The organism is Sphingomonas rosea (assembly GCF_039538065.1).
GTDB classification, from domain to species: domain Bacteria; phylum Pseudomonadota; class Alphaproteobacteria; order Sphingomonadales; family Sphingomonadaceae; genus Sphingomicrobium; species Sphingomicrobium rosea.
Genome location: NZ_BAABBR010000001.1, coordinates 1,951,322 through 2,008,992, shown reverse-complemented (window position 1 = coordinate 2,008,992; position 57,671 = coordinate 1,951,322). Strand labels below are relative to the sequence as shown.

At 68.6% G+C, this 57,671-nt stretch carries 45 protein-coding genes and 1 tRNA gene (1 of these 46 cut by a window edge); 18 read left to right on the top strand and 28 right to left on the bottom strand.

The window, feature by feature from the left end; all coding sequences use genetic code 11:
* Positions 1–668, top strand: the 3' portion of a protein-coding gene (locus tag ABD693_RS09890) for a vWA domain-containing protein (RefSeq protein ID WP_344696896.1). It extends 508 nt beyond the left edge of the window; only the last 668 of its 1,176 coding nucleotides appear in the window; its start codon lies beyond the left edge, outside the window; its stop codon occupies positions 666–668.
* 246 nt (positions 669–914) lie between these two features.
* On the opposite strand, the gene ABD693_RS09885 is transcribed toward ABD693_RS09890, so the two are convergent.
* Complete coding sequence (locus ABD693_RS09885; RefSeq protein WP_344696895.1) at positions 915–2,117, bottom strand: exo-beta-N-acetylmuramidase NamZ family protein; 1,203 nt, start codon at positions 2,115–2,117, stop codon at positions 915–917.
* 10 nt (positions 2,118–2,127) lie between these two features.
* A complete protein-coding gene (locus tag ABD693_RS09880) occupies positions 2,128–2,664 on the bottom strand; it encodes a DOMON-like domain-containing protein (protein WP_344696894.1) in 537 nt (178 codons plus the stop codon).
* Positions 2,665–2,712: 48 nt separating this feature from the next.
* Between ABD693_RS09880 and tyrS the strand changes: the two genes are divergently transcribed.
* Complete coding sequence (gene tyrS / locus ABD693_RS09875; RefSeq protein WP_344696893.1) at positions 2,713–3,948, top strand: tyrosine--tRNA ligase; 1,236 nt, start codon at positions 2,713–2,715, stop codon at positions 3,946–3,948.
* A 95-nt stretch (positions 3,949–4,043) separates the two neighbouring features.
* Here tyrS and recG read toward each other — a convergent pair whose 3' ends face one another.
* Entirely contained in the window at positions 4,044–6,095 is a 2,052-nt protein-coding gene (recG, locus tag ABD693_RS09870) for an ATP-dependent DNA helicase RecG (RefSeq protein ID WP_344696892.1), read from the bottom strand.
* 103 nt (positions 6,096–6,198) lie between these two features.
* Between recG and ABD693_RS09865 the strand changes: the two genes are divergently transcribed.
* Genes ABD693_RS09865 through mfd form a run of 3 tightly spaced genes read left to right on the top strand, consistent with a single transcriptional unit; the run spans position 6,199 to position 11,246 of the window.
* Positions 6,199–7,437 carry a hypothetical protein gene (locus tag ABD693_RS09865; RefSeq protein WP_344696891.1) on the top strand — a complete coding sequence of 413 codons (1,239 nt, stop codon included), beginning with the start codon at positions 6,199–6,201 and terminating at the stop codon, positions 7,435–7,437.
* Between the two features lie 54 nt (positions 7,438–7,491).
* A complete protein-coding gene (locus tag ABD693_RS09860; RefSeq protein ID WP_344696890.1) occupies positions 7,492–7,758 on the top strand; it encodes an FAD assembly factor SdhE in 267 nt (88 codons plus the stop codon).
* Positions 7,755–11,246, top strand: a complete 3,492-nt coding sequence (gene mfd / locus ABD693_RS09855) for a transcription-repair coupling factor (RefSeq protein ID WP_344696889.1) — start codon at positions 7,755–7,757, stop codon at positions 11,244–11,246. The genes ABD693_RS09860 and mfd overlap by 4 nt, the downstream gene beginning before the upstream one ends.
* Here the strand turns inward: mfd and ABD693_RS09850 are convergent.
* Positions 11,243–11,974: a class I SAM-dependent methyltransferase gene (locus tag ABD693_RS09850; RefSeq protein ID WP_344696888.1), complete on the bottom strand. Its 732-nt coding sequence runs from the start codon at positions 11,972–11,974 to the stop codon at positions 11,243–11,245. The two genes, mfd and ABD693_RS09850, sit on opposite strands and share 4 nt — an antisense overlap.
* Positions 11,975–11,985: 11 nt before the next feature.
* The gene (locus ABD693_RS09845; protein WP_344696887.1) at positions 11,986–12,795 is read right to left on the bottom strand and encodes an EAL domain-containing protein; all 810 of its coding nucleotides are present in this window, start codon (positions 12,793–12,795) and stop codon (positions 11,986–11,988) included.
* Positions 12,796–12,926: 131 nt separating this feature from the next.
* Here ABD693_RS09845 and ABD693_RS09840 point away from each other — a divergent pair, with 131 nt between their 5' ends.
* Together ABD693_RS09840 and ABD693_RS09835 are read left to right on the top strand one after the other, a co-directional pair.
* On the top strand, positions 12,927–13,742 hold the full coding sequence (locus ABD693_RS09840; protein WP_344696886.1) for an NAD kinase: 816 nt from the start codon (positions 12,927–12,929) through the stop codon (positions 13,740–13,742).
* A gap of 103 nt (positions 13,743–13,845) precedes the next feature.
* A tRNA-Asn gene (locus tag ABD693_RS09835) sits at positions 13,846–13,920 on the top strand.
* A gap of 59 nt (positions 13,921–13,979) precedes the next feature.
* On the opposite strand, the gene ABD693_RS09830 is transcribed toward ABD693_RS09835, so the two are convergent.
* The 5 genes from ABD693_RS09830 to addA form a co-directional block, all read right to left on the bottom strand.
* Positions 13,980–14,510, bottom strand: coding sequence for a hemerythrin domain-containing protein (locus ABD693_RS09830; RefSeq protein ID WP_344696885.1), 531 nt, complete (start codon positions 14,508–14,510; stop codon positions 13,980–13,982).
* Positions 14,511–14,579: 69 nt separating this feature from the next.
* Positions 14,580–17,708, bottom strand: coding sequence for a bifunctional proline dehydrogenase/L-glutamate gamma-semialdehyde dehydrogenase PutA (putA, locus tag ABD693_RS09825; protein ID WP_344696884.1), 3,129 nt, complete (start codon positions 17,706–17,708; stop codon positions 14,580–14,582).
* 9 nt (positions 17,709–17,717) lie between these two features.
* The gene (gene secA / locus ABD693_RS09820; protein ID WP_344696883.1) at positions 17,718–20,438 is read right to left on the bottom strand and encodes a preprotein translocase subunit SecA; all 2,721 of its coding nucleotides are present in this window, start codon (positions 20,436–20,438) and stop codon (positions 17,718–17,720) included.
* 135 nt (positions 20,439–20,573) lie between these two features.
* The gene (gene trxA / locus ABD693_RS09815; RefSeq protein ID WP_344696882.1) at positions 20,574–20,891 is read right to left on the bottom strand and encodes a thioredoxin TrxA; all 318 of its coding nucleotides are present in this window, start codon (positions 20,889–20,891) and stop codon (positions 20,574–20,576) included.
* Positions 20,888–24,316: a double-strand break repair helicase AddA gene (addA, locus tag ABD693_RS09810; RefSeq protein ID WP_344696881.1), complete on the bottom strand. Its 3,429-nt coding sequence runs from the start codon at positions 24,314–24,316 to the stop codon at positions 20,888–20,890. The genes trxA and addA overlap by 4 nt, the downstream gene beginning before the upstream one ends.
* Before the next feature lie 87 nt (positions 24,317–24,403).
* On the opposite strand from addA, the gene ABD693_RS09805 reads away from it, so the two are divergent.
* Complete coding sequence (locus ABD693_RS09805; protein WP_344696880.1) at positions 24,404–24,550, top strand: hypothetical protein; 147 nt, start codon at positions 24,404–24,406, stop codon at positions 24,548–24,550.
* Between the two features lie 3 nt (positions 24,551–24,553).
* On the opposite strand, the gene addB is transcribed toward ABD693_RS09805, so the two are convergent.
* The 7 genes from addB to ABD693_RS09770 form a co-directional block, all read right to left on the bottom strand.
* Complete coding sequence (gene addB, locus ABD693_RS09800; RefSeq protein ID WP_344696879.1) at positions 24,554–27,463, bottom strand: double-strand break repair protein AddB; 2,910 nt, start codon at positions 27,461–27,463, stop codon at positions 24,554–24,556.
* The gene (locus ABD693_RS09795; protein WP_344697613.1) at positions 27,450–28,145 is read right to left on the bottom strand and encodes a nucleotidyltransferase family protein; all 696 of its coding nucleotides are present in this window, start codon (positions 28,143–28,145) and stop codon (positions 27,450–27,452) included. Before ABD693_RS09795 ends, addB begins: the two co-directional genes overlap by 14 nt.
* A gap of 65 nt (positions 28,146–28,210) precedes the next feature.
* On the bottom strand, positions 28,211–29,209 hold the full coding sequence (locus ABD693_RS09790) for an aminoglycoside phosphotransferase family protein (protein WP_344696878.1): 999 nt from the start codon (positions 29,207–29,209) through the stop codon (positions 28,211–28,213).
* Positions 29,206–29,655 carry a tRNA (adenosine(37)-N6)-threonylcarbamoyltransferase complex ATPase subunit type 1 TsaE gene (gene tsaE, locus ABD693_RS09785; protein ID WP_344696877.1) on the bottom strand — a complete coding sequence of 150 codons (450 nt, stop codon included), beginning with the start codon at positions 29,653–29,655 and terminating at the stop codon, positions 29,206–29,208. Before tsaE ends, ABD693_RS09790 begins: the two co-directional genes overlap by 4 nt.
* Complete coding sequence (locus tag ABD693_RS09780) at positions 29,656–31,986, bottom strand: sensor histidine kinase (RefSeq protein WP_344696876.1); 2,331 nt, start codon at positions 31,984–31,986, stop codon at positions 29,656–29,658. It abuts the gene before it with no gap.
* 139 nt (positions 31,987–32,125) lie between these two features.
* Complete coding sequence (locus tag ABD693_RS09775) at positions 32,126–32,863, bottom strand: outer membrane protein (protein WP_344696875.1); 738 nt, start codon at positions 32,861–32,863, stop codon at positions 32,126–32,128.
* A 66-nt stretch (positions 32,864–32,929) separates the two neighbouring features.
* Complete coding sequence (locus ABD693_RS09770; RefSeq protein ID WP_344696874.1) at positions 32,930–36,319, bottom strand: TonB-dependent receptor domain-containing protein; 3,390 nt, start codon at positions 36,317–36,319, stop codon at positions 32,930–32,932.
* A gap of 310 nt (positions 36,320–36,629) precedes the next feature.
* Between ABD693_RS09770 and ahcY the strand changes: the two genes are divergently transcribed.
* On the top strand, positions 36,630–38,045 hold the full coding sequence (ahcY, locus tag ABD693_RS09765) for an adenosylhomocysteinase (RefSeq protein WP_344696873.1): 1,416 nt from the start codon (positions 36,630–36,632) through the stop codon (positions 38,043–38,045).
* A 196-nt stretch (positions 38,046–38,241) separates the two neighbouring features.
* A complete protein-coding gene (locus ABD693_RS09760; protein WP_344696872.1) occupies positions 38,242–41,520 on the top strand; it encodes a TonB-dependent receptor domain-containing protein in 3,279 nt (1,092 codons plus the stop codon).
* Between the two features lie 62 nt (positions 41,521–41,582).
* On the opposite strand, the gene ABD693_RS09755 is transcribed toward ABD693_RS09760, so the two are convergent.
* Positions 41,583–42,155: a YqgE/AlgH family protein gene (locus ABD693_RS09755; RefSeq protein WP_344697612.1), complete on the bottom strand. Its 573-nt coding sequence runs from the start codon at positions 42,153–42,155 to the stop codon at positions 41,583–41,585.
* 106 nt (positions 42,156–42,261) lie between these two features.
* Here ABD693_RS09755 and ABD693_RS09750 point away from each other — a divergent pair, with 106 nt between their 5' ends.
* The 3 genes from ABD693_RS09750 to ABD693_RS09740 all read left to right on the top strand — a co-directional run bounded on the left by ABD693_RS09750 (position 42,262) and on the right by ABD693_RS09740 (position 44,437).
* Positions 42,262–42,741 carry a peroxiredoxin gene (locus ABD693_RS09750; RefSeq protein WP_344696871.1) on the top strand — a complete coding sequence of 160 codons (480 nt, stop codon included), beginning with the start codon at positions 42,262–42,264 and terminating at the stop codon, positions 42,739–42,741.
* Between the two features lie 120 nt (positions 42,742–42,861).
* A complete protein-coding gene (locus ABD693_RS09745) occupies positions 42,862–43,293 on the top strand; it encodes a hypothetical protein (RefSeq protein ID WP_344696870.1) in 432 nt (143 codons plus the stop codon).
* Between the two features lie 82 nt (positions 43,294–43,375).
* Entirely contained in the window at positions 43,376–44,437 is a 1,062-nt protein-coding gene (locus ABD693_RS09740; protein WP_344696869.1) for an SDR family oxidoreductase, read from the top strand.
* A gap of 41 nt (positions 44,438–44,478) precedes the next feature.
* Here the strand turns inward: ABD693_RS09740 and ABD693_RS09735 are convergent, their stop codons facing one another.
* The 6 genes from ABD693_RS09735 to ABD693_RS09710 form a co-directional block, all read right to left on the bottom strand.
* A complete protein-coding gene (locus ABD693_RS09735) occupies positions 44,479–46,338 on the bottom strand; it encodes a M2 family metallopeptidase (RefSeq protein ID WP_344696868.1) in 1,860 nt (619 codons plus the stop codon).
* A 50-nt stretch (positions 46,339–46,388) separates the two neighbouring features.
* Positions 46,389–47,144, bottom strand: a complete 756-nt coding sequence (locus ABD693_RS09730) for an alpha/beta fold hydrolase (protein WP_344696867.1) — start codon at positions 47,142–47,144, stop codon at positions 46,389–46,391.
* A 39-nt stretch (positions 47,145–47,183) separates the two neighbouring features.
* Positions 47,184–48,170 (bottom strand): aldo/keto reductase, encoded by a 987-nt coding sequence (locus ABD693_RS09725; RefSeq protein WP_344696866.1) that lies wholly within the window; start codon positions 48,168–48,170, stop codon positions 47,184–47,186.
* Positions 48,171–48,187: 17 nt separating this feature from the next.
* Positions 48,188–49,732, bottom strand: coding sequence for a DHA2 family efflux MFS transporter permease subunit (locus tag ABD693_RS09720; RefSeq protein WP_344696865.1), 1,545 nt, complete (start codon positions 49,730–49,732; stop codon positions 48,188–48,190).
* 97 nt (positions 49,733–49,829) lie between these two features.
* On the bottom strand, positions 49,830–50,903 hold the full coding sequence (locus ABD693_RS09715; RefSeq protein ID WP_344696864.1) for an HlyD family secretion protein: 1,074 nt from the start codon (positions 50,901–50,903) through the stop codon (positions 49,830–49,832).
* Positions 50,900–51,343, bottom strand: coding sequence for a MarR family winged helix-turn-helix transcriptional regulator (locus tag ABD693_RS09710; RefSeq protein WP_344696863.1), 444 nt, complete (start codon positions 51,341–51,343; stop codon positions 50,900–50,902). The genes ABD693_RS09715 and ABD693_RS09710 overlap by 4 nt, the downstream gene beginning before the upstream one ends.
* 108 nt (positions 51,344–51,451) lie before the next feature.
* Here ABD693_RS09710 and ABD693_RS09705 point away from each other — a divergent pair, with 108 nt between their 5' ends.
* Positions 51,452–51,820 (top strand): DUF4440 domain-containing protein, encoded by a 369-nt coding sequence (locus ABD693_RS09705; RefSeq protein WP_344696862.1) that lies wholly within the window; start codon positions 51,452–51,454, stop codon positions 51,818–51,820.
* A gap of 265 nt (positions 51,821–52,085) precedes the next feature.
* On the opposite strand, the gene ABD693_RS09700 is transcribed toward ABD693_RS09705, so the two are convergent.
* Together ABD693_RS09700 and ABD693_RS09695 are read right to left on the bottom strand one after the other, a co-directional pair.
* Entirely contained in the window at positions 52,086–52,844 is a 759-nt protein-coding gene (locus ABD693_RS09700; RefSeq protein WP_344696861.1) for a competence/damage-inducible protein A, read from the bottom strand.
* Positions 52,845–52,882: 38 nt separating this feature from the next.
* A complete protein-coding gene (locus ABD693_RS09695; RefSeq protein WP_344696860.1) occupies positions 52,883–54,334 on the bottom strand; it encodes a S41 family peptidase in 1,452 nt (483 codons plus the stop codon).
* Positions 54,335–54,379: 45 nt separating this feature from the next.
* Here ABD693_RS09695 and map point away from each other — a divergent pair, with 45 nt between their 5' ends.
* Positions 54,380–55,207, top strand: coding sequence for a type I methionyl aminopeptidase (gene map, locus ABD693_RS09690; RefSeq protein WP_344696859.1), 828 nt, complete (start codon positions 54,380–54,382; stop codon positions 55,205–55,207).
* Positions 55,208–55,213: 6 nt separating this feature from the next.
* On the opposite strand, the gene ABD693_RS09685 is transcribed toward map, so the two are convergent.
* Positions 55,214–55,954: a phosphocholine cytidylyltransferase family protein gene (locus ABD693_RS09685; protein ID WP_344696858.1), complete on the bottom strand. Its 741-nt coding sequence runs from the start codon at positions 55,952–55,954 to the stop codon at positions 55,214–55,216.
* Positions 55,955–56,037: 83 nt separating this feature from the next.
* Between ABD693_RS09685 and ABD693_RS09680 the strand changes: the two genes are divergently transcribed.
* The gene (locus ABD693_RS09680; RefSeq protein WP_344696857.1) at positions 56,038–56,376 is read left to right on the top strand and encodes a P-II family nitrogen regulator; all 339 of its coding nucleotides are present in this window, start codon (positions 56,038–56,040) and stop codon (positions 56,374–56,376) included.
* A 3-nt stretch (positions 56,377–56,379) separates the two neighbouring features.
* A complete protein-coding gene (locus tag ABD693_RS09675) occupies positions 56,380–56,595 on the top strand; it encodes a helix-turn-helix domain-containing protein (protein ID WP_344696856.1) in 216 nt (71 codons plus the stop codon).
* 4 nt (positions 56,596–56,599) lie between these two features.
* Here the strand turns inward: ABD693_RS09675 and ABD693_RS09670 are convergent, their stop codons facing one another.
* Positions 56,600–57,034 (bottom strand): nuclear transport factor 2 family protein, encoded by a 435-nt coding sequence (locus ABD693_RS09670; protein WP_344696855.1) that lies wholly within the window; start codon positions 57,032–57,034, stop codon positions 56,600–56,602.
* A gap of 105 nt (positions 57,035–57,139) precedes the next feature.
* On the opposite strand from ABD693_RS09670, the gene ABD693_RS09665 reads away from it, so the two are divergent.
* Positions 57,140–57,622, top strand: a complete 483-nt coding sequence (locus ABD693_RS09665; RefSeq protein ID WP_344696854.1) for a VTT domain-containing protein — start codon at positions 57,140–57,142, stop codon at positions 57,620–57,622.
* Positions 57,623–57,671 lie beyond the last annotated feature (49 nt).

Below are 57,671 nucleotides of genomic sequence, written 5' to 3'. Positions count from 1 at the left end.
AAGACCTCGACGACCGCCGCGAGATCGGGACGCGGGCGATCAAGGTCGCGCTGCGCCGGCTCCGCCGCTTCGCCCGCGAGGGCGCGGCTGACGAGCTCGACATCGAGGGGACGATCGACGGCACCGCGCGGCGCGGCTGGCTCGACGTCCGGATGCGGCCCGAGCGGCACAATGCGGTGAAGCTGCTCCTCTTCCTCGACATCGGCGGGTCGATGGACGGGCACGTCAAGCTGGTCGAGGAGCTGTTCAGCGCCTGCCGGACCGAGTTCAAACACCTCGAGCATTATTACTTCCACAACTGCATCTACGAGGGCGTGTGGAAGGAGAACCGCCGGCGCTGGACCGAGCGGACGAACACCTGGGACATCCTCCACAAATATGGCGCCGACCATAAGCTCGTGATCGTCGGCGATGCCTCGATGAGCCCCTATGAGGTGACCCAGCCGGGCGGGTCGATCGAGCATATGAACGAGGAGAGCGGCGCGACCTGGCTCAGGCGGCTGACCGGCACCTATGCCAGCGCGGCGTGGATCAACCCGACGCCCGAGGCCTATTGGGGCCACTCGGCCTCGACCGCGCTGATCCGGCAGCTGATGGACGAGCGGATGTACGGGCTGACGCTCGAAGGGCTCGAGCAGGCGACGCGGGCGCTCAGCCGGAAGAAGTGAGCGCCGGCCAGGGTCACGAAGGTCCCGGGGTCCGCGAGTCGCTTTTCGCGCGCATCAGCGCTTCGAATGTCAGAAAATAGCCAAATATGGAAAAATGCGAAGGTCCCATACTGTGACCTCGTGCCGCCGTTGCCAGAACTGAGAAAGAGCCGATAAGGTTAGTTAATCAGGCGAAATCCTACTTGGCAAGGAAGGAGCGGGAGCCCGGATCAGGTCCGGGGTGACGCCTGCGCAGAGGCCTGTGCTTCAGTAGAGGCGGCAATCGGCGGTGTCGGCTTCCCACGCCTGTTCGTCGGGGCGGGTGCGGACGTCGAGGTCGTCGGCTTGCGCGGCCCGGTCATCGACCCAGGCGCGCAGCGCGGGCCCGCCGTTGATGACGTCGATCGCGAGCTTGTCGAACTCATATTCGTAAGGAAAATCGCGCCACAGCTCGTAGTCGGGCAGGAGGTTGCGGATCGCCTTGAAGCCGAGCGCCTGGACCCGCCACGGACGGAAGGCGTGGTGATCGTAGGCCGGCCCTTCCGCATGGATGAAGAGGCCCGAGCAGAGCGTGTGCGCATGCTTGTGGAAGGTCGGCTCGATGAAGATCTCGCGCAAGCCGCAGCCATGAAGCCAGTGCGGGGCGACGCGCTCCATCTCGGCGTGGATCGCACGGGCGTCGAGGCCGGGGGCGGCGAACAGCTCCAATGCCCGCGTCGTCCCCCTGCCCTCGCTCAGCGTCGTGCCCTCGAGCATCACGGTGCCGGCATAAGCGCGGGCCATGTTGAGGGTCGCGGCATTGGGCGACGGGTTGATCCAGATGCGGTCCGCGGGCCAGCCGAAGCCGGGTGCGGCGTCGGGCTGCCAGCCCTCCATCGCGATGACGTGGTAAGCGACGTCGAGCTTGAAGTGGCGGACGAACCAGTGGCCCATCTCGCCCATGGTCAGGCCGTGGCGCATCGGCATGGGGCCCGCGCCCACAAAGCTCTCCCAGCCGGGCTCGAGGAGCGTCCCCTCGACCGGTCGGCCGGCGGGATTGGGGCGATCGAGCACCCACACTTCCTTGCCCGCGGCGGCGGCGGCCTCGAGCAGGTAGAGGAGGGTCGTGACGAAGGTGTAGATGCGGCAGCCGAGGTCCTGGAGGTCGAACAGGAAGACGTCGGCGCTGCTCATCATCTGGCCCGTCGGGCGGCGGACCTCGCCGTAGAGGCTGAAGACGGGAATTCCGAGGCGGGGGTCGAGCTCGTCGGCGGTCTCGACCATATTGTCCTGCTTGTCGCCCTTGAGCCCGTGCTGCGGGCCCATGGCGGCGGTGACGTTGAGGCCGGCGGCGACGAGCGCGTCGATGCTGTGGGTGAGGTCCTGCGTCACCGAGGCCGGGTGCGCGACGAGGCAGATGCGCTTGCCCTCGAGCGGTTTGCGAAGCGCGGGGTCGGCGAGCAGGCGGTCGATGCCGAAAAGGGTCGTCATGGCCGCTGCCTTACGCCAGCTTGGCGACGAAGCAATCCGGGTGGTGGAAGTCGGGCTCCGGGCCGGGGTGGTGGAGCGCCCAGTAGCTGCGGCGGCCATCGGCTTCCTCGATCACGGCGGAGAGGCCGAGGTTGAAGCGCCTGTCGGCGGGGATGGAAAGGGTCGCGCCGAGGCCCCACCAGGTCATGTTGTCCTCGGTCCGGACATAGGGCGGGCTGGCGACCTCGGAGGGCGCCATGCCTTCGCGTTCGGCGGCGAACCGATAGGCCTGCCAGTCGCCCGACGGCGCGAAATTCCATTCCTGGTAAGCGACTTGACCGGCTTCCTTGAGGAAGCATTCGAAGCACGTCCGCTGCCACAGTTCGTTCCGCCTGGCGGGCGCCTCGGCGGGCGGATCGACGAGGAAGCGGCCGATCGGCGCGCTGACCCCGAACCACAGGTTGAGTGTCGCGGTCTCGCCGAAGGCGGCGGAGCGCTCGGCCGAGGCCCAGAGGGTGAAGGGCGGGTTCGGAACCGTGCTCGGGTGCGGAATCAATTCGAAGCGCATGCGCGCATCTTACGATATCGCACGCGGTAAGCTAAGCGCCTGCGCATCATGACGACCTACAGCTCTTCGCTTCTCCAGCTCCTCTCGGAGCGCGGCTACATCCACCAGGCGACCGATGCGGCGGCGCTCGACGCGCTGGCGGGGCGCGAGATCGTCACGGGCTATATCGGTTTCGACGCGACCGCGCCCTCGCTCCATGTCGGGAGCCTGGTGCAGATCATGATGCTGCGGCGGATGCAGCAGGCGGGGCACAAGCCGATCGTGCTGATGGGCGGTGGCACGAGCAAGATCGGCGATCCCTCGTTCAAGGACGAGGCGCGCAAGCTGCTGGGCGACGAGTCCATCAAGGCGAATATCGACGGCATCGCCAGGGTGTTCGGGCGCTTCCTCACCTTCGGCGACGGGCCGAGCGACGCGGTGCTGGTCGACAATGCCGAGTGGCTCGACCGCCTCGAATACATCCCCTTCCTGCGCGAGATCGGACAGCATTTCTCGGTCAACCGGATGCTGAGCTTCGACAGCGTCAAGCTCCGGCTCGACCGCGAGCAGTCGCTGTCCTTCCTCGAATTCAATTACATGATTTTGCAGGGCTATGATTTCCTCGAGCTCAACCGCCGGGTCGGTTGCCGCCTGCAGATGGGCGGGTCGGACCAGTGGGGGAATATCGTCAACGGAATCGAGCTCACGCGCCGGGTCGCGGGCGCCGAGGTCTATGGCGTGACCACCCCGCTCATCACCACCGCCGACGGCGGCAAGATGGGCAAGACCGCGAACGGGGCGGTGTGGCTCAATGCCGAGGGGCCTGAAGGCTTTACGCTAAGCGCCTACGATTACTGGCAGTTCTGGCGCAATGCGGCGGATGCGGACGTGGGCCGCTTCCTGCGGCTGTTCACCGATTTGCCGCTGGGCGAAATCGCCCGGCTCGAGGCGCTGGAGGGGGCCGAGATCAACGGCGCCAAGGTGGTGCTGGCGACCGAGGCGACCGCACTGCTTCATGGCCGAGAGGCGGCCGAGGCGGCGGCGGCGACCGCCGCGGCGACCTTTACCGGCGGCGGCTCGGGCGAGGCGCTGCCGAGCGTCGAGACCGGCGGCGAGATCGGGGTGCTGGCGGCGCTGGTGGGCTTGGGCTTCTGTGCGTCGAATGGGGAAGCGAAGCGCAAGGTCGCCGAGGGCGCGGTGAAGCTCGACGGCGAGGCCGTGAGCGACATTGCAGCCGTGATTTCCGTCACTTGCGAGCGCAAGCTCAGCCTCGGCAAGAAGAAGCACGGGCTGTTGCTGCCCTGATCGTCATGCCGGGCTCGACCCGGCATCCATCTGCCTCGGCCAGAATTTTGAAGAAGGTGGACCCCGGATCAAGTCCGGGGTGACGGGTGGTGCCCCTATCCGCTCCGCAGCAGGTCCACCGCCTGGTCGCGCTCGAACAGGTAGAGGCAAAGCCGGGCGGCCTGACCGCGCTCGCCCGAGAGGCCGCCGTCGCGGTCGAGGAGCAGGCGGGCGTCCTGCGTCGCCATGGGGACGAGTTCCTGCACCTGCTCGGGGTTGGCGAGACGGAATTGCGCTTCGCCGCTTTGGCGGACCCCGAGGATCTCGCCGGGCCCGCGCAGGCGGAGGTCTTCCTCGGCGATGCGGAAGCCGTCGTTGGTCTCGCGCATGAGGGCGAGGCGCGCCCTGCCCGTCTCGCTCAAGCTGCCGCCGCGCAGGAGGAGACAGGTCGATTTGGCCGCGCCGCGCCCGACCCGGCCGCGCAGCTGGTGCAGCTGGGCAAGGCCGAAGCGCTCGGCCCCCTCGATGATCATCAAGGCGGCATTGGGGACGTCGACCCCGACCTCGATGACGGTGGTAGCGACGAGGATCTTCAAGCGATTCGCGGCGAACTCGGCCATGACCGCATCCTTTTCCGCGCCCTTCATCCGGCCGTGGACGAGCCCGACCTGGCCGGGGAAACGCAGCGCCAGTGCGGCGGCGCGGTCCTCGGCGGCGGCGGCATCGCTGGTCTCGCTTTCGGCGACGAGCGGGCAGACCCAATAAGCCTGTCCGCCCGCGGCGACGTGGCGGCCGAGGCCCTCGACCACCTCGGCAAGCTTTTCCTCGGAGATGACGCGGGTCTCGACCGGGGTCCGGCCGGGGGGCATCTCGTCGATCTTGGAGACGTCCATCTCGCCATATTGGGTGAGGGTGAGCGTCCGCGGAATCGGGGTCGCGGTCATCGCGAGGAGGTGCGGCGGGCGCTCGGCCTTGGAGGTCAGGAGCAGGCGCTCGGAGACGCCGAAGCGGTGCTGCTCGTCGATCACGACGAGTCCGAGGCGCCTGTAGGCGACCTTCTCCTGGAAGATGGCGTGGGTCCCGACGAGGATGTCGATCGACCCGTCGGCAAGCCCCATCAGCGTCGAATCGCGCACTCGGCCCTTGTCCCGCCCCGTGAGGATGGCGACCCGGATCCCGAGCGAATCCAGCTGCTTGAGCAGGGTCGCATGATGTTGCCTCGCAAGGATCTCGGTCGGCGCGAGCATCGCCGCCTGCGCGCCCGCCTCGACCGCCTCGAGCATGGCGAGCAGCGCGACCAGCGTCTTGCCCGAACCGACGTCGCCCTGGAGCAGGCGAAGCATCGGCACGTCCTGGCCCATGTCGCCGCGGATCTCGTCCACCACGCGGCGCTGGGCGCCGGTCAGCGAATAGGGCAGCTTGAGCGCCTGCGTCAGCCGCCCGTCACCGCGCAACGGAACGCCCTTCTTGCGGCGGCTGACCTGGCGGAGGAGCTGGAGCGCGAGCTGGTTGGCGAAGATCTCGTCATAGGCGAGACGGGTTCGGGCGCTCGCCTCATCGGGCTCGGCATGGACCGTGGCGAGCGCCGTGCGCCAGTCCTTCCAGCCATGGCGGGCAAGGACCGAGGGCTCGATCCATTCGGGCAGCACCGGCGCGAGGGTGAGGCTGGCGGCGACGAGATCGCGCAACCGGCGGCTGGTGAGGCCCTCGGTCAGCGGATAGACGGTTTCCTTGAGTGCGGGCTCGGCCTTGCCGGGCTCGGTCACCTCGGGATGGATGATCTGCCATTCGTCGCCATAGGCTTCGAGCTTGCCGGTGACGGTGCGCTTTTCGCCGAGCGGCAGCTGCTTGGCCGCCCAGCCGCCGTTGTTGAAGAAGGCGAGGGTCAGCATGTTCCCCTCCCCGTCCACCGCATGGACCCGCGTCGGCCCGCGCCCGCGGCTCTGGCGGACCTCGGTCGGGGTGACGTCGAGGATCACCTGCCGCCCGAGCAGCACCGGCGAGGCGCCCGGCGCCCGGATCCGCTCGATCGCCCCGGTGGGGAGGTGGAAGAGCAGGTCGACCGCGCGCGAGATCCCGAGCTTCGCCAGCTGCTTCGCGACCTGCGGGCCGACGCCCTTCAGCGTCTCGGCTTCGGCGAACAGGGGATTGAGGAGCTCGGGGCGCATCGTACCGACAGCGTTAGCAGCCCGCGAGAAGGCAGCAATCCCGACTTTGCGCAGCGTGCCTCCTCTCCTATCGACGGCCCCCGAGTTGCGTTGGAGATTTGCATTGATCAATCGAATCTGGGCCGCGGCGGCCATGCTTGGCGTGGCGAGCGCGGCGATGGCGCAATCGCCGCCCAAGGTGCCGGCGCCGACGTTCGAGGCGAAGCTTCTCGCCTCGCGCGCACCGCTGCGGCTCGAACGCGGCACGCTGACCGGTGCCGGCGCCGACCTCCTTCGCCGCGAGATCGCGCAAAGCCGTTTCGTGATGATCGGCGAGGACCATGGAACCCGCGAGATCCCGGCCTTCGTGTCCGCGATCTGCGGGATGGTCGGGCGGGGTCGCCTGTCGGGTTACGCGGTCGAGGCCGGCCCGATCGCCGCGGCCAAGATCGGGCCCATGCTCAACGCTCCCGACCGGGCCGGGAAGGTCGCGCAATTCGCCCGCACCTATCCCAATGCCGTCGCCTTCCTCGATATTGCGGAGGACAATGAAACGGCAGCGGCCTGTGCCGCCGCCAGCGGTCGCCGCGACTTCCGGCTGATCGGCACCGATCAGGAATTCATCGGGTCGGGACTATTTCTCCTCGACCAGATCCTCGCGACCCGGCTTTCGCTCCAAGCGCGCCGTGCGGTCGTTGCCCTGCGCGCCCGCGAAGCCGCCGCGGCGTCGGCGGCCCGCCAGTCCGGTGATCCGTCCAAGCTGCTGATGCTGTCCGCGCCCCTCGCCGAGCTGGAAGCGGTCGACGCACTGCTTGGGCGCGGCAGCAATCCGGAGGCCCGAAAACTGTTCACGGGCTTGCTGAAGAGCCGCGCTATCTATGCGATGGAGGGCAATCGCTCGAACACGCTGCGGGCGAGCCTCCTCAAGCAGAATTTTGGTGCAGGACTGCCGGCGACGGGGACGGTCGTTGCCAAGTTCGGCGCGCTCCACGCCTACAAGGGCTTCAACCCGCTCAACAACCTCGACCTCGGGAATTTCGTCGCCGAGCAGGCGGAGCACGAGGATGCCCGGTCGCTCCATGTCGTGATCCTCGGCGCGCGCGGTCAGCATGCGAACTTTGCCGGCTTCGCCAAGCCATTTGCGGCGAGCGACTATGTCATGGCCGACGAAGGCCTCCTCAAATGGTTCGCTGCGGCTGCCAGCCGCCAACTGCCGGGGAGTTGGACCCTGTTCGATCTGCGCACCCTGCGCCATGCCCGGGTCACCGGAATCGAGCCCGAATGGCAGCGGGCCATCAACGGCATCGACATCCTCATCGTCATCCCCGAGACGACCGCCGCGCATTCGGCCTCGGACCGCTGAGAACCGCCTTCGGTCCGCCTTCCGTTTGGAGGGCGCAGCGCCTACATGGCCCCCATGCTCGACGACGTGACGACCAAGCGCCTGCGGTGGCGGGCCCATCATCGTGGGACCAAGGAGGCCGACCGGATGATCGGCGGCTTCTTCGATCGCTATTGCGGCGGCTGGACGCCCGAGGAGCAGGCCTTGTTCGAGGCGCTGCTCGAGGAGCAGGACGTCGACATCATGGCGTGGGCGATCGGGACCCAGCCGGTGCCTGAGCGGTTTCAGGGTCCGATGATGACCCTGATGCAACGCCTCGACTACCTCCCGATCGACCGGTGAGCGATCTCCAGCGTATCCTGAAGGCGGGCGAACCGCTGACGCTGGCGAGCGTGCCGGCGGGCTTCCTGCCGTGGCTCGCGGCCAATCTCGCGCGCGCCGCGCATGGGCGCGCAGGGAGCGGGCGGCTGGTGGTGATCGCGTCCGACGAGGCGGCGATGCGCGCGCTCGCCGAGACCGCGCCGGCCTTCGCGCCCGAGCTCGAGGTCGTCACCTTTCCGGCGTGGGACTGCCTGCCCTACGACCGCGCCTCCCCTGCCCTCCGGGTCATGGCCGAGCGCCTGTCCGCGCTGCACCGGCTGCAGGGCAGGATCGAGCGGCCGCAGCTGTTCGTCACCACCGCCAATGCCGCGACCCAGCGGACCCTGACCCCGTTCCGGATCCGCCAGCTGACGCGGCGCCTCGCGCCCGGCGAGCGGATGGAGCGCGAGGCGCTGATCACGCTGCTGACCGCCAACGGCTATCACCGGACCGACAACGTGTCCGAGGCGGGCGAGTTCGCGGTGCGCGGTGGGCTCCTCGACCTCTATCCCTCGGGACTGCCGCACGCGATCCGGCTCGATTTCTTCGGCGACGAGATCGAGACGATGCGCGCCTTCGATCCCGCCGACCAGCGCACCATCGGCGCGGCGGAGGCCTTCACGCTGATGCCCGCGTCCGAGGCCCTCCTCGACGAGGACAGCGTCAAGCGCTTCCGGGCACGCTACCGCGAGCATTTCGGCGCCACCGCGACCGGCGATCCGCTCTACCAGGCGGTAAGCGAAGGCCGGCGGCTGGCGGGGATGGAGCATTGGCTGCCCTTGTTCGAGGAGCGGCTCGACACCCTCTTCGCGCATCTTGGCGATGGCGACCTGATCATCCGCGACGGCGGGGTCGACGGGTCGATCGTAAGCCGGCGCGAGGCGATCCAGGACTATTTTTCGAACCGCGAACGGGCGATGGTCGCCGAGCCCGGCAGCTACCGGCCGCTCGCCCCGTCCGAACTCTATCTCTCGACCAAGGAATGGGACGGGCTGGTCGCCGACCGGCCGATCCACCTCGCCTCGGCCTTCCCCGAGCCCGCGTCAAACAAGGTGATCGACTTCGGCGTGACGCTGGCGCGCGATTTCGCGCCCGAGCGGACGGCGCAGGAGAATGTCTACGAAGCCGTGGTCAAGCACGTCGGCAAGCTCAAGAAAGACCACAAGATCATCCTGGCGAGCTACACCGTCGGCGCGCGCGAGCGGCTGGCGGGGTTGCTCAAGGATCACGGGCTCGTCAGCCAGAAGCTGGCGGACAGCTGGCAGGACGCGCTGGGCGCGCCGCAGGACGCGGCGCTGCTGGTGCTGCCGCTCGACCATGGCTTCACCACGCCCGATATCGCGGTGCTCACCGAGCAGGACATGCTCGGCGACCGGCTGGTGCGGCGGCGCAAGCGCCGCAAGAGCGCCGACGCCTTCCTCAGCGAACTGGCGACGCTGACGCCGGGCGACCTCGTCGTCCATGCCGAGCACGGCATCGGCCGCTACGAGGGGCTGACGCAGGTCCAGGTCGGCAAGAGCCCGCACGACTGCGTCGCGCTCGAATATGCCGGCGGCAACAAGCTCTACGTGCCGGTCGAGAATATCGACGTCCTGTCGCGCTATGGCAGCGGCGAGGAAGGCGTGGCGCTCGACCGGCTCGGCGGCGAGGCGTGGCAGCGGCGCAAGGCGCGGATGAAGGAGCGGATCCGCGAGATCGCGGGCGAGCTCATCAAGACCGCGGCGCTGCGCGCGACCCGGCAGGGCGTCGTGGCCGAGCCCGACAGCGCCTATCCCGCGATGGTCGACCGCTTTCCCTACGAAGAGACCGATGACCAGAACCGCGCGATCGGCGACGTCCTCGAGGACCTCGCCGCCGGGCGGCCGATGGACCGGCTGGTGTGCGGCGACGTCGGCTTCGGCAAGACCGAGGTCGCGCTGCGCGCCGCGTTCGTGGCGGCGATGGCGGGCTATCAGGTGGCGGTGGTCTGTCCGACCACCCTGCTCGCCCGGCAGCATTATTCGAATTTCGTCGAGCGGATGAAGGGTTTCCCGATCGAGGTCGGGCGCCTGTCGCGGCTCGTTTCCTCGACCGAGGCCAAGCGGACCAAGGAGCTGCTCGAGGAAGGGCAGATCGACATCGTGGTCGGCACGCACGCGATCCTCGCCAAGGGCATCAAGTTCAAGAAGCTGGGGCTCGTCATCGTCGACGAGGAGCAGCGCTTCGGGGTGACGCACAAGGAGCGGCTCAAGGCCTTGAAGGCCGACGTCCACGTGCTGACGCTGACCGCGACGCCAATTCCCAGGACGCTGCAGATGGCGATGAGCGGGCTTCGCGAACTCAGCGTCATCCAGACCCCGCCGGTCGATCGCCTGGCGGTGCGGACCTACGTCACGCCGTGGGATCCGGTGGTGATCCGCGAGGCGCTGCTGCGCGAACATTATCGCGGCGGGCAGAGCTATTTCGTGGTCCCGCGAATCTCCGACCTTCCCGACATCGAGGAATGGCTGCGCGAGGAAGTGCCCGAGGTGAAGCCGATCGTCGCCCACGGCCAGCTCGCGCCGACCGAGGTCGAGGAGCGGATGAGCGCCTTCTACGACCGCAAATATGACGTGCTGCTGTCGACCACGATCGTCGAGAGCGGGCTCGACATTCCGAGCGCGAACACGCTGATCGTCCACCGCGCCGAGCGGTTCGGCCTCGCGCAATTGTACCAGCTGCGCGGGCGCGTCGGTCGGTCGAAGACCCGCGCCTACGCCTATATGACGACCCCGCCCGACCGGCAGGTGACCGAGACGGCGGAGAAGCGGCTGACGGTGCTGTCGAACCTCGACACGCTGGGCGCGGGCTTCCAGCTTGCGAGCCACGACCTCGACATTCGCGGCGCGGGCAATTTGCTCGGCGACGAGCAGTCGGGGCACATCAAGGAAGTCGGGTTCGAGCTCTATCAGTCGATGCTCGAGGATGCGATCCTCGACATGAAGGCTGGCGGCAACCGCGAGGACAAGCCCGACGAATTCTCGCCCCAGATCAATGTCGAGGCGCCGATCATGATCCCCGAGGATTACGTCCCCGACCTCGACCTGCGCATGGGCCTCTATCGCCGGCTGGGCGAGCTCGAGGCGCCGCAGGAAGTGGAGGAGTTCGCCGCCGAGCTCATCGACCGGTTCGGGAAATTGCCCGAGGAGACGAGCAACCTCCTGCAGGTGGTCGAGACCAAGATCCACTGCCGCGCGGCGTGCATCGCCAAACTGGATGCCGGACAGCGCGGCGCGGTCGTGACCTTCGCGCCGTCGGGCTTCCCCGAGGTCAAGGGATTGTTCGACTATATCGCGCGGCTGAAGGGGAGCGCGAAGCTTCGCCCCGACCAGAAGCTCGTCGTCAGCCGCGACTGGGCGACCCCGGCGCAGCGGCTGAACGGCGTGCTGCAGCTGAGCCGCGGGCTGGCGCGGGTCGCGGCGGCGGGGAAACGCGAGAAGGTCGCCGCCTAAAGGCGGTGGACCCGGCTGACGACCGGCATGGTGACGTGGCGCTTCTGGCCGTCGGGCCAGGCCTCGCGCAGCGCGGCGAAGGTGGCGTCGGTCACTGCTTCGCCGAGCTTCTGCACCACCGACCAGCTGCGGACATAGGCTTCCACCTGCGGCCGTTCCCAGGCGAGGTGGATGGCGGCGGGTGTCAGGCGGACCTCTTCGCCCGGAAGCTCCAGTGCGCGGTAGCCGTCGATCAGCGTCCAGTTGCCGGGCTGCCAGTGCGGCTCGACCTGTTTGAGCAGGCCGCCGACGATCGCGTCGACCTGCCGATCGACATACCACCAGCCGTAGCCGATCGCCGCGACGATCCCGCCGGGCTTGAGGAGACGCGTCACTTCGGTACCGAACGCGCGGGGCTCGAACCAGTGCGCGGCCTGCGCGGCGAGGATGAGGTCGCAGCTGGCATCGGGCAGGCTGCAGCGCTCGGCGGGCTCGACCGCATAAGTGACGCGCCCGGCAGGCTCGGCGGCGGCGATCTGCTCGGCGCTCGGGTCGGTCGCGAAGACGGCGTCGAAATGGGCCGCGAGGCTGCGCGCGGCCTGCCCGTTGCCCGTTCCGGCGTCCCACGCCTGCCCGCGGCCAGGCGCGAGCGCGGCGATGTCGGCGATGACGTGGGCGGGATAGGTCGGGCGGGCCGCGGCGTAGAGGCCGGCGTGGCCCGAGAAGAGGTCGATGAAGGGCGTGCTCACGCCCCCTTGTGTCACGCGGTAAGGAAGCCCGCCAGTTCCTCCTCGCCCATCGCCTTGGCGCCGAGGAAGCCCTGATAGTAATCGCAGCCCCAGTCGCGCAGGAGCGCGAGCTGCTCTTCCTCCTCGACCCCCTCGACCACGACCTTGAGTTCGAGTTCGCGGGCGAGCGCGATCAGGGCCTTGACCACGATCTGCGCGCGGCGGCCGCCGACGAGGTCGAGAATGAGGCCGCGGTCGATCTTGATGAGGTCGAGCGGGAGGGTCGTCAGCCAGGCGAGGCTGGCATAGCCGGTGCCGAAATCGTCGACCGCGATGCGGACCCCGGCGGCGCGCAGGCAGGCGAGCCGCGCGGCGGCGGCAACCGGATCGGCGATGAGCGAGCTTTCGGTGATCTCGGCGGTGATGCGTTCGGGTTGCAAGCCGGCGGCGGCGATCTCGTCGAGGAGCCAGCGTTCGTAGCCGGGCCGCGCGAGATCCTCGGGCAGGAGGTTGAGCGACAGGCGCAGGCTCGCCATCGCCCCGGTCCAGCCGGCGGCCGCCTGGAGCGCCTTGCGCTGGACCGAGCGCGACAGGCGCTCGGACAGGTTGGCGGCGGCGGCGCGGGCGAAGAGGTCCTCGGGAGCGAGCCCCTCGGGCGCACGGGCGAGCGCCTCGACACCGACGACCTTGCCGGTGGCGACGCTCCACTGCGGCTGGAAGGCGAGCGCGATCCGGTCGGCGGTGAGCAGTTCGAGGAGCGCCTTGTCCCGCCGCGGCATCGGCGCCGGGGTCGGCGGAAGGTCGCTGGCCCGCCGGGCGATGCTGATGGCGTTACGCTCCATGGGCGGCTTCATAGCCTCGCATAGCACAGGACGCAGCCGGCTGCTCCCCCGTGGCCCGAAACGGGACGGTAGCGAGGGGGCCGGTCAGCCGTTATGCTCGCCATGACGCGCTTTAGGTGGAAGGACTTTCGTTGAACGCGGACCTGCCCAAGGGCGCGACGACCCGCCAGGACCTTGCCGCCGAGGGGATCGCGCTCGTCGCGAGCCATGGCGAGGCGGCGCAGGCGGCGGCGGCGATGCTGCGCCGGCGCTATCATTTCGCCGACGAGCGGCAGGCGCGGATCCTGGTCGCGCTCGGCGGCGACGGGTTCATGCTCCACACGCTGCACCAGATGCTCGACGGCGGCGAGGCGATCCCGGTGTTCGGGATCAACCGCGGCACGGTCGGCTTCCTGATGAACGAGTGGCGGCTCGACTGCCTCGGCGAGCGGATCGCGAACGCGCGCCGGATCGAGGTCGCGCCGCTGACGATGCGCGCCGAGACGATCCATGGCGACGAATGGACCCATGCCGCGATCAACGAGGTGTCGCTGCTGCGCGAGACCCGGCAGGCAGCGAAGATCGAAGTGCTGGTAAACGGGCGCGTGGTGCTGCCCGAACTGGTCGCCGACGGGGTGCTGGTGGCAACGCCCGCGGGGTCGACCGCCTATAATTTCTCGGCGCGGGGACCGATCCTGCCCTTGTCGGCCAATCTCCTCGCCTTGACCCCGATCGCGCCGTTCCGGCCGCGGCGCTGGGCGGGCGCGATCCTCCCCGACGAGACGCGGGTCACGTTCAACGTGATGGAGCCGACCGACCGGCTGGTGGCGGCGGTGGCCGACCAGTTCGAGGTGCGCGACGTCAAGTCGGTCGAGGTGAGCCTCGACCGGGCGCGGCCGCTCACCTTGCTGTTCGATCCCGACCAGGCGCTCGACGAGCGCATCGCCGCCGAACAGTTCGCGACCTGAAGGCGCGCGGCAAAAAGAAACGCGCTTCGGCCTTCGCCAGTGCACAAACAGCCTTGCAAAGCCCCCACCCCTGCGCCATAGGCCCGCTCGCCCAAGCAATCGTTCCCCGATAGCTCAGCGGTAGAGTAGGTGACTGTTAATCACTTGGTCGTTGGTTCGAATCCAACTCGGGGAGCCATCTTTCATCGCCGGATCGACGCCGCGGGCTGATTGCCGCGGCCCCGATCTGTCCGGCCTTCAGGCCTTGGCGAGTTCGGCTTCGGGATCCTTCACATAAGCGTCGGGATCCTTGTCCACCGCCTTGGCGTCGTGGCGATGCTTGCTGACATAGGCGATGAACTGGATGCCGAGCGCGTGGCGCTCGTCGAGCGAGGCATGTTCGCGAAAATCGGCGAGGCCCTGGCGCTCTTCCTCGGCGAGGTGCTTGCTGTTCTCCTCGTCGGCCTTGGTCACCGCTTCGAACCACTTGTCCGAGCCGACCTTCTCCTTGTCGACCGCCTCGCCCGCGTCGCGGATCTCGTTGTGGTCCTCGATCGCGTCCTTGGTCTCGTCCTTCGCGCTGTCGGCGTCGGCCTCGCCCTCGCCCACCTCGAGCAGGCGCGGATAGAGGAAGCGCTCCTCGGCCTCGGCATGGGCGTCGAGGAGGCCCTTCAAGGAATTCCAGACGGCGCTGAGTTCGTCGGGCTTGGCGCCGCGCATCTGCTGGAGAAGCCCGAACAGGCGGCGCTGCTCCTGGTGCTGGTCGAGAACGAGGTCGGTAATGTCCATGGTTTAGGCTCCGGAACGTTTCCGGATGAACGCCCGCCCCGCGCGCTTTGTTCAGGCTGGACTTGAGACCTAGTCGATCGCCGCCATCAAAGTCGCATTGCCGCCCGCGGCCGTGGTGTCGACGCAGGTCACGCGCTCGGTCGCGAAGCGCGCGACATAGTGCGGACCGCCGGCCTTGGGGCCGGTGCCCGACAGCCCCTCGCCGCCGAAGGGCTGGCTTTCGACCACCGCGCCGATCTGGTTGCGGTTGACGTAGAGGTTGCCGACGCGCGCCCTCGCCTGGACCTCGGCATGGACGGTGTCGATCCGGCTCTGGAGGCCGAGCGTCAGGCCGTAACCGGTCGCGTTGACCTGGTCGATGACCTTACCGAGCTCGCCCGCCTTCCAGCGGATGACGTGGAGGATGGGACCGAAATGCTCGTCGGTCAGCGCCGACAGGTCGGGCAGCTCGGCGATGACGGGGGCGACGAAGCTGCCCTTTTCGGAGCCGGCGGGAAGGGCAAGCGTGGCGGCGACCTGGCCGGCGGCGCGCATCTCGGCGACATGGGCGTCGAGGCTGGCCTTGGCGTCGGCGTCGATCACCGGGCCGACGTCGGTGGTGGGAACGCGCGGATCGCCGATGGTGAGCGCTTCCATCGCGCCCTTGATCATCGTCACCATCGTGTCGGCGACGTCTTCCTGGACGAACAGGACGCGGAGCGCAGAGCAGCGCTGGCCGGCCGACTGGAAGGCGCTGGCGACGACGTCGCGGGTGACCTGCTCGGGCAGCGCCGAGCTGTCGACGATCATGGCGTTCTGCCCGCCGGTCTCCGCGATCAGGGGGACGATCGGGCCGTCGCGCTCCGCGAGCGTGCGGTTGATCGCCTTGGCGACCGCGGTCGAGCCGGTGAAGGCGACGCCGGCGGTCAGCGGATGGGCGGTCAAGGCCGCGCCGACCTTGCCGTCGCCGACCGCGAGGTGGACGACATCCTCGGGGATGCCGGCCTCGTGCATGAGGCGAATGGCGAGGGCGCCGATCAGCGGTGTCTGCTCGGCAGGCTTGGCGATCGCGGTGTTGCCGGCGGCGAGCGCGGCGGCGACGGGGCCGGTGAAGATCGCCAACGGGAAGTTCCACGGCGAGATGCAGGTCCAGACCCCGCGGCCGTGGAGGCGAAGCTCATTGGTCTCGCCCGTCGGTCCCGGAAGCCGGTGCGCGCCCGTGAACAGGCGGCGCGCCTCGGCGGCGTAATAGCGGAGGAAATCGACGGCTTCGCGGACTTCGAGGATGGCGTCGGGAAGCGCCTTGCCGGCCTCGCGGATGCAGAGCGAATAGAAGTCCTCGCGGCGCTCCTCGAACAGGTCGGCGGTGCGGTCGAGGAGGCGGGCGCGGGCCTCACCGCCAGCCAAGTCCCAGCCCTGCTGCGCGGCCGCGGCGCGGCGGAGCATGGCGTCGATGTCGGCGGTCGTCGCCTCGATCGCCTCGCCGACGACGAGGTCGTGGTTGAAGGGCGAGGTGACGGCGGTGCGCGGGCCGGTCCCCTGCCCTGCCGTCCAGCGCTTCGTCTCGAGCACCGAGAGGCGGCCGAGCAAGGGTTCGAGGATGGTGGGGTCGGTCAGATCGCAGCCCGAGCTGTTGCGGCGGGCCGAGCCGAACATCTCGCCCGGGCAGGGAATCGCCGGATTGCGGCGCGGCTGCATGGCTTCCAGCTGCGCGACCGGATCGCGGATGAGGTCGCCGACCTGCACCTCGGCATCGGCGATGCGGTTGACGAACGAGCTGTTGGCGCCGTTCTCGAGCAGGCGGCGGACGAGATAGGCGAGCAGCTCCTTGTGGCTGCCGACCGGCGCATAGATGCGGACCGGGGTCTGCGGCTGGCCCATCTGCTTCTCGAGCTTGACCAGGCCCTCGTAGAGTTCCTCGCCCATGCCGTGGAGGCGCTGGAACTCGAACGGGGTCGAGCCCGCGAGCGCCTTGATCGCGCCGATGGTGGTGGCGTTGTGGGTGGCGAAGGCGGCGTAGATGGCGTCGGATGCGCCGAGAAGGACCCGGGCGCAGGCGAGGTAGGAGACGTCGGTCGCGACCTTGCGGGTGAAGACCGGATAATCGTCATAGCCGCCGACCTGCGCGACCTTGATCTCGCTGTCCCAGTAGGCGCCCTTGACGAGGCGGACCATCAGCTTGCGGCGGTGCGCGCGGGCGAGTTCGACGACCCATTCGGCCACCGGGCGCGCGCGCTTGGCATAGGCCTGGAGCGCGATTCCGAGACCGGTCCAGCCGTTCGCGAACAGCGCGTCGTCGGTGATCAGTGCCTCGAGGCAGTCCATCTGCAGTTCGAGGCGGTCCGATTCCTCGGCGTCGATGGTGAGATGGACGTTGGCGGCGCTCGCCTGCGCGGCGAGTTCGCGCAGCACGGGAATGATGACCGCCTTGGCTTCCTCGGCGTGGAGCGCCTCGTAGCGGGGGTGCAGCGCGGACAATTTGACCGAGATGCCGGGCGAGCGGACGACGCCTTCGCCGGCTTCGCGGGCGATGCGCGCGATCGCGCCGCGATAGGCGTCCGCATAGCGGTCGGCGTCGGCCATGGTGCGGGCGGCTTCGCCGAGCATGTCGAAGCTGTGGCTCAGCCCCTTCTTGCGTTCGGGCGCGGCGCGGGAGAGCGCTTCGTCGATCGTCCGGCCGAAGACGAACTGGCCGCCGAGGATCTTCATCGCCTGGCCGACCGCGGTGCGGATGACGGGCTCGCCGAGGCGGCCAACGGCGCGACCCAATGCGGCCTTCCAGCTCGAGGTGCGGTCGTCGGCGGCGTCGAGCACCTTCCCGGTCAGGAGGAGCGAGAAGGTCGCGGCGTTGACGAAGGGCGACGCGCTGTCACCGAGCTTCTCGGACCAGTCGGGGCCCGACAATTTGTCGCGGATGAGCTCGTCCTGGGTCCCCGCGTCGGGGATGCGCAGCAGCGCCTCGGCGAGGCACATGAGCGCGATGCCCTCGTCCGAGCCGAGGTCGTAGGCGTGCATGAACGCGTCGAGGCCGGCGGGCTTGGCGCCGCGGACATGCCCGACCAGCGCGCGGGCGATCGCCTCGGCCTCGCGTTCGAGCGCCGGGCCGAGTTTCGCCTGGACGAGGCGCTCGGCGACCACCTGCTCCTCGTCGCGGCGGTAGTCGCGGCGCACGGCCGAACGATCGAGCTGGGCGGCACGGACCGGCGCGGAGATGTTCATGTCAGCGCCTCAGGCCAGCTGCCCGTGGCAATGCTTGAACTTCTTGCCCGACCCGCACGGGCACGGCGCGTTGCGGTTGATCGGCTGGGCGAGCGCGCCCTCGGGAAGGTCGGGCTGCGGGATGTTGAGCGCCTGGCCGTCGCCGGCGATCAGCCCGCGTGCGGCGGCGTCGAGGTCCATCGTGTCGTCGAAGCCCGACAGCGGATCGAGGTGCTGCGTCAGGAAGGCCGGAAGCTCGGGCAGCGGCGGCGGCTCGAGCGCGACCTGCGCACGCATCAGCGTCTTGGTCACGTCCTCGCGGATCGCGACCAGCAGCCGCTCGAACAAAGCAAAGGCTTCCTGCTTATATTCGTCGATCGGCTTCTTCTGCGCGTAGGAGCGCAGGTGGATGACCTGGCGCAGTGCGTCGAGCGTCGCCAGATGCTCCTTCCAGTGATGGTCGAGCGTCTGGATGAGGATGGTCTTCTCGATCTCCTGCCAGCGGTCGGGATCGACCTCGCTGGTCTTGGCGACCATGATCTCGTTGGCCTCGGTGCTGATGCGTTCGATCATCAGCTCCTGGTCGATCGCCTCTTCCTTGAGCCAGTCATCGACCGGCGGCTGGAGCCCGAGCACCTCGTCGAGGCTCTCCTTGAAGCCGGGGATGTCCCACTGCTCGGGATAGGTGCCCGGCGGGCAGTGCGCGTTGACGAGGCTCTCGACCGTGTCGGCCCGCATGTCGGTGACGACGTCGCTGACGTGCGCCGAATCCATGATCTCGGCGCGCTGCTCGTAGATGACCTTGCGCTGGTCGTTCATCACGTCGTCGAATTCGACGACCTGCTTGCGGATGTCGTAGTTGCGCGCCTCGACCTTCTTCTGCGCGGTCTCGATCGCCTTCGAGATCCACGGGGAGACGATCGCCTCGCCGTCCTCGAGGTTCTTCTCCATCAGTCGGGCGAAGGCGGTCTGCGGGCCGAAGATGCGCAGCAGGTCGTCGTCGAGGCTGAGGTAGAAGCGCGACAGGCCGGGATCGCCCTGGCGGCCCGAACGGCCGCGGAGCTGGTTGTCGATGCGGCGGCTCTCGTGGCGCTCGGTGCCAAGGACGAACAGCCCGCCATTGGTGCGCACCTGCTCGCGCTCGGCCTGGACTTCCTGCCGGATGCGCTCGATCGCGGCGTCGCGCTCGGGGCCCTCGGGCATGTCGGCGAGCTCGTCGCCAACACGGAACTCGACGTTGCCACCCAATTGGATGTCGGTGCCGCGGCCGGCCATGTTGGTGGCGATGGTGACCGCGCCGATGCGCCCGGCCTGCGCCACGAGGTGGGCTTCCTGCTCGTGGAAGCGGGCGTTCAAGACCGAGTGGCGGATGCCTTCCTTTTCGAGGAATTCGCCGAGCAGCTCGCTCTTCTCGATCGAGACGGTGCCGACGAGGACGGGCTGGCCCATCTCCTGCCGCTTCTTGATCTCCTTGGCGATCGCGGCGAACTTGTCGTTGATGTTCTTGTAGAATTCGTCCTCTTCGTCGATCCGCTTGACGTCGACGTGGGTCGGGATCGAGACGACGTTCATCTTGTAGATGTCGAAGAATTCGGGCGCTTCGGTGAGCGCGGTTCCGGTCATGCCCGAAAGCTTGGGATACATGCGGAAATAGTTCTGGAAGGTGATCGAGGCGAGCGTCTGGTTCTCGGGCTCGATCTGGACGCCTTCCTTGGCCTCGACCGCCTGGTGGAGGCCGTCCGACCAGCGCCGTCCGTCCATCATGCGGCCGGTGAATTCGTCGATGATGACGACCTTCTCGTCCTTGACGATATAGTCGATGTCGCGGCGGAACATGGTGTTCGCCTTGAGCGCCTGGTTGAGGTGGTGGACCACCTGCGTGTTGGCGATGTCGTAGAGGTTGGCGCCTTCGATCAGGCCGGCTTCCTCGAGCAGGCGCTCGGCCTTTTCGGTGCCCTCCTCGGTGAGGACGACGCTGCGCTGCTTCTCGTCCTTCTCGTAGTCGCCCTCGACGAGTTGCTTCACCAGCGCATCGACCTTGATGTAGAGGTCGCTCTTGTCGTCGGTCGGGCCCGAGATGATCAGCGGGGTGCGGGCTTCGTCGATCAGGATCGAGTCCACCTCGTCGACGATGGCGTGCCAGAACGGCCGCTGGACCATCTGGTCGCGCGAATATTTCATGTTGTCGCGCAGATAGTCGAAGCCGAGCTCGTTGTTGGTCGCGTAAGTAATGTCGGCATTATAGGCCGCGCGGCGCTCGTCCTCGTTGAGGTTGGGCACGATCACGCCCACGGTCAGGCCGAGGAAATTGTGGACCTGCCCCATCCACTCGGCGTCGCGGCGGGCGAGATAGTCGTTGACGGTGACGACGTGGACGCCCTTGCCCGGAAGCGCGTTCAGGTAGGTCGCGAGCGTCGCGACGAGGGTCTTGCCCTCGCCGGTGCGCATCTCGGCGATCTCGCCGCGGTGGAGCGCGATGCCGCCGATCATCTGCACGTCATAATGGCGCTGGCCGAGCGTGCGCTTGGCTGCTTCGCGGACGGTGGCGAAGGCTTCGGGGAGCAGGTCGTCGAGGCTGGTGCCGTTGGCGAGGCGCTGGCGGAAGATGACCGTCTGGTTCTGCAGCTCGGCGTCGGTGAGCGCCGAAATCGTCGGCTCGTGCGCGTTGATCTGCTCCACGATCTTGCGGAGCTTGGCGACGTACCGGTCGTTGCTCGAGCCGAACAGCGACTTGGCCAGCGATTGCAGCATCAGACTTCCTTTGGGGCGCGAGGGCAAGGGTTCACACGCCCGCGCGCGAGCGTTTTCAAGTGCCGGGCGATGTAGGGTTGGGGGTGGGGACAGTCAACGACCGATCCCACCCCGGCCGGGTGCCGGCAAGAAGCCCTAGAGGACGCCTTCAAGCCAGGCGGCGAGCTGGCTCTTGGGAAGCGCGCCGACCTTCTGCGCGACCGGCTCGCCGTTCTTGAACAGCAGCATGGTCGGAATTCCGCGAACGCCATACTTGCCGGGCGTATCGGGGTTCTCGTCGATATTGAGCTTGGCGATGGTGACCTTGTCGGCGTGGGTCTGCGACAGTTCCTCGAGCGCCGGGGCGATCATCTTGCAGGGGCCGCACCACTCCGCCCAGAAATCCACCAGCACGGGCTTGTCGGCGCCGAGGACGTCGGTGGCGAAGCTCTGGTCGGTGACGGTCTTGGTCATGGGACGAAACTCTCCTGATTCGGGTTTCCGCTCATATGGGTCGGCGACCCGACATCCTCAAGCGCCACCGCGAACAGCGCCGGCGCCTCGCTGTAGAGCAGTGCCAATTCGATACGGCGAGCGGGGAAGATGACGGAGAGCGCCCGGCCATAGGCCTGCATCTGGCGGCGGTGGCTGTCGGGAATGGCGGACGCGCTGCGCGGGACGCGGCGGCCGGTCTTGAAGTCGACCACGCGGACTGCCTCGGACGTGACCAGCAGGCGGTCGACGGTGCCGACGACGACGGTGCCATCGGGAAGCGTCGCGGCGATCGGCGCTTCGGCGAGCGCATCGGGCGCGAACAGCCCGGCGTGCGCCGGGTCCTCGATCACGGCCAGCACCGCATCGACGAGTTCGGTCCGGCGGGCGAAATCGGCGATTCCGCCGACGGTCTCGAGCCAGGCGAGCGCGGCCTGGCGGCGTTCGGAGGGCGGGGTCGCGGGGAGGCGTTCGAACAGCGCGTGGAGGAGCTTGCCGCGCTCGGCGGCGGCGGCGAGTTCGGGGGTCGGCGGCGGGCGACTGTCGGTGTCGGCGACGAGCTGCGAGGGCGACAGCGGGCGCGGCGGTCGCGCTTCGGTCGGCGCGGGGGCCCTCGCCCAGGCCGGAACGGTCACCGCGGCGGCGGCGACGTCGGCCTCGTCGGCGACCGGCGTCACCGCATCGCCGGCGCTGTAGCGCAGGATCCCATGCTCGTCGGGGGCAATCCCCTGCCCCGCCATCGCCTGGCTCACGACATGGTGCCAGCTGTCGGTCGAGAGTTGTTTCGACGGCTCGATCCCCGCGACGATCAGCCGCTCGCCGGCCCGCGTGAGCGCGACGTAGAGCAATCGGAAATGCTCCTCGAGCTCGCGCTGCTTCTCGGCCGCGTCGATCGCATCGAACGGGGGGACGAGTTCGCTCTTGCGCGGGCGGAGCACGGGGAAGCGGCCGTCGGGGCGCGGCACGTCGAGCGAGGGGCTGATCCCGCCGAGGTCCTTGGGATTGACCGTCGCGTCGGCGAGGATGACGAGCGGGGCCTCGAGCCCCTTGGCGCCGTGCACGGTCATGATCCGGACCGCGTCGGCGCGGCCCTCGGGATCGCGCTTCAATTCGAAATCGCCCTGTGACAGCCAGGCGAGGAATTGCTGGAGCGAAACGGTCTCGGCGGCTTCGAACTGGATGGCGGCGGCGACCAGCTCGTTGATCGGGTCGCGCGCCGAGCGGCCAAGCCGGCCGAGCAACTTGCGGCGGCCGTCGAGGGGACCCGAGAGGATCGTCTCGAGGAAGGCGTGGGGGCCGGCATAATCGGCCATGCCGAGGAGCGCGCCCAAGGCGTCGCGGGCGGCGCGGAACAACGGGGCCTCGTCGGCGCGGTGGCCGAGTTCTTCCCACAGCTTGCGGCGCCGTTCGCCCCCGGCGAGCGCGTAGAGATCGTCCTGGCTCCAGCCGATCAGCGGCGAGACGAGAAGCGAGGCGAGGTTCAGATCGTCGAGCGGCTGGACCGCGAACCGGATCGCGGCAAGCAGGTCCTGCACCGCGAGCGGCTCGGCAAGGATCAGCCGGTCGAGGCCGGCGGTCGGCACCTTGCGCTCGAACAGGCGCGCGACAAGCAGGGCGGCGGGCCCGCTCGACCGGCTGCGGACGAGGACGAGGATGTCGCCGGCGGTGAGCGGCCGGCCGGTCGAGGCGAGCACCGGCGCGCGCTCCAGCTCGGCGGCGATCCAGTCGGCGAGCTGGCTGGCGTAGCGGCGCTTGGTCTCGTCCTCCCAGCTCTCCTCGTCATTGTCGTTGTCGGCGCTTTCGTCGGGCGCATCGCTGAACGGCGGCCAGACTTCGACCGTGCCGGGACGCGCGGCGTGGAAGGCGCGATGCGGCTTGCTCGGCTCGGGCAGGCCGACGCGTTCGTGGCCGAGATCGCCGAGCACCCAGTCGACGACGTCGAGCACCGCCTGGGCCGAGCGGAAGCTCTTGCTGATCGAGAGGTTGCGGAAGGGGAAACGGCTGCTCCTAGCGCGCTGCTCGAAGTCGGCGCGGGCGCGCTCGAACTCGGCCGGGTCGGTCCCCTGGAAGCCGTAGATCGCCTGCTTGAAGTCGCCGACCATGAACAGGGTACGATGCTCGGGGCCGGCCCCCTCCCCGCCCCAATATTCCTCGACCAGCGCGCGGACGATCGCCCATTGCGCGGCGTTGGTATCCTGCGCCTCGTCGACCAGCAGGTGGTCGGTCCGGCGGTCGAGCTTGAAGCGGATCCACTCGGCGATGCCGGGCTGCTCGAGGAGATTGCGCGACCAGCGGATGAGGTCGTCGAAATCGGCGACACCCTCGGCAAGCTTGGCTGCGGCATAAGCGTCGGCGAAGCGGCGACCGGCGCGGAGCCCTGCGGCTAGGAGTGGCACAAGCTCTTCGGCGGCGAGCATCTGCAACAGTTCGGCGACGGCCTCGGCGAGGCGGTCGCAATGCTCCTGCGTTTCGGGGCGAATCTTGAGCACCCCGCTCTCGACCTTCCGGCGCTCGCCCGACTTGGTGAAGAGGACGGCCGACGCGAAGTCACCGAGCGTCGCGCAGCGCTCTTCGGGCGAGCGGGCGAGCCAGGCGTCGACCGCGGCGGCCTTGTCGCGCCCGGTCTTGGTGTTCCAGCCGCGGAAGGCCTCGGCGACGGCGGACATGAGTTCGCAGTCGAAGCGGCTGTCGTGGCAGCGCTCGGCGACGATCTCGGCGGCGCTGCGCTCCTCGAGGCCGACGGCCTTGCGGAGGATCGACGCGACGTCGCCAAGCTCGGGAAACAGCGCCATGCCCTCGACCGAGGAGGCACAGCGTCGAAGATACTTGCGCACGTCCTCCTCGCCGAGCCGGGCGGCGATCACCTCGAGGTCGGCGAGGAAGGCGCGGTCGCCCGAGTCCGATTGCTCGGCCAGAGTGGCGAGCGTGCGCTCGACCAGCGCCTGTTCCTCGCGGCCCTCGATTGGGCGGAAGCCGGGCGTGATCCCCGCCTCGGCCGGGAAGGCGCCGAGCAGGGTCTGGCAGAAGCTGTGAATGGTCTGGATGCGCAGCCCGCCGGGGCAATCGAGCACGGTCGCGAACAGGCGCCGGGCCCGCGCGCGGGCGGCATCGTCGGGATCGAGGCCGAGCGCGCGCAGTTCCTCGTCAAGCGCCGCTTCCTGCAGCCCCACCCAATGCGCGAGGCGGCCCCCCACCCGCTCGGCCATTTCGGCGGCGGCGGCCTTGGTGAAGGTGAGGCAGAGGATCGATTCGGGCGCGGCGCCCTCGAGCAGCAGGCGCAGTACCCGCGCGGTCAGGACCTGCGTCTTGCCGGTGCCGGCGCTGGCCGAAAGCGCGGCATGGATGAACGGGTCCGCGGCGGCGGCCTGGTCGGCATCGAGCGGCTTGAGGGAGAGGACACGCGACATGCTGCCGGCTCGTCATAACGCTTCCGCTTGGCCGCGCCATGCGTTTATGAGGCGCGCGACGCATCAGTTATTCGACGGGAGTGAGCAATGGCCGAGGACGCCAAGAAGAGCGGCAGCGAAAAGGAAACCGAGGGCCGCAACTTCAAGGCCGGGATGGCGGTCGGGATCGGCTCGGCGGCGATCGTCGCGGCGCTGCTCTATGCCCGCTCGGGCAAGCCCAAGAAGAAGAAGTAAGGCTCAGCTCCGGCCGAGCCACTCCTCGAGCCGCATCAGCTGGTCGTAATCGCCATATTTGGCGAAGCGCGGCTGGAGCTTGGCGGTGAAGGGCGACGAGCCAGTGAGCCAGCGCTCGGCCGCGGCGGTGAAGTCGGCGCGGGCCTGCGCAAGAAGCGCGTCGGCGGTGCCGACGGTCTGGACGTAGCCGCGCGCGTCGCTCCGGTCCTCCTTGGCGAGGCTCCAATATTCGTAGAGGCCCGGCGCGCCCTTGAGGTCGCCGAAGCCGCCGGCTTCCGCGATCAGGCCGAGGAGGCCGAGTTGCAGCGCGAAGCCCGCCTCGACCTGCTTTTTGGCGGGCGGCTTGCCGGTCTTGAAGTCGAGCACGGCGAGGCTGCCGTCGGCGAGCCGGTCGATCCGGTCGGCGCGGCCCTTCAGCTTGACGCCCGCGACGAGGGCCTCGCCATCGACCTCGGCGCCGGAGGGCCGGCGGCCCTCGGCCTGGTTGGCGGTCTCGAACTCGGCGAAGCGCTCGATCGCGGCGAGGAGGCGCGGACCCCACAGCGCGCGCATCAGCGGGTGGATGTCGTCGGTGGCAAGGAGTTCACGGGCGCGCGGCAGGAGCTGCGCGGGTGCGCACTGGTCCTCGCCGAACCACAGTTCGAACAGGCGGTGGACGGTGGTCCCCTTCCACGCGGCGTCCTGCTCGGCGTTGAGCGGATCGAGCGCGCGCAAGCCGAGCATCGCCTTGGCGTAGAAGGAATAAGGGTCGGCCTTGAGGCGATCGAGGTCGGTGACCCGGATGGTCCGCGGGCGCTGGGCGACCGGCGGCGAGGGACGCGGGCGCTCGGCCGGGACTTCGCGCAGCGGCTCGTCGAGCGCGGCGGCGAGGGCTTCGAGGTGGTGGTCGCGCGGCAGCCCGCCGGTCAGCGCTTCGAGCCGCAGCAGCAGGCGCGAACTGACGGTCGGCGAGCGGCCGTCGCGGCGGGCGCGGGTCAGGAGCACCGTGGGCGCGCAGAGCAGGCTCGCGAAATCGTGGGCGGACAGGCCGATGCGAAGCTCGGGTCCGGGCAGGCCGAGCTTGCGGCGAACCTTGACCGGGAGCCACGGATCGGGACTCGGCGGCGCGGGCCAGCTACCCTCGTTCAACCCGGCCAGCACCATGAGGTCGGTCTTGATCAGTCGGGCCTCGAGGAGGCCGAGGATGCGGACCCGCGGGTGCTGGCCATAGGGGGGGCGGATCGCGGTCTCGTCGAACAGCGTGCGGAGCAGCGGCACGGCATCGTCCTGCCCGACCGGCAGGCGCGCGGTGCCGGCGCTGGTCTCGAGCGCGGCGAGGAGGTCGGCGGCGGCGCGGCCGGCGGGCCCGCTCCACAAGGCGTCCCCGCACAAGGCGGTGCCGAGTTCGCGCAGGCCCGTGGCGAGGCCGGCGAGCGTGGTGCGCTCGCCCAGCAGCGTGTCGAGCGCGGCCACGGCGGGACGCACCCGCTCCCACGCCTTGGCGCCGCGCTTGTCGGGATCGGCGAAGAAGCGGTCGAGGCCGGTGAGGCCCGCGAGCGGCCGGGGTCCGCGCAGCGCCAGGTCGAGCGCGCGGACGTCGTCGCGCCACGACTGGCGGGCATCCTCGTCGGCCGAGCGGACGAGCGGATGGCCGAGCAGAGAAAGCAAGGCGACCGGGGCGAGACGTTCGGCCCCCGCGCGGGCCAGCGCGAGGAGGAAGGTGCCGGTCGGGGTCAGGCCGAGCGGCGTGCCGGCGCTGTCGTCGGCTTCGATCCCCCAGCGCTTCAGATGCTCCCCGACGCGGCGCGCGAGCTGGCGGTCGGGGGTGACGAGCGCGGCGGTGCGCTCGGGTGTTTCGAGGGCCTCGCGGAGCTTGAGCGCGATCGCCTGCGCCTCGGCGGCGGGATCGGGAAGGATGGCGAGCTGGACGTTGCCGAGGCGGCGATCCTCGGGCGATAGGCTGCGCCAGCCGTGGCTGAAGGAGGCGGCGGTAAGCGCCTGGGCGGCGGCGCGGCTTCGCTCGGGGCCGTCGGATGCGGCGCTGGCGGCAGGCCAGGGCTGCACCTCGGCACGGGCGATCCCCATCCGTCCGAGCAGGAGCTTCAAATGATATTGCGGGTGGGTCGGCTCGGGCCGGCCATCCTCGTCGCGCTCGCCGCCAAGCGCCTCCCATTGCTCGTCGGGAAGGAGCGCCGCGTCGGCGAGGCCGGGCAGGACCACCGCGCCCTCGGGCATGGCGGCGATGGTCGCGAGGAGCCGTGCGACAGCGGGGGCGGCGGTGGTGATGCCGGCGGCGATGGTGAAGCCCGTCGGCGGATTGCCGCGCCAGCGCCGGGCGGTCGCCTCTAGGAGCCGATTGCGGCGCTCGGTGAGTTCGATTCCCCCGAGCGCGGCGCGGCGCTCGGGCCAGCGGTCGAGGAGGACCGACAATTGCCGCAGCGCGCGCTGCTGGTGCGCGGCAAGGTCGCCGTTCTCGACGAGCTGGGCGGCCAGGTCGGCGGGGCTCTTCTCCTCGACGAGCAGCTGGTCGAGGGTCCGGGCGAGCTCGCCCGCGAGGCGCCAGCTTTCGGCGGTGCCGCGGCCGCCCTCGGCCTGGATCAGCACCGCAAGCTCGGCATGGCGGGTAAGCGGATCGATCGCGGGCGGGACGGGCGTGGCTCCAACCGGATCGAGCGCCCCGCCGACCCGCTCGTCGAGCGCACTATCGCCGATCGGGATCAGCCGGGGGAGCAGCAGCCCGGCGCCGCTCGCGCGGACGAAGGCCTCGGTGACCGAGCGGACAGCGCGGGCATTGGGAAGGAGGATCCGGCCGCGCGCGAGGGCCAGCGGATCGCCCGCGTGGCGACGGACCAGCTCGATCGCGAGGGCGTCCGCGAAGCTCGCCTCGGCCGGGATGGACCAGACCGACGGGCGGGCGCGATCACTCGCGCTCAAGCGCTTCCTCGGTGGCGCGGATCGCGCCCGGGGTGCCGACGTCGAACCACAGGCCCTGATGGACCGTGCCGAAGCAGCGGCCTTCCTCGATCGCCTTGTCCCACAAGATGTTGGTCGAGAAGGGCCCCTCGGGCGCGCCGTCGAGCAGGCGCTGCGCCACCATCTGGATGCCGGTGAAGACGAAGGGTGCGACCCGGCCCGACGCGCGGCGGCGAAGGCGGCCGGCACTGTCCATGTGGAAGTCCCCCACCCCGCTGTGATTGCCGGCGCGCGCGAGCGGCACGAGCAGCAGCAGGCAATCCATCTTCTCGCTGTCCCACTGGCTGGCGAGGAGCTTCAGCGCATCGGTCGGGCCGTCGACCCAGAAATTGTCGCTGTTGACCGCGATGAAGGGATCGCAGTCGATCAGGGGACGGGCGCGGACGAGACCGCCACCGGTCTCGAGGAGCTGGTCGCGCTCGTCCGAGATGGCGACGTCGAGATCCTTCACGCGGGCGTGAAGATGCGCCTCGAGGCTGTCGGCGAGATAGTGGACGTTGACGACCACCCGCTCGATCCCCGCGGCGCGAAGCCGGTCGAGGACATGGTCGAGGAGCGCCTTGCCCGCGACCTCGACGAGCGGCTTGGGCCGGGTCGCGGTCAGGGGCCGCATGCGCTTGCCGAGGCCCGCGGCCATGACCATGGCGGTGCGGGGCACGGGCGCGGCGATGTCGGGCCGGATTCGAAGGGCCCGGCGCTGCTGGGCGGTCACGCGACCTCTCCCGACCATACGGAGGACACGGCGCGGGCTTCTTGCGGTACGTTCACGTCGAACCAGGCTTTCACCGGCGCGAGGCCCGGCGCGGCAAGGTCGCGTTCGAGGAGACCCCACATGCGCGGCTGGAAGCGGCGGTAGCCGGGCTTCGCGTCGCGCTTCCACAAGCGGCAGAAGACGCCGAGGATGCGGGTGTTGCGCTGGGCGGCGAGAGCCCAATAGGCGCGCTCGAAGGCGTCGCCCTGGCCGGTCGCGGCGATGTAGCGGTCGAGCATCGCGCGCTCGACGGACGGATCGACGTCGCGGCGCGCGTCCTCGAGGACCGAGGCGAGGTCATAGGCCGGGTGGCCGGCAAGCGCGTCCTGGAAGTCGAGCAGGCCGAGGTGCGAGATACCCTCGCGGCCCGCGACCAGCATGATGTTCTCGGCGTGGAAGTCGCGCAGCACGGTGACCGGGCCGAGGCCGTCGGCGGCGACGGGCGCGAGCACCTCCTCCCAGGCGGCGCGGTAGGATGCGCGATCGACCTCGATCCCGACGGCTGGCGCATACCAGTCGGGGAACAGGTCGAGTTCGGCCAGCCATTCGGAAAGGCCGTGCGGCGGCAGGCCCCCCATCGGCGGGTGGCGGTGGAGGTCAACCAGGAGATCGGTAGCGAGGGCGTAGAGATCGCTTTCGCGATGCGCGGCCTCGTCGAGCGTCTCGCGCAGGCGCTGGTCGCCGAAATCGCCGAGCAGCAGCAGGCCCGCGTCGAGGTCGCGAGCGAGGATGTCGGGCGCGCTGAAGCCGCGGCCGCAAAGCCATTCGGCGACCGCGATGAAGGGTCGCGGATCCTCGTGCGGCGGGGGCGCGTCCATCAGCACGGCGGCGCCATGCTCGGCATGGTGGACGCGGAAGTAGCGGCGGAAGCTCGCATCCCCGGCGAGCGGGCGGATCGCCGCCCCTCCCCACCCGGCGCGGGCGAGGAAATCGTCGGCGGAGGACGGCGGAATCATGATGCTGGGAGCGGCGGCGGCCATCGCCCTTCCCAAGTCTCTGGCAGCCCCCAAGTCAAGGCACGGCGGCCATCGGGCATGACTTCGAGCGACAGGTGGAGTGCCTGGGGCCATGCGCCGGGTCCGGCGTGCTCGGGCCACTCGACCACCAGCGCGCCGTCGAACAGCACGTCGTCGAGCCCGATCTCCTCGAGCTCGGCAGTATCCTCGATGCGGTAAAGGTCGGCGTGGTGCACCGGGAGGCGCAGCGCTTCATAGGGCTGGACGATGGCGAAGGTCGGTGAAGGCACGTCGCCCTCGTGCCCCAATGCCGCGAGAAGACCGCGCACCAGCGTCGTCTTGCCCGCGCCCAGGGGGCCGGCGAGTGCGATGACGTCGCCGGGACGCATGACCGCCGCGAGCGCGCGCCCGGCCGCTGCCATCTCGGGCTCGGTCAGGAGCCACATCTAGCGGCTGCCCCGCGGCAGGGTGATGAGGACGCTCGTCCCCTGCCCCGGTGTGCTCGACAGCTGGACGGTGCCGCCATGCGCCTCGACGAACTGGCGAGTGAGCGGGAGGCCGAGACCGAGCGCCGCTTCGCCGCGGCTCTCGCCGAAGCGGGTGAAGCGTTCGAACACGCGGGTCTGGTGCTCGGGCGCGAGGCCGGGACCGGTGTCGCTGATCAGGATTTCGGCGTTGGCCGGATCGCCGCGCGTCACCAGCCGCACTTCGCCCTTGTCGGTATAGGCGATGGCGTTGCGCAGGACATGCTCGAGGCTTTCGCGGAGCCGGCGGTGGTCGCCCTGGATCGAGCCGGTCCCCTCGCCGATCACGACCTTGAAGCGCAGCCGCTTGGCCTTGGCCGTGGGCTCCATCCCGTCGGCGACGCTGCGGACGAGTCCGGCAAGGTCGACCCGCTCGCGCTCGAGCACGACGTCGCCCTTGGCGCCCTGGGTGAGGTCGAGGACGTTGTCGATCAGCCGCGACAGGCGCGAGACTGATTCCAAAATGGCGGCGACATAATCCTTGGCCGAGCCGCTGAGATCGCCCGCATAGCCGTCGTTGAGCATCTCGGCGAAGCCACCGATCGAGGTCAGAGGCGTGCGCAACTCGTAGCTCATGTTGGCGACGAAGTCGGTGCGGACGCGGTCGGCCTGTTCGAGCGCTTCGGCACGTTCGCGCAACGCCGCTTCGATCCGGCTCGAGTCGGTGACGTCGACCATGGTGAAGAGCGCGTTGCCGTCGGGCAGCGGCACGGCGGCGAAGGCGAAATGGCGACCGTCCGCGAGGCTGAGACGACCCTGCTCGCCGCGCCGCTCGGTGGTGGCGGTGCGGACCAGTTCGCGCAGCCGCGCGGCGGCGGTCGGATTGACGAGGCGCCCGGCGAAGGCGGGAACGAGCTCGTCGACCCGCGGATGCTCGGCCAGCCATTGCTCGTCGAGGTTCCAGAAGTCGCCGAAGCGCCGGTTCCAGAGATAGAGCCGGCCATCGGACGCGAACACCGCGACGCCCTCGAACAGATTGTCGAAGGTGGCGGTGCGGACGCGCAAGAGCGTGTCGCGCGCGCTCGACAGGCGGACCTGCTCGGTCCGGTCCTCGAAGATCAGGCGAAGGCCGCCGTCGGGCAGCGGCTGGCCGACGACGCGAAGGTGATCGCCATTGGCGAGGATCCACTCCTCCTCGTGCACTTCCTCGGCGCTGGTAAACCAGCCGCGCCGCTCGGCTTTCCATTCGGGGAAGTCGCGGACTTCGGGCAGGCGATGGTTCTCGCGCATCCGTTCGAGCAGGCGGTCGAATTCGGGGGCGTCGTCGAGCCAGTCGGGCTCGATCTGCGAGAGGATGGCAAAGGGCCGGTTGTAGAAGGACAAGGTGCGGTCGGGGTCGAACTGGACCGCGCCAGCGGTCATCCGGTCGGACAGTTCGCGCTGGCTCTCGACATAGCGTTCGAGTTCGCCGCGGGCGTTCTCCAGCTCCTGGATGTCGGTGGCATAGCCCGCGACCGCGCCGTTGGGGAGCGGCACGTCGACGATGCGCAGCGTCCGCCGCTCGCCGCGGATGGTGGCGGGCCGGACCCGCTCGATCGCCGCGCCGTCGGTGAGCGCGCGTGTCGCCCCCTCGGCACCGCCATCGGCAAGTTCGATCCCGCGCGCGACGACTTCCTCGGCGCTGTCGGCCTCGACCGCGGTGACGAAGGCACGGTTGACGAGCGCGAGATTGAGGTCGCCGCCGCGCACCCACATCGGGAAGGGCGCAGCCTCGATCAGGAGGGTGAGCGACCCCAGCGCCTGCTGTGTCGCGGCAAGCTGCGCGGCGGTGTCGGCGCGGCTGTGTTCGGCGGTGCTGCAGTCGGCGATCCACAGCAGGACCGAGCCCGGCGGCGATGGAGGCGGTGCGGGGCCGCCGCGGACTTCGAACAGGCGGCCCGACGACTGGACGCGCACGGTGCGCGCGATCCGGCCGGGCCCAAGCGCGGCGGCGGCGAGTTCGCTGTCGAGCGCGGCGAGGTCTTCGGGCGCGAGGCCGTCGGCATGGCCGAGGTCGGCGAAGTGGCGGGCCTCGGGGCTGCCGAGTTCGCGCAGCAGCGCCGGCTCGGCGTCGATTTCGCGGTCGGGGGTGATGAGCATGGGCCGGCTGGGGGCGGCGGCAAGCAGGGCGCCGATCGCCTTGGCGTGGCCGGCGAGCTGGCGGGCCTGGCGCGACTGGCTTGCCCCGCGCCACGCGAGAAAGGCCGCGATCGGCACCCACAGGGCGGCGAGTGCGAGTGCGACGATCTCGAGCCGAAGATTGAAAATGGTCACCACGCCCGCCCCATGCCGCGCCGACCTTAGGCCCTCCTTCGCATTTCTCCAGCCTCAACAGCAAAACAGCCGCCGGATCGCTCCGGCGGCTGCATGCTGATTCGGACAGGACCCGCGCGGGGCCCGGTCGACGCCTGGCTTAGAGACCCGAGCCGAAGCGGATGCCGAGGCCGAACACGATCTGGTTGCGGCGAACGTCGATGTTGTTCGGCGCGATGATCACGTTCTTGTAGCCACGGTCGAAGACGGTGCGGACATATTCGCCCTTGGCGTAGATGGTCTTGCCGAGGTTGAGCTCGAAGCCGCCGCCGACGTGATAGCCGCCGAGGTTCTCGCTGACGCTGAACAGCTGCGTCGCGGGGATCGCCGGGGTGGTCGGCGTCGCGGCGAACGGGCGGTTGGTGTAGGACGTGCGGACACGACCCTTGGTGTAGCCGCCCTTCACGTAGATCAGGCCGCCGTCACCGGTGGCGATGCCGGCGCGAACGCCCGCGTCCCAGCTGGTGCCGAGCTTGGTGCAGGCCTTGTCGGCGTAGGTGGTGCCGAACACCTTGGTGCGGCACTCGTCGACGTTCGAGGTGTCGAGACCGGCATAGAGGCCGACCACGGCGCCTTCGCCGATCTTGCCGTCGACGCCCGCTTCGAAGCCGACGCTGATGTCGTTGGCGCTGAAGCGGCGGGTCTGCGCGCCGGTCGCCGGCGACAGCACGATCGGTTGGGTCGAGGCGGTCTGCGACAGCTCGAGCTTGGTGCGGGCTTCGTCATAGCCGCCGCGCACTTCGGCGCGGAAATTGATCGACGGCGAGGTCGACTGCGCGAAGGCCGGGGTGGCGACGGTCGCGATCGCGACCGGCAGGATTGCCCAAATCTTCTTCATGGATCTGTTCCTTTGGCGAGAAAGAAGCCCCCGCCCCTCTCTCGAGGGCGGGGGCTGTCAGTCGGTTTAGAGCTTGGCGTTCACGCTGATGAAGGCGCGGCGACCGAGCAGGTCATACTGGGTCCCGAAGGTCGGGATCTGGCCGAGCACGGAGGTGTTGCCACCGGTGCCCGACGGCCGCGGGGGCTTGGTGTCGAACAGGTTGCTGACACCGAGCGTCATCCGGAACTTGCCGTCGGCGATCGAACGGCTGACCGACGCGCTGTGGTAGAACTGCGCCGGGAAGCTGTAGATCGGGCAGACGTTGCCACCGCGGATCAGGCTGCTGAAGCAGACCTGGCCGTTGCGCGAGTTGCGGACGAACTGCTCGTCCGACACGCGGCTGGTGACGGTCATGCCGTAGAACACCGACCACGGACCCTTGTCCCAGGTCAGCTTGTAGTCGCCGACGAACTTCGGCTCGCCGGTGGTGCCTTCGCTGTTCGATTCCGAACCGGCGAACAGGAGGAAGAGATCCTCGAGCTGCCAGGTCTGCTCGCCCAGGAAGGACAGGCGGCCGTACTTGCCGAGGTCCTGCGTGACGCGGACCGTGAGGTCGACGCCGCGGTTCTTCTCCTGGTTGATGTTCACATACGGGTTACGCACCGACAGGATGTTGCCGAAGGTGGTCGACGCCGGGTTGGTGTCGCGCACCGCGAGCGCGCAGAGCGGGTCGTTCGGATAGTTGTTCGAGTCGAGGCAGCCGAACAGGATGTTGCCGGCACCCAGCGTGGTCAGCTGGTTCTTCACGCGGATGTCGAAGTAATCGACCGCCACGCTCAGGCGCATGCCGTTCCACAGACCGGCCTTGGGCGTCAGCACGACGCTGAAGCTCTTGGCGGTCGAGGTTTCCGGATTGAGGACGCCGACGCCGCCACCCGAGATGACGGTGGCCGAGCTGCTGCCCGCGGCCGAATAGTCGGGCGCGAGGCCGAGCGCGGCGCAACGCTGCTGGACGCGGTTGTAGTCGGCCGGCGCGAGGCCGACACCGTAACGGTAGCAGGGGTCGATCGCCGACTGATTCTGGAAACCGGTCTGGTTGGCGAGGAACTGCTCGAACAGCGCCGGGGCGCGGAACGAGGTGCCGTACGAACCGCGGAAGCGGAGCCAGTCGTTGACCGTCCAGTTGCCGCCGATCTTGTAGGTCCAGCTCGACTTGTTCTTCTTGCTGGCGCCGTCGAAACGCTCGGCATAGCCCTGCACGACACGCGCGGCGGCCGACAGGGTCAGGTTCTGGATGAACGGCGTGTTGTAGATCAGCGGAACCTCGATTTCGCCGAACGCTTCCTTCGAGGTGGTGAAGCCCGCGGTGCGGCCCGAGACCGACTGGCCGTAGACGTTGCTGATCAGGCGATCGCAGACCTGGAGCGGGTTGACCGCCGGGTTGCACTGCGCGCTGCCCGGGGTGACCGACGGGTCGTACGACGGGTTGACCGCCTGGGCGATGTTGCCGGGCGTATCGTCGATCTCGTCACGGCGATACTGGGCACCGAGCGCGATGCCGACGGCACCCGCCGGGAGGCGGATGAGGTCGCCGCTGACCGAGATTTCCGCGGTCTGCTGGGTGTACTTGGTCTTTCCGGTCTCTTCGCCGAACAGGAACGCGCGCTCGGCGGCGTTGAAGTCGCCGTTGAGGACGCGCGGATCGGTCAGGTCGATGTCGACGCAGGCCGCCTTGCGGATGCGGGTGACCTGGCCGGGCTGGCAGGCCTGGCTGCGATACTCGAGGAGATCGACCGAGTCCTGGTAGATGCGGCTGTTCGTGTACTTACCGTTGTTGCGGCTGTACTGGTAATAGCTGTCGAAGCTCCAGCCCTTGAGGCGCTCGCCGAACAGGCCGCCGAGGTCGCTCTTCAGCCCGATGACGCCGCGATAGTAATCGACGTCGGTCGCAACGCGCGTGTCGACCGGGATGACCGGGGTCACGAGGATGTTGCCGGTGAAGCCCGCATTGAAGGGGTCGCCGGTGCCGGCCGGGTTGCAGTTCAGCTTGGTCGCGCGGCGCAGCGGCGTGCAGAGCGCCGCCGGGGTCAGCGTCGAGCCGGCCGGATAGGCGCCCGCGAACTGGGTCGGGAAGAACTGACGGAAGTTGAAGGTCTCCGTCTTGCGCTTGTTGTACAGGCCCTCGGCGACGATCTCGATGTTGTCACCGATCTCATAGCCGCCCTGGAGGTAGGCGGTGTAGCGGTCGAGCGACGGCTGCACGTCGGCCTTGGCGAGACGCGGATCCTTCTGGTTGAGGATGCCGATCGAGTTGCGGCACAGCGCCTGGGTAGTCGGGTTGGTCGCCGCGACGTTGCCGGCCGGAGCGGTGGTCGAGCAGGTCAGCGAGACCGGGATGAAGCCCGAAGGCAGCGCGAGGCCGGCCGTGTTGACGTAGGGGCTGACGAACTCGGCGAGACGATCGCCCGGATCGTCGAACTGGACCGTGCTGAAGGTGACGCCGGGGGTGTTGTTGTAGGTGAAGGCGCTCGACAGGCTGACGTACGACGTGTTGGTCGTGTTGCAGCGCGGCTGGCCGGTGCGCGGATCGTTGATCTCGAGACGGTTGCCGCTGGTGTCGAAGAGATATTCCTCCGAGCAGAGCAGGAAGTCGCGGTCACCGCGCTGGAGGCGGTTGCGGCGGTAGTAGTCGATGCCGCCGATGATGTGGCCGCGGCTGAATTCCTTGCCCCAGGTCGCGCTGGCGCCGTAGTTCTCGCCGCCGCTCTTGAACGGCGCGGTGCCGGTGATGCGCAGCTGGAGGCCGTCGGTCGACTTCTTGGTGATCAGGTTGACCACGCCCGCGATGGCGTCCGAACCGTAGATCGACGACGCGCCGGTCTTCAGGATCTCGACGTTCTGCAGGATCGCCGAGGGAATGACGTTGAGGTCGAAGGCCGCGATCGCGCCGCGGGTACCCGCCGGACCGGCACGACGGCCGTTGAGCAGGACAAGCGTACGCTCGGCGCCGAGGCCGCGGAGCGACAGGGTCTGCGCGCCGACGCCGCCGTTGGTGACGAACGAACCGGCCGAGAGGAGCTCGGTGATCTGGAACGAACCGGCCGCGGCCGGGCTCGACTGCAGGATCTCGGCGGTGCTGTTCTGGCCGCCCTTGAGCTCGAGCTCAGGGTCGATGACCGTGATGGGATCAGGGCTGCTGAACGGGCTGCGACGAATGCGCGAACCGGTGACGACGATCGTCTCCGAATTGGCCTTGTCGGCCGCGACTTCCGCCGGGTTCTGCGTGGCGATGTCGCCCGCCTGCTCCGGAGTGGCTTCTGTCTTCTGGCCCTGGAGGCAGAGCTGACGGTCGGTCTCGGTGCCGAGCTTGGCGCACTGCTCAGCCTGTTCAGGCGTGACGGTGGCGGTCTGCTGGGCGGCGGCCGGCGACGCGATGCCGACGGCAAGCGCGAAGGCGGAAGCTGACAGAGTCAAGGAAGGCTGAAATCGCATGTAGCCGAATCCCGGTTAAGAAAAGGAGGACGCGGCCATCTGCATGAGTGATGAACGGTTTGAAACACATATTGCGCGCGGATGACACAGAGTTCCCCGGATGTGACAATCATGACACAATCGCGATTACCCCAATGACGTTGAACGCAAATTCATGACGCATAGGCGGGCCGGAAAGCCGCGCCCGCGCGGGGGTTTCCTTGAAGCGCGCTTGGCGCTAGGGCGCGCGGCAACGGGCGAAGCCTACAGACGGGCCGCCCATCCTACTGATTTCTGCTGGAGTGAACGAGCCGTGGCGACTGCAACCCTGACACGCGACTATCTGGTCAAGGACCTCGGCCTCGCCGACTTCGGCCGCAAGGAAATCGAGATCGCCGAGACCGAGATGCCGGGCCTGATGGCGCTGCGGGCCGAATATGGCGCCGCCCAGCCCTTGAAGGGCGCGCGTATCACCGGCTCGCTCCACATGACGATCCAGACCGCCGTCCTGATCGAGACCCTGACCGCCCTGGGCGCGACCGTCCGCTGGGCGAGCTGCAACATCTTCTCGACCCAGGACCATGCCGCCGCCGCGATCGCCGCGACCGGCGTTCCGGTTTTCGCCGTCAAGGGCGAGACGCTCGAGGAATATTGGGATTACGTCTGCCGCATCTTCGACTGGGAGAAGGACGGCGACGGCACCACCTGCAACCTGATCCTCGACGACGGCGGCGACGCCACCATGTTCGCGCTGTGGGGCGCGCGGGTCGAGGCGGGCGAGGCCCTCTTCACCCCGACGAACGAGGAAGAAGAGATCTTCGCCGCGACGCTGACCAAGTTCCTGAAGGAGCGTCCGGGCTACCTCACCAAGACGGTCGCCGCGATCAAGGGCGTCTCGGAAGAGACCACCACCGGCGTCCATCGCCTCTACGAGCTCGCCAAGCAGGGCAAGCTCCCCTTCCCCGCCATCAACGTCAACGACAGCGTCACCAAGTCGAAGTTCGACAACCTCTACGGCTGCAAGGAAAGCCTGGTCGACGCGATCCGTCGCGGCACCGACGTGATGCTCGCCGGCAAGGTCGCCGTGGTCGCGGGCTTCGGCGACGTCGGCAAGGGTTCGGCCGCTTCGCTCCGCAACGGCGGCGCGCGCGTGCTGGTGACCGAGGTCGATCCGATCTGCGCGCTCCAGGCCGCGATGGAAGGCTATGAGGTCGTGACGATGGAAGAGGCCGCTCCGCGCGCCGACATCTTCGTCACCGCCACCGGCAACATGGACATCATCACGCTCGACCACATGCGCGCGATGAAGAACATGGCGATCGTCTGCAACATCGGCCACTTCGACAGCGAGATCCAGATCGGCGCGCTGAACAACATGAAGTGGACCGAGATCAAGCCGCAGGTCGACGAGGTCGAATTCCCGGACGGCAAGAAGATCATCGTCCTCTCGAAGGGCCGCCTCGTGAACCTTGGCAACGCCACCGGCCACCCGAGCTTCGTGATGAGCGCCAGCTTCACCAACCAGACGCTCGCGCAGATCGAGCTGTGGACCAAGTCGGAGCAGTACGGGAACGACGTCTACGTCCTGCCCAAGCACCTCGACGAGAAGGTCGCCGCGCTCCACCTCGAGAAGCTCGGCGTGAAGCTCACGCAGCTCTCTGACAAGCAGGCAAGCTACATCGGCGTGAAGCAGCAGGGCCCGTTCAAGCCCGAGCACTATCGCTACTGAGTTTTGTTCCCACGCGAGGACGATTTTTCGACCTCACCGGGTTTCCTCCACGGCCTCGCTGCGCAGCAGCGGGGCCGTGTTGCATTCGCGTGACACTCTTTTTGGCAGAAATACGTGCGTTGGTCCGTGTCGCTTGTGCGACGTGGCGGGACCGCTAGGAAAGCTTGATCTATATCAAATAACAGGGACCAGACGGATGCCGACCGCTCGCCTGACCATCACCACGTCGACCCTCGCCATCGCGCTCAGCGCGTTCCTCGCCGCCCCCGCTGCCGCTCAGACCGCGCCAGGCACCACGCCCGAGCCCGGGCAGCCGGATTGCGTCGACAACAACAACAATGGCGTCTGCGATCCCATCGAGACGACCGCCGCCCCCGCTCCTGCGCCCGGCGCAACCACCGACGAACCGCTCGTCGTCACCGGCTCGCGCATTCCGCGCCGCAACTACACCGAGGTCGAGCCGACCATCACCGTCACCTCGCAGGACATCGAGGAACGCGGTTTCTCGACCCTCGGCCAGGCGCTCAACGAGCAGCCCGCGTTCGGCGTCCCGGGCGCGACCCCGGTCGGCGGCCAGTCGGCCTTCGGTCCGGGCCAGAACTTCGTCGACTTCTTCAGCTTGGGCTCCCAGCGCACCCTGACCCTGGTCAACGGCCGCCGCTTCGTCGGCTCGAACACCTCGTCGATCTTCGGCCCGACGGGATCGGGCGGCAGCCAGGTCGATCTCAACATCATCCCGACCAAGCTGATCGACCGGGTCGAGACGATCGCGGTCGGCGGCGCCCCGATCTATGGTTCGGACGCGATCGCGGGCACCGTCAACATCGTGCTTCGCCGCAACTACCAGGGGATCGAGCTCGACGGCCAGTACGGCATCTCGCAGCGTGGCGATAACCCCGACTACCGACTGCGCGCGCTGGCCGGCAAGAATTTCGCCGGCGGCCGCGGCAACGTCGTCGTGTCGGCGGAATACAACAAGCAGAAGGGCCTGCTCTTCACCGATCGTGCGCTGACCCGGTCGGGCGACTTCTTCGGTGCCCGCACCAGTGCAAGCGAGCCGTTCCGTAACCGCATCTTCCCCGATCGCCGCATCCCCGCGATCTCGGACGCCGGCATTCCGCTCGTCGGCGGCGGTGCCTTCGGTCTCGACTTCCCGCTGTCGCCCAATCAGTCGGGCACCTTTATCGGCGACCCCAGCCTCAACTTCGGCGTCAATCCGACCGGGCTGACCTCCGACCAGTTCCGGTTCGACGCCAATGGCAACCTAATCCCGATCAACTTCGGCAACCCGACGGGTCTCCCGACCGCGTTCAACATCAATGCGTCGGGCGGCAACGGCTTCAGCCTCGTTCCGCTGAGCAACCTCCTGTCGAGCGTGAGCCGCGTCAACGCGGTGACGCTTGGCCAGTATGAGCTGACCGACAATGTCCGCCTGTTCGCCGAAGGCTGGTACACTCGCAGCACCGGCAAGAACCTGCGCGACCAGCCGGAATATAACAGCGGCCTGTTCGACGCCGCCGGCGCTCCTGCCGGCAACTTCATCCTCAGTGTCGACAACCCGTTCCTGAGCACCGCCGCGCGGACCGCGATCCTCAACTCGATCGCCAACAACCCCTTGTCGGACCAGAATTTCGGGCTCGACTATCAGGGCAATCCGCTGACCGGCCCGCAGAACTACTTCTACCTCGGCCGCGCCAACACCGACCTCATCTCGGGCGAGTCTAAGGGCAAGGTCGAAGTCATGCGCGGGGTGCTCGGCCTCGACGGCAAGATCAACGTCTTCGGCAATCGCGAGCTGAACTGGGAAATCGTCGGCAACTACGGCCGCTCGAAGACCACCGCGACCCAGCGTTCGCTGGCGACCCGCAACCTCCTGAACGCACTCGACGCCGTGGTCGGGCCGAACGGGCAGATCATCTGCCGCCCGGGCGGTTCGCTTTATCCGACGACGGGCATCAGCGACGCTGCGGCGCCGACGATCAGCACCACCTGCGCCCCGCTCAATCCGTTCGGGATCGGCCAGGCCTCGCAGGCCGCGCGCGATTACGTGACCGGCATCTCGAAGCCCGAGGCGCTCAATCAGCAGGCGGTCTTCACCGCCTCGGTCGCGGGTCCGATCGCCTCGCTTCCGGGTGGCTCGCTCGCCTTCGCGCTCGGCTACGAGCATCGCTACGAGAGCCAGAAGTTCGATCCGGGCGCCTTCTTCCGCGGCGGCCCCGACAACACGCCGCTGGTCGATGAAAATGGCGACGGCAATCCGAACAACGATCCCAGCTCGTTCGGCCAGACCGTTCCGATCGTCGGCAGCAACGCCAGCTTCAACACCGACGAAGTGTTCGGCGAACTTCGCGCCGAGCTGATCGGGCCGGACAACAACATCCCGTTCATTCGGGCGCTCGAGCTCAAGGGCGCGGCGCGTTACGTCAACAACAGCCTGTCGGGCGGTGACCTCACCTGGACCGCGGGCGGCCGCTACCAGCCCGTTCGCGACCTGACGATCCGCGGAAACTACACGCGCTCGATCCGCTCGCCCTCGATCACCGAATTCGCCAATCCGACGCAGAGCTTCTTCGGCTTCGCGACCGACCCGTGCGATCAGGCCGAAGTCGATAATGGTCCCAATCCGACGCAGCGTCGCGCCAACTGCATCGCGGCCGGGATCGCCAACCCGAGCACGTTCAGCGCGCTGTCGAACCAGCGTTCGTTCCCGCAAGGTGTCGCGGGCGACCGTTCGCTGAGCGCCGAAAAGGCCGATAGCTGGACTATCGGCGCGCTGCTTCAGCCGACCTTCCTGCGCGGCTTCCAGGCGTCGGTCGATTACGTCGACATCAAGATCAAGGACGTGATCACCGACTTCGGCGCGGACCAGGTGCTCGCCGCCTGCTACGATTCGAGCAACTTCGCCTCGAACCCGTTCTGCGCCCGCACCAGCCGTGACGCGAGCGGTCAGCTCGACTTCATCCGTACCGGTTACGCCAATCAGGCGATCCTCCGCTACAAGGGGATCATCGCCAATGCCGGCTATACCAGCCGCGCACCGTGGCTGGGCGCGAGCAGCAAGCTCGGCGTCAAGGTCGACTACCAGTATCTCGACACGCTCGGCAGCCAGACCGTTGGCGGCACCTTCGTCAACAATGCCGGGACGATCGGCCTGTCGAAGCACAAGGGCCTCGCCAACTTCACCTACGACGACAAGGTGTTCAACGCGCTGATCGGCTTCTCCTACCTCGGGAAGGCGAAGTTCTCGAACACCAATGCCGCCAATTTCCAGACCCCGGACCGGGTCGGCAGCGTCGTGTTCGTCAACACGGCGATCGGCTTCGACATCGCGGAGCGGTTCCAGCTGCGCTTCGTCGTCGACAACGTCTTCGACACCAAGCCGCCCTACCCGTCGCCCGTCGGCGGTGGCACGGTCACCTACTTCCGCGGCATCCTCGGGCGCTACTTCCGCGCCGGCGCGACGGTTCGCTTCTAAGCGGCGCAGCGGAGGAAAACGGGGCGGTCACTCTTCGGGGTGGCCGCCCTCTTTCGTGGAGGTCAGGCAGCGCCGGTTTCGCTGGCGAGGAGACGCGGGTCGATGCCCTCGGACTTGAACGCCGCGCCCCAGCGCTCGTCGGTGGGCGTGTCGAACAGGAGTTCGCTGCGTCCGTTGGCGGCGAACCAGCCGTGGCGGGTCATTTCGTCCTCGAGCTGTCCCGGACCCCAGCCGGCATAGCCCAGAGCCACCAGCCAGCGCGACGGCCCCCGCCCCTCGGCGATCGCGCGCAGCACGTCGATCGTGCCGGTCATCGCCCACAGCTTGCCCGAGGTGCTGACCACCTGCAGCGTATCCTCGCCGCCCCAGTCGTCCGAATGGAGGACGAAGCCGCGCCCGGGCTCGACCGGCCCGCCATGGTGGATCGCCTCGTCGGGTGCCTCGCCCGGATCGAGATCGAGTTGCTTGAGGAGCCCGCGCAGCCGGATCCCGGCGCGCTTGTGGCTGATGCCGATCCCGACCGCCCCATTCTCGTCATGGACGCACAGCGCCGTCACCGAGCGCTCGAACCGGGGGTCGGCCATTCCGGGCATGGCCAGCAGGAGTTTTCCGGACAGAAAGGGGGCATCCGCCATCGCGCCCATCTTGGCATGGCGGCGCGTCGGCACAAGTCTTGTTGGGGTCACGAACGGTGGGTAGAGCAACCGCACGACGACCTCTTCACGCAAGGAGCGCACCCTCATGACCATCAACGTTGGCGACCGCCTGCCCGACATGCCGCTGACCATCGCCACCAGCGAAGGCCCCAAGCCCACGACCACCGGCGACTATTTCGGCGGCAAGAAGGTCGCGCTGTTCGCGGTCCCGGGTGCCTACACCCCGACCTGCTCGGCCAAGCACCTTCCCTCCTATGTCGAGAAGGCCAACGAGCTGCGCGGCAAGGGCGTCGACGAGATCGCCTGCACCAGCGTCAACGACGCCTTCGTCATGGCTGCCTGGAACAAGGACCAGGGCAGCGAGGACATCACCATGATCGCCGACGGCAACGGCCAGCTCGCGCAGGCGCTGGGCCTCACCATGGACGGCTCGGGCTTCGGCATGGGCACCCGCTCGCAGCGCTATTCGATGATCGTCAACGATGGCGTGGTCGAGCAGCTCAATGTCGAGGCGCCGGGCGAATATAAGGCGTCGAGCGCCGAGACCCTGCTCGAGCAGCTCTGAGCTGACGTATCGGGCGGTGCCCGGCCCCGTGCCCGGCACCGCCAGCCGCACCTCGCGGCACCGACTCCGCTCTTCTTCGTTTCCCCCGAGAAGCTTCCCGGAAGCGTAACGGAGGATGAGATGGCGACGACCAAGCAGCAGACGACGCGCAAGAGCCGCGGCACCGCGCAGACCCGCAAGCGCGACAGGATCGTCGAGGGTGTGAAGAGCCGCCCCTTGACCGCCGCCGCGGTCGCGACCCTCGCGGGCGCCGCCGGCGCGGCCGCCTATTTCCTGACCCGGTCGAAGGATGATCGCCCGCTGATGAAGTGGGGCCAAGACGCCGACGACACCGGCACCGGCGCCGCAAGCCCCTCGGCGAGGCAGGCCGACAAGCTCGCCAATTCGGATACCAGCACCAGCGCCTCGGCGGCCGGCGGCACCCGCGCCACCGCGCCCAGCGGCGGCGCCAAGGCGACCGCGTCCTCGACCCCCGTCGGCAGCAAGGCGGCGGGGCTCGACGAGACGGTCAAGGACCAGACCAAGGTCGGTAGCGTCGCCTACGGAGCCTGAGCGGCAGTCGGGAATTGAATGGGGGCGTCGGAGCGATCCGGCGCCCCCTTTTCGAATGAGAACCCAAGAGCGGGAGTGAAGAATGGCCGGATCGTTGAAGCCCTTGTCCGAGCAGGTGATGGTGATCACCGGCGCCTCGAGCGGAATCGGGCTCGCCATCGCGCGGCGCGCGGCGGCCCTTGGTGCGAAGGTGGTGCTCGCCGCCCGCAACGCCGAGGCGCTCGACGAAGCGGTGGTCGCGATCCGCAACAAGGGCGGGCAAGCGGTCGCGATCGACCTCGACGTCGCCGACGAGGGCGCGGCGGCCAAGCTCGCCGCCCGCGCGATCGAAGCGTTCGGCCGGATCGACACGTGGGTGAACGATGCCGCGGCCGCCATGTACGCGCGGCTCGAGGAGGTCAGCCTCGAGGAGCATCGGCGGGTGTTCGACGTCGGCTATTTCGGACTCGTCCAGGGCAGCATGGAGGCGGTCAGGCACCTCAGGGCCGACGGCGGCGCGCTGATCAATATCGGCTCGGTCCTGTCGAACCGGGCGATCCCCCTCCAGGGCCCCTATTGCGCGATGAAGGCGGCGGTGATGCAGTTCACGGATGCGCTGCGGATGGAGCTCGAGCAGGACGGCGCGCCGATCTCGGTCACGCTGATCAAGCCCGCCGCGATCGACACCATGTATCCCGAGCATGCCCGCAACAAGCTGGAGAAGCCGGCGCGGCTGCCCCAGCCGCTGTACGACGCCGCGCTGGTCGCCAAGGCGGTCTGCTTTGCCGCCGAGCACAAACGCCGCACCCTGATCGTCGGCGGCGGCGGACTGGCGCTGACGACCCTTGCCCCTGCCCTTCCGCGGCTTGCCGACAAGGGCATGGAACTGGTGGGCGGCGAGGCCAGCCAGACCAGCAGCATCCCGCCCGCCCCCGGCACCGCCGACAATCTGTTCGAACCGCGGGTCGATGGCCGGGTCGAGGGCAACCAGGAGCCGTTCACGCGCAAGACGAGCTTGTTCCTCGAAGCGCAGATGCACCCCGTCGCCGCGGCTGCCATCGTCGGCGGCGCGGCGGTCGGCGCCTTCCTCCTCGCCCGCCGCAACGACGAGGATGTCGGCACGCGCGAGGCGCAGCGTCGGATCAGGGCCGCCGGAATGAGCTGAGTTTCATGGTCGTCCCGGCCCGCGCCGGGACGACCGTCTAATCACCAGCCGCAGGTCTTGCCCTGATTCTGCTGCTCGAGCCACCGCTGCAGCGGGGCAAAATATTCGAGCATCGGCTTGCCGCTCATCTCGCGCGTGCCGGTGAACACCTGCAGCGCGTCGGGCCATGGCTTGCTCGCCCCCATCTTGAGCATCGCGTCGAGCCGCTGGCCGACTTCCTTGTTGCCGTAGAAGGAGCAGCGGTGGAGCGGGCCCTTCCAGCCGCTCATGTCGCAGGCCGCCTTGTAGAACTGGAACTGAAGGATGCGGGCGAGGAAGTAGCGCGCATAGGGCGTGTTCGCCGGGATGTGATATTTGGCACCCGGGTCGAAGTCGGCCTCGGTCCGCTGGGTCGGCGGGGTGATCCCCTGATACTGGAGGCGCAGCTTGTTCCAGCCGGCTTCGTAGCCAGAGGTCGGGATCGAGCCGTCGAACACGCCCCAGCGCCACTTGTCGACCATCAGGCCGAACGGCAGGAAGGCGACCTTGTCCATCGCCTGGCGCAGCAGCAGGCCGGTGTCCTTGCTCGCGTCGGGGACCTTGTTGCGGTCAAGCAGCCCGATCTGGACGAGATATTCGGGCGTCACCGACAGCGCGATGAAGTCGCCGATCGCCTCGTGGAAGCCGTCGTTGGCGCCGTTGAGGTAGAGATAGGGCTGGCCGTTGTAGGCGCGCTGGTAGAAATTGTGGCCAAGCTCGTGGTGGATAGTGACGAAGTCGTCGCCATTGACCTTGGTGCACATCTTGATGCGCAGGTCGTCCTTGTTGTCGAGGTCCCAGGCCGACGCGTGGCAAATCACCTCGCGGCCCTCGGGGCGGACGATCTGGCTGTTCTTCCAGAAGCTGTCGGGCAGCGGTGCGAAGCCCAGCGAGGTGTAGAAGCCCTCGCCGATCCGGACCATGTCGGTCGGAGTCTTCTTCTTGGCCTTGAGGAGATCGGTCACGTCATAACCGACGTCGCCCGCGCCCTTGGGCGCGACCACGTCGTAGATGTTGCCCCATTCCTGCGCCCACAGATTGCCGAGAAGGTCGGCGCGGATCGGGCCGCTGGCCGGCTGTACGGCATTGCCGTACTTCTGGTTGAGCTTCGAGCGGGTGTAGCAGTGGAGCTGGTCGTAAAGCGGCTTCACCTCGGACCAGAGCCGGTCGTACATGGCCGAGAATTCCTGCGGGCTCATGTCGTACTGGCTGCGCCACATCGCACCGGTGTCGTCGTAGCCGAGTTCACGTGCGCCCTCGTTGGCGATGCCGACCATGCGGGCATAGTCGGGGCGCATCGGGCGGCCGACATTGTTGTTCCAGCTGGTCCAGACCTCGGCGGTCTTCTTCGGGTCACGCAGCGTGCCCATCGCCTCCTCGGCGACGTCGCCGGTGATGACCTTGCCGTCCAGCGTCGCGCGGCCCTTGCCGTAGGTCGACGAGAGCTTGGTCGCGATGGTGTTGAGTTCGGCCGCCTTGGCCGCCGGCGCGGCCAGCACCAAGGCGCCGCGCAGGATGTTCAGCTTGCGCGCGGTGTCGAGGTCGAGGCCCTGGACCTTCGACCATTCGGCGGCTTCCTTGGCGTATTGGACGCCCTTCTCGGTGCCGATGGTTCCGAAATAAGCGGCAAGAGCGTCGGTGTCGTCGGTGATGTAGGTGGCGTTCACCCACGCCGCGCGGCCCGAGATGACCGACAGGTCGAACAGGTCCTTCTCGACCCGGGCGATGAAGTCGCGGGCGCCTTCGGGCGTGCGGGCGCCGCTGTCGGCCATCGCCGGCGCGGCCTCGACCATCGCGGGCGGGGTTGGGGCCGAAGCCGTGGGAACGGTGGCGCAGGCGCCGAGCGAAAGCGCGAGTACGGAAACGGAAGCGGCCAATTTCATGGAGTTGACGCCCTCTTGTGCGATAAGACTGGGGCGTTGGTGCGCTGCCTTCAGGGCAACGTCAAGAAGCGCACCATCGCCTCGCCGAGCGCACGCTGGGTGACCGACGTGGTGTGGGTCCCGGGCACTTCCTCGTAGCGCGCGTCGGGCAACGCCTCGGCGAGCGCGGGCGCTGAGCCATTGTCGCGATCATCGTCGCCGCACAGGACGAGGGTCGGCATGATGATCTTGCCGAGCATCGCCTCGGTCACGGTCGAATTGCTTTCGAGAAGAAGTTTCGTCGCGACGCGGTCGACCTTCTGGCTCTTCATGAACTGGACCGCGAACCAGTGGCGGTCGCCGCGGCTGGCGCTCTCGAACTTCTCGAAGGCCTCGAGGAAGAATTCGTGGCGCTTCTCCCAACCGAGCAGCCCCTCGAGCCCCATGCCGGCGAGGATCAGCCGGCGCGGCGACAGCCCTTTCGCGACGGCATGGACGCTGGTGCGCGAGCCGAGCGAGAAGCCGCCGAGGTCGAAGTCGGAAAGCCCCAGATGCGCGACCAGCTCGAGAAGGTCGCGCCCGAGGATCCCGGGCGGGTAGGCCGCCGGGTCATGCGGCTTGTCGCTTTCCCCATGCGCGCGAAGATCGGGCATGATCACCCGGAAACCCGCGGCGGCGAGCTTCTCGGCGTGGCCGAACTTCACCCAGTTGAGTTGCGCGTCCGAGAACAGGCCGTGGACGAGTATCACCGGCCGCCCCGCCCCGGTCTCGCGCCACGCGAGGGTGACGCCGTCCGAGGCGGTCCAGTGATGGGTGGTGATGGTCATGCGCCGCGCCCTTAGCCGCCTTGCCTGTGGGTGCGAAGCCTAACGGTTGACCGTCGCCATGCCTTGCGCGTGATAGCGGTCGCCCGCCGCCGCGCCGGGGGGCAGGATCTGGTCGAGGCGCTGCAGTTCCTCCCCGCTGAGGCGAATCTCGGTCGCGGCGATGTTCTGGTCGAGCCACTTGCGCCGCTTGGTGCCCGGGATGGGCACGATGTCGTCGCCCTGCGCGAGGACCCAGGCGAGCGCGAGCTGCGCGGTGCTGACACCCTTGTCGGCGGCAAGCTTCTCGAGCTCGCGCACCATCGCAATGTTGCGTTCGAAATTCTCGCCGGTGAAACGCGGGTGGAAACGGCGGTAGTCGTCGTCGGGAAAGTCCTCGGGCGCCTTGATCTCGCCGGTCAGGAAGCCACGGCCGAGCGGCGAATAAGCGACATAGCCGATGCCGAGTTCGCGCACGGTCGGGAGCACTTCGGCTTCGGCGTCGCGGCTCCACAGGCTGTATTCGGTCTGGAGCGCGGTGATGGGATGCGTGGCGTGCGCGCGGCGGATGGTCGCGGGCGCGGCTTCGCTGAGGCCGAGGTAACGGATCTTCCCCTCTTCCTTCAGCCGCGCCATGGCCCCGACGGTTTCCTCGATCGGCACGTTGGGGTCCACGCGGTGCTGGTAATAAAGGTCGATGGTCTCGACGCCCAGGCGCTTGAGGCTCGCCTCGCAGGCCGAGCGGACATAGTCGGGATCGCCGCGCACGCCGAGGAATTCGCCCTTCTCGCCGCGCACGTTGGCGAACTTGGTCGCGAGGAAGACCCGATCGCGGCGGTCGGCGATGGCGCGCCCGACCAGCTCCTCGTTCTTGAACGGCCCGTACATGTCGGCCGTGTCGAGGAAATTCACTCCCTGCTCGAGCGCATGATGGATGGTAGCGATGCTCTCGGCATCGTCGCCGGTGCCGTAGAATTCGCTCATCCCCATGCAGCCGAGGCCGATGGCGGAAACGGTCGGGCCATCACGGCCGAGGGTGCGGGTATGCATGGGTGTTTTCCTCCTGATCAGTCGGCGATGGCATGGGCCGGGGCGCTGCCGCCGCCCGGCTTGGCCTTGCGCAGCAGGAGCACCAACGGAATGGCGGCCAGAGTGACCCACATCATCAGATAAAAATCGTCGAGATAGGCGATGAAGAGGGCCTGCCGGGTGACCTCCGCATTGATCACCGCGAGCGCGACGTCCCCTTCCTGCCCGATCCGCTCGAGCAGCGTGGGGTCGAGCGTCGGGATCGTACTGGCGGTGACGTTGCTAGCGATGTCGGCATGCGCGACCTGAGTCATCCGGACGAGCTGCGAGCCGACGATGGCAATGCCGACCGACCCGCCGATGTTGCGCGACAGGTTGAGGAGCGAGGCGGCGGCGGTGCGCAGCTGCGGCGCAAGCGTCGCGAAGGCGAGGCTCTGCATCACCACGAAGATGAGCCCGATGCCGAGGCCCTGGACGACGCCAGACCAGATCACTGGGCCGCTCGGCTGGTCGATCGCGAAGCCGGTCATCATCCACAGGCTGGTCGCCATTAGTGCGATGCCCGCGACCACCAGCATGCGGCTGTCGAGCTTGCCGACGAGGCGCCCGGCGACCAGCATCGAGATGAGCGTGCCGACCCCGCGCGGCGCGGTCAGGATGCCCGACTGGAGCACCGAATAGCCGTAGAGGCGCTGAAGCAGCGGCGGCAGCAGCGCGAGGCCCGCGAGGAGCAGCACGCCGGTCACCGCCATGAACAGCAGCCCGGTCGCGAAATTGCGGTCGGCGAACATCGCCTTCTCGAAGATCGGCGCCTTGGCGGTCAGCGTATGGACCACGAACATCCAGAAGAAGGCGATGGCGAGGCCCATCTCGATCCAGATTTCCCAGCTCTGGAACCAGTCCTGGCTCTCGCCGCGGTCGAGGAACATCTGCAGTGCGCCAAGCGCCATGGCGATGAGCGCGAAGCCGACAAGATCGAACTTGCGGCTGTTGGTCGGGCTTTCGGGCATGGTCCGCCACAGCATGACGGTGGCGAGGATCCCGACCGGCAGGTTGACGATGAACACCCAGCGCCAGTCGAAGCTGTCGGTCAGCCAGCCGCCGAGCACCGGGCCCATGATCGGCCCGATCATGATCCCGCCGCCGAACAGCGCCATCGCCTGCGCGTGCTTGTTGGGCGGGTTGATGTCGAACATCGTCGCCTGCGCGAGCGGCACGAGGAACGCGCCGCTGACGCCCTGGAGGATGCGGAAGGCGACCATCTCGGGGAGCGAGGTGGCGATGGCGCAAAGCATCGAGGCGATGGTGAAGCCGATCACCGCGATCAGCAGCAGCTTGCGCCGGCCGATCCGCTCGGCGAGCCAGCCGGCGATCGGGATCGCGATGGCGCTGGCGACGATGTAGCTCGTCAGCACCCAGTTGATGCTCTCCTGGGTCGCGCCGAGGCTCGACTGCATGTGCGGCAGCGCGACGTTGGCGATCGTCGTGTCGAGGACCTGCATCAGCACCGCCAGCATCACCGCGACGGTGACGAGGAAGTGCCGGGTGGGGTCGAGCGGGGTGGCGGCTCTGGTCTGGTCCATGGCTAATACCCTTCGACTACGTGCGTCGCGCTCCGCTCAGGACGAACGACCGCTGTCTCGTTCGTGCTGAGCGAAGTCGAAGCACGCGGTCCTCGCCTCAGTCGCCCGTGTGCACGGTGACGGTGGCGCTGAGCCCCGCGATCATCGGGCGGGCGGGCTTGCCGTCGAAGCGGATGCGGACGGGAACGCGCTGCGACACCTTGACCCAGTTGCCGTTGGCATTCTGCGCCGGAAGGATCGCGAACTCGCTGCCGGTGCCCGCGCCGATGCTCTGGACGCGGCCGGTGAGCTTCAGCCCCGGATAGGCGTCGACTTCGATGTCGACCCGCTGGCCGGGCGCCATTTCAGCGAGATCCTTTTCCTTGAAATTGGCCTCGATCCACGCCTCGTTCGAGCTGACCAGGCTGAGCAGCCCGATGCCCGGCACCGCCTGCTGGCCCTTGAGCAGCCGGTCGGTGTTCGAGATGACGCCGGCGGCGGGGGCGCGGACGTCGGTACGGCTGAGGTTGAGCTGCGCGGCGGCGATGGCGGCGCGCGCGGCGGCCTCGCCCGGCTGCTCGCCCGACGGCGCGATCGCGGCCTGTGCATTGGCGGCCCGGGCGCGGGCGTCGGCGAGCGCGGTGCGGTCCTTTTCGACCTCGGCGAGCGCATTGTCGTAGCTGACCCGCGTGGTGAAGCCGCGCTGGAGCAGCTCCGCCTGCCGCGACAGGGCGCGCTGGTCGATCGTCAGCTGCGCCTGCGCGCCGGCGATGTCCGAGCTGGTGCCCTGCGCCTGCGTCACCACCTGCCGAACCGAGAGCTGGGCCTGCGCGAGCTGGGCCTGCGCCTGCATCAGCGCGACGCGGTAGGGCTGCGGGTCGATGCGGAAAAGGAGCTGGCCGGCCTGGACACGCTGACCTTCCTTGACGAATACCTCGGCGATCGGCCCGCTGACCTGCGCGCCGACGCTGGTGATGTCCTGCTTCACCTGCGCATTGTCGGTCGAGACCTTGCCCTGCCCCGACAGCCACATGTAGCCGCCGCCGATCAGCAGCAGCAGCGGCACCAGCAGCATGATGGCGATCTTCTTCGCCTTGCCGGGCGACTTGGTGACGATCACTTCTTCGCCTGCGCCGAGTTCTTCGGGCGCGGTCGTCTCGTCGGCGGCCTTGATCTTGGTTTCCTGGTTCATGCCGAAGCCTTGGTCGTGCGGGGGGCGAAGCCGTTGACGTTGGCACGGACCTTGGCGAGCAAGGCCTGCGCATCACGGATCGCCTGAGGGTTCAGGTTTTCGAAGATTTCGGAGTGAAACTCTTCGGCGAGGTTATGGAGCCGCGCGATCAGCGGACCTGCACTTTCGCACAGGTAGAGCTGCCAGGCGCGGCGGTCGCTCGGATCGCGGCGGCGCTCGACGAGGCCACCTTCCTCGAGCTTGTCGATGATCCGGCAGAGCGTGATCGGCTCGATGTCCATGCGGTCGGCAAGCTCGACCTGGCGCTGGCCGGGGGCGCGGTCGAGATGCGCCAGTACCCGCCACTGCGCCCGGTTGATCCCGAGCGCCGCTGCGCGGCGGTCGAACGCCCGGCGCAGCGTGTGCGCGGTTTCTCCGATGTCCCAAGCCAACTGTTCCATAGGTCGCCATATAGTAAGCATCCTTACTAATGCAATCGACATGGCCCCTGTTCCGCATGAACCCGCGCGGGCGTCGCCCGTTGGAGGGAAAAGCCAAGGAGGACAGGCATGGAAGACGAGCGGATCTGGGCGATGGAAGAGAAGCTCTGGCGCGGCGGCGACGAAGTTTACGAGCAGCTCGTCGACGAGAATGTCGTGATGGCGCTCCCCGCCGAGCCCTTCATCTTCTCGCGTGACGAAGCGAAGGCCGCGGTCGAAAAGACGCCTCGCTGGGACGACGTTCGCTTCTCCGAGCAGCGCGTGACCCGGCCCGAAGAAGGGCTGATCGTCATCGGTTACCGGGTCGAGGCGAGCCGCGGCGACGAGACCTATCGCTGCTTTGCGAGCTCCACGCTGATGCGCCGTGGGCACGAGGACTGGACCGTGGTCAGCCACAGCCAGGTCGTCCCGCCCAAGGCGATCGTCGAGGACGCCTGAGCGCCGATCATCCGCACACGCCCGACGGACGCTATTTCGTCGTCCGCGGGCGCCTGTGGCGGCTCAGCAATCCCGCGCTAGATCCCGAACGCCGCGAGCAACTGGTACGCGAACTGATGAACGCGCGAAGAAAGCGCGACCGGGTGGGCGTTGATACGGCGAAACGCGCGCTTGGCGAGCGTGGTCCTGTCTGGTGGACCGATGGGGCGAAGGACTGGAACCGGCACTTGGCGAAAAACACGCCTTATGCCGACTGGTGGGCGGCTCAGATGCCGCCGGGCACCACGAGATAGCCAGCGCTCTCCATGCTGGCCTGGAGGAGGTCGGCGACCGCCTGCGCCTGCGCCATTTCCTCGGAGCGAACCACGAAATTTGCCCCGACCCTGCCCTCGCGGAAGAAGGGATAGGAGCCGATGGCGATGCCTTCGTGCGCCCGCTCGGTTTCGCGCAGGAGGTCGGCGACCTCGCTTTCGGGGACCATGCCGCCGATCGTCACGCTGACCACCGGCCGGCCGCCCTCGAGCGTGCCGGTCAGCGCGTCGAGCATGCCCGCGGTGATGTGCGGCACGCCCGCGAGGATGAAGATGTTGCCGTGGCGAATCCCCGGCGCGCCCGAGACCTTGTTGACGATGAGCTCGGCGCCGTCGGGCACCCGCGCCATCCGCAGCCGCGCCTCGGTCAGCCCGCCGCGCGTTTCGTAATAGCGCTCCAGCGTCGCGCGCGCCTGGGGATGGACGACCACGCCCACGCCGAGCGCGGCGGCGATCGCATCGACCGTGATGTCGTCATGCGTCGGCCCGATCCCGCCGGTGGTGAAGAGATAATCGTTGGCCGCCCGAAGCGCGTTCACGGCGGCGACGATCTTCTCCTCGACGTCGGGCACGATCCTGACTTCGGCGAGGCGGATGCCCTGCACGTTGAGCCAGGTCGCGATCTGCGCGACATTCTTGTCCTGCGTCCGGCCCGACAGGATTTCGTCGCCAATGATGAGAAGAGCGGCGGTCCAGGTCTTGGTGTCGGGCATGGGCTCCGCGCTAGGCCCCTCGTCCGCACCCCGCAAGCTCACCCTGAGGCGAGGTCGACGGCGGCCCGTTCGAGCGTCCGGTCGCGGCCCGCGGCGAGGTCGGCGATGGTCGGGGCAACCGCGACATCGGGGATGATGCCCGCATCGGGCTCTCTCCCCATCGCGAAATAGCCGACCAGCGGCAGGTCGAACTCGAGCCCGCTCGCGGGCAGGCGGACGAAGAAGAAGCAGCCGCCGTTGATCCCGCGGCGATTGCCCCCGGTCGGCCGGCCATAGAGCTTGCCCCCACCGATCGCCCGGAAGTTGCGGGCGAACTGGAAGGTCGCCGAGCTGTTAACCGGGCTCGTCAGCACCGCGACCCCCACCGGAAGCCGCTTGTCCGCCGGTTCGACGCGAAGCGCATTCTCGCCCGCGGGACGGAGGAAGAAGCCGTCCGCGAGGGGCGTTGCGCGCTCGCCCAGCGTTCGGAAGCTGTCGTCCCACGTGTCGAGAAAGGGGTCGAGGCTCGCGGGCGTGCGACGGAAGCGCAGCCGCTGTTCGAGCGCGGGCGGGGTCCAGGGCCGGTCGATCAGGCGGGCGAGGATGAGATCGCCGCAATCCGCGCCGCCCTCATTGTCGCGCAGGTCAACGACGAGGCCCTTGGTGCCCCCGAGGCTGTCGAGCCGTGCGTCCAGCCAGCCCTTCCAGTCCCATTTCGAATTCCAGATCCCCCAGCCGGGCATGGTCAGCACGGCCACCCCGTCGGGCCGCATCGACCAGGTCCACAGCGGGTCGGCGTCCTTGACCTCTGGCGCGGTCATGCTTGCCTGCCGGGCGGCGAGGCCGATGGCGGGGAGTTCGACGTGACGCGCCTTTGCGTCGGGTTCCTCGACCTCGAGCCGGTGCACCCCGCCCCGCGGCGGCGACAGGAGGCCCTGAAAGACGTCGAAGGTCTCGATCCGGTCGTCGCCCCTCACCTCGAGCAGCGAGATGCGCTTGGCGTCATTGTGCCCGTCGGCGCGGACGAGCGGCATCAGCCGCGCACGCAGGGCCGCCGGCCGCTCGCCATTCAGCCGGTGGATGCGCGTCCCCGCCGCAAGGCCGCTGCCGCGACTCCCCACGACCACCATCTCGTCGCCGACCCACACGAAATGCACGGGCACGCGGGTCGGGCGGTCGAACAGCTCGGCCGCCACTTCCTTCTTCTGGTTGAAGAAATTGGGATAGCTGTGGCCGCACCGTATTTCGGCCAGCAGCGCGGCGAGCGCGAGAAATCGTGCTTGTTGATCGCCCGCCGCGACAAAGGCTTGTCCGAAGCGCGCGAGCTTTGCCTCGAACGCGGCGGGGCTCTGGTAGCGATAAAGGCCCGGGTGGAGCTTCAGCGCCTCGCGCAGGATCGCGACGTCGCCGGCAAGGTCGCGGGTCGTGGGGACGTCGGCCGCCCAGCTTCGCGCGCCCATCCCCGCCAGCAGCGCCGCACCGCCGGCCTGCAGAAAAGTCCTGCGCCGCATGCCTCCTCCTTCGACTTTTTCCGTCGCACACCCTAGATAGCAGACATGACCCAATATGTGACCGTCACCGCCGAGGACCGCAGCGAAGCGCGCAGCGGGATCATCAAGCTGCACGGACCCGACGGCTTCGAAGGCATGCGGGCCGCCGGCCGGCTCGCCGCCGAGATCCTCGACGGCGTGGCGCCGCTGGTCGCGCCCGGCGTGACCACGCAGGAAATCGACGATTACGTCTTCCGCCGCATGCGCGAGGCGGGCGCGGTCCCCGCGACGCTCGGCTATCGCGGCTACACCCACAGCTGCTGCATCTCGATCAATCACGTCGTCTGCCACGGCATCCCGAGCGAGCGCACGCTCAAGGACGGCGACATCGTCAACGTCGATGTCACCCCGATCCTCGACGGCTGGCACGGCGATTCGAGCCGCATGTACCTGGCCGGCGACGTCGGCGTGAAGGCGCGGCGGCTGGTCGACGTCACCTACGAATGCCTGATGATCGGGCTCGAGCAGGCCAAGCCCGGCAACCGCCTCGGCGACATTTCGGCGGCGATCCAGCGCCATGCCGAGAAGAACCGCTATTCGGTGGTGCGCGATTTCTGCGGCCATGGCCTCGGCCGGCTGTTCCACGACAGCCCCGAAGTCGTCCACGTCGGCCGTCCGGGGACCGGCCCCGAGCTCAAGCCCGGCATGTTCTTTACCGTCGAGCCGATGATCAACATCGGCCGCGCCGACTGCAAGATGCTCGACGACGGCTGGACCGCGGTCACCCGCGACCGCTCGCTCTCGGCGCAGTTCGAGCATTCGATCGGCATCACGGAAGACGGCTGCGAGATCTTCACGACCAGCCCGCTCGGCCTCCACCGCCCGCCTTACTGACCAGCGCTACCAGCCGGCGACGAGCTTTTTCGCCGCTGCCACGTCCTCGGGGAAATCGACCTCGCCCCATTCCTCGCCCGCGATGTCGAGGGTCCAGATGTCGCTCGACTGGGCGAGATGGTGGATGACGCGCAGGTACCAGATCTGCGTGCCCTCGGGGGTCTGCATCGCTTCCTCGATCGCGGCGCGGAAGCGGGTCGCGCCATCGCCGCGGAAAGCGAGCAGGCCGATGCTTTCGGCATTGACCCCGTCGCCGGGCGCGAGGCGCTTGCCGATCGCGCGGAGGCGGCCGCCTTCCTCGACCACCTTCATGTCGTCGGCGTCATAGCCCTCGGCCTTGCGGTCGATGGTGACGCAGATGCCCGGCCGATCGTTGGCGACGACCTTGGCCATGAGGGCACGGCTGACCATCGTGTCGCCGTTCCACACCAAAGTGTCGCCCGCGAGCGCCTCGCGCGCCATGTAGAGCGAGCCGGTATTGTCGGCGACCTTGTAGAAGGGATTGAACACGGTGCGGACGGCCGGCCCCTCCCCCGCCTGCCGGCGCCGTTCGAGCGCTTCCTCGATCCGGTCGGCGCGGAAGCCGGTGACCACCACCACCGCATCCACCCCGCAGGCGGCGAGCGTGTCGAGCTGGCGATCGAGCAGCGTCCGCCCGCCGAACTCGATCAGGCATTTGGGACGGTCCTGGGTGAGTCTGCCGAGCCTGGAGCCCTGGCCGGCGGACAAGATGATGGCCTGACGCATGATTTGCCGGTTGGCGGGGAATTGCGGCGGGAGCGTGACGTTGCTTAAGAGGGGTGCGAAGCGAGGCCGAGGAGAAAGCGCGCGTGAAGAAGGTCGAGGCGATCATCAAGCCGTTCAAGCTCGACGACGTGAAGGACGCGCTGCACGAGGTCGGGGTCAGCGGCATGACCGTGACCGAGGTCAAGGGCTTCGGCCGGCAGAAGGGCCACACCGAGCTCTATCGCGGCGCCGAATATGTCATCGACTTCCTGCCCAAGGTGAAGATCGAGGTGGTGGTCGAGGACGGCATGGCCGCGAACGTGGTCGAGGCCATCGCCAATGCCGCGCGCACCGGCCGGATCGGTGACGGCAAGATCTTCGTGTCGCCGATCGAGCAGGCGATCCGGATCCGAACCGGCGACCAGGGTCCGGACGCCGTCTAGCGGATGACCGCGCCCGACCCCCGCCTCGCCTCCATGTCGCCCGACGAGCTGCGCAGCCACATGCGCGCGCTCGGCTACAAGACGCAGAACGAGCTGGCGGCCGCGATCGGGGTCAGCCGCTCGGCGGTGTCCCTGTGGCTCGAGGGCAAGGTCGGCGTGCCGCGGCCCGTCGCCATGCTGCTGCGGATGTTGGTCGCGGCCCAGCGGCGGGCGTTCTGAAGCGCTAGCGCCAGAGCTGGAGCGCGCGGACCGCCTGCGGGAACTGGTGGTCGCTCTCGAGCCGGGCGAGCTGCCGGTCGACCAGTCGCCACCGGCGGCCGAGCCCGCCCTTTTTCCACACGTCGGCCTGCCACCAGCGGCCGTGCGCGTTCTGCCCGTCGATCACCCCCTCGAGCTCGACCTCGGCGGCGAAGATGCCGATCCCGTCGACCTCGCGCGAGTAGACCGACTGGCCGAAGCGGAAGCGCTCGATCCGCCAGCGCTCGCCCGCCGCTTCGAGCAGGCTCTTGCGGTCGAGCAGCACCGGCGCGGTCGCCCCCACCACCATCCGGAACTGCCGCGACAGCAAGGCGCGCACCGCCTTCTTGTCGCTCGCGGCCCAGGCCCGCATCAGTTGGTGTTCGAGGACCTCGATCTTCGCGTCGTTGCTTTTGCCCATGCCGGTCCCTTAGCGTCGTGCCGCTTTGAGGCAATCTGCGCGATCCATCCGGCGACTTGCGGCGGAGCGGCGGAACGGCGGCCCCGTACGGCTATTATGACGTGTATGGATGTTGCCGCCCTCCACCTCGAGCTTGCCGCGCTGCTGCCCGCGATCGGCGGCACGATCGGGGCGGTGTTGCTCCTCTATGTCCTTGTCACCACGCTCACGACCCTGTCGATCCCCGGCGTGCTGATCCCGGTCAGCGCGACGGGCGGCCTGCTGCTCGGCCCCCTCCCCGCGATCGCGGCAGTCGCGCTCGGCGCGGTGACGGGGAGCCTGCTTCTCTTTCTCCTCACCCGTCGGTTCGGGGCCGAGCGGCTGCGCCGGCGCTTCGGCCATCGCCTCGCTCCGCTCGAGAAACGAATGAAGTCCTATGGCCCGGCCGCGGTGGTCGCGCTGCGCGTCGCGGGCGCGCCCGGACCGCTGATCACCGCCGGCGCGGCGATGACGCACATGGGGGCTCCCGTCTTTCTCCTGGCGACGCTTGCCGGCCTTCTCCCGAGCGTCACCCTCGCCGCCTCCGGCGCGCAGGCGCTGCTCGGCTGACCCCAGCGCGGGGCTTGCGTGTGGCGCCAGCGCCGCTTCGTTCCCATAC

Bases quoted from the DNA above. Each gene is read 5' to 3' on its own strand.
- ABD693_RS09740 (WP_344696869.1), top strand. From the start codon at position 43,376: ATGGCCGGATCGTTGAAGCCCTTGTCCGAGCAGGTGATGGTGATCACC.
- tyrS (WP_344696893.1), top strand. From the start codon at position 2,713: ATGACGACCTACAGCTCTTCGCTTCTCCAGCTCCTCTCGGAGCGCGGC.
- ABD693_RS09670 (WP_344696855.1), bottom strand. From the start codon at position 57,034: ATGGGCAAAAGCAACGACGCGAAGATCGAGGTCCTCGAACACCAACTG.
- secA (WP_344696883.1), bottom strand. From the start codon at position 20,438: ATGCTGCAATCGCTGGCCAAGTCGCTGTTCGGCTCGAGCAACGACCGG.
- ABD693_RS09675 (WP_344696856.1), top strand. From the start codon at position 56,380: ATGACCGCGCCCGACCCCCGCCTCGCCTCCATGTCGCCCGACGAGCTG.
- ABD693_RS09755 (WP_344697612.1), bottom strand. From the start codon at position 42,155: ATGGCGGATGCCCCCTTTCTGTCCGGAAAACTCCTGCTGGCCATGCCC.
- putA (WP_344696884.1), bottom strand. From the start codon at position 17,708: ATGAACATCTCCGCGCCGGTCCGTGCCGCCCAGCTCGATCGTTCGGCC.
- ABD693_RS09665 (WP_344696854.1), top strand. From the start codon at position 57,140: ATGGATGTTGCCGCCCTCCACCTCGAGCTTGCCGCGCTGCTGCCCGCG.
- ABD693_RS09750 (WP_344696871.1), top strand. From the start codon at position 42,262: ATGACCATCAACGTTGGCGACCGCCTGCCCGACATGCCGCTGACCATC.
- recG (WP_344696892.1), bottom strand. From the start codon at position 6,095: ATGCGCCCCGAGCTCCTCAATCCCCTGTTCGCCGAAGCCGAGACGCTG.
- ABD693_RS09685 (WP_344696858.1), bottom strand. From the start codon at position 55,954: ATGCGTCAGGCCATCATCTTGTCCGCCGGCCAGGGCTCCAGGCTCGGC.
- ABD693_RS09830 (WP_344696885.1), bottom strand. From the start codon at position 14,510: ATGGACATTACCGACCTCGTTCTCGACCAGCACCAGGAGCAGCGCCGC.
- ABD693_RS09700 (WP_344696861.1), bottom strand. From the start codon at position 52,844: ATGCCCGACACCAAGACCTGGACCGCCGCTCTTCTCATCATTGGCGAC.
- ABD693_RS09790 (WP_344696878.1), bottom strand. From the start codon at position 29,209: ATGATTCCGCCGTCCTCCGCCGACGATTTCCTCGCCCGCGCCGGGTGG.
- ABD693_RS09845 (WP_344696887.1), bottom strand. From the start codon at position 12,795: ATGGAGCGTAACGCCATCAGCATCGCCCGGCGGGCCAGCGACCTTCCG.
- ABD693_RS09860 (WP_344696890.1), top strand. From the start codon at position 7,492: ATGCTCGACGACGTGACGACCAAGCGCCTGCGGTGGCGGGCCCATCAT.
- ABD693_RS09695 (WP_344696860.1), bottom strand. From the start codon at position 54,334: ATGCGGCGCAGGACTTTTCTGCAGGCCGGCGGTGCGGCGCTGCTGGCG.
- ABD693_RS09745 (WP_344696870.1), top strand. From the start codon at position 42,862: ATGGCGACGACCAAGCAGCAGACGACGCGCAAGAGCCGCGGCACCGCG.
- ABD693_RS09705 (WP_344696862.1), top strand. From the start codon at position 51,452: ATGGAAGACGAGCGGATCTGGGCGATGGAAGAGAAGCTCTGGCGCGGC.
- map (WP_344696859.1), top strand. From the start codon at position 54,380: ATGACCCAATATGTGACCGTCACCGCCGAGGACCGCAGCGAAGCGCGC.
- ABD693_RS09775 (WP_344696875.1), bottom strand. From the start codon at position 32,863: ATGAAGAAGATTTGGGCAATCCTGCCGGTCGCGATCGCGACCGTCGCC.
- ABD693_RS09720 (WP_344696865.1), bottom strand. From the start codon at position 49,732: ATGGACCAGACCAGAGCCGCCACCCCGCTCGACCCCACCCGGCACTTC.
- ABD693_RS09735 (WP_344696868.1), bottom strand. From the start codon at position 46,338: ATGAAATTGGCCGCTTCCGTTTCCGTACTCGCGCTTTCGCTCGGCGCC.
- ABD693_RS09795 (WP_344697613.1), bottom strand. From the start codon at position 28,145: ATGGTCATGGCCGCGGGCCTCGGCAAGCGCATGCGGCCCCTGACCGCG.
- addA (WP_344696881.1), bottom strand. From the start codon at position 24,316: ATGTCGCGTGTCCTCTCCCTCAAGCCGCTCGATGCCGACCAGGCCGCC.
- ABD693_RS09885 (WP_344696895.1), bottom strand. From the start codon at position 2,117: ATGACGACCCTTTTCGGCATCGACCGCCTGCTCGCCGACCCCGCGCTT.
- trxA (WP_344696882.1), bottom strand. From the start codon at position 20,891: ATGACCAAGACCGTCACCGACCAGAGCTTCGCCACCGACGTCCTCGGC.
- ABD693_RS09715 (WP_344696864.1), bottom strand. From the start codon at position 50,903: ATGAACCAGGAAACCAAGATCAAGGCCGCCGACGAGACGACCGCGCCC.
- ABD693_RS09730 (WP_344696867.1), bottom strand. From the start codon at position 47,144: ATGACCATCACCACCCATCACTGGACCGCCTCGGACGGCGTCACCCTC.
- tsaE (WP_344696877.1), bottom strand. From the start codon at position 29,655: ATGTGGCTCCTGACCGAGCCCGAGATGGCAGCGGCCGGGCGCGCGCTC.
- ABD693_RS09725 (WP_344696866.1), bottom strand. From the start codon at position 48,170: ATGCATACCCGCACCCTCGGCCGTGATGGCCCGACCGTTTCCGCCATC.
- ABD693_RS09710 (WP_344696863.1), bottom strand. From the start codon at position 51,343: ATGGAACAGTTGGCTTGGGACATCGGAGAAACCGCGCACACGCTGCGC.
- ABD693_RS09760 (WP_344696872.1), top strand. From the start codon at position 38,242: ATGCCGACCGCTCGCCTGACCATCACCACGTCGACCCTCGCCATCGCG.
- ABD693_RS09805 (WP_344696880.1), top strand. From the start codon at position 24,404: ATGGCCGAGGACGCCAAGAAGAGCGGCAGCGAAAAGGAAACCGAGGGC.
- ABD693_RS09880 (WP_344696894.1), bottom strand. From the start codon at position 2,664: ATGCGCTTCGAATTGATTCCGCACCCGAGCACGGTTCCGAACCCGCCC.